General features: G+C 41.7%; 59 protein-coding genes, 1 tRNA gene and 3 riboswitches (2 of these 63 cut by a window edge). Of the genes, 11 read left to right on the plus strand and 49 right to left on the minus strand.

The features are described from left to right. The 4 genes from clpP to SNAG_RS06945 all read right to left on the minus strand — a co-directional run. A protein-coding gene (gene clpP, locus SNAG_RS06930) for an ATP-dependent Clp protease proteolytic subunit ClpP (RefSeq protein WP_000613463.1) crosses the window boundary here: on the minus strand, nt 1-302 show its 5' portion. Its footprint begins 289 nt before the window's first position; the window shows 302 of its 591 coding nt (coding positions 1-302); its start codon is at nt 300-302; its stop codon lies off the left edge, out of view. Nucleotides 303-475: 173 nt separating this feature from the next. After that, nucleotides 476-1105, minus strand: coding sequence for a uracil phosphoribosyltransferase (upp, locus tag SNAG_RS06935; RefSeq protein WP_096407838.1), 630 nt, complete (start codon nt 1103-1105; stop codon nt 476-478). An 88-nt stretch (nt 1106-1193) separates the two neighbouring features. Further along, on the minus strand, nt 1194-1661 hold the full coding sequence (locus SNAG_RS06940; RefSeq protein WP_096407841.1) for a deoxycytidylate deaminase: 468 nt from the start codon (nt 1659-1661) through the stop codon (nt 1194-1196). A gap of 18 nt (nt 1662-1679) precedes the next feature. Beyond that, the gene (locus SNAG_RS06945; RefSeq protein ID WP_007517560.1) at nt 1680-2237 is read right to left on the minus strand and encodes a TetR/AcrR family transcriptional regulator; all 558 of its coding nucleotides are present in this window, start codon (nt 2235-2237) and stop codon (nt 1680-1682) included. Nucleotides 2238-2361: 124 nt separating this feature from the next. Between SNAG_RS06945 and SNAG_RS06950 the strand changes: the two genes are divergently transcribed. The 3 genes from SNAG_RS06950 to SNAG_RS06960 are packed head-to-tail and all read left to right on the plus strand — an operon-like array spanning nt 2362 to nt 4981. Beyond that, nucleotides 2362-3207, plus strand: a complete 846-nt coding sequence (locus SNAG_RS06950) for a DegV family protein (protein ID WP_096407843.1) — start codon at nt 2362-2364, stop codon at nt 3205-3207. Between the two features lie 57 nt (nt 3208-3264). After that, nucleotides 3265-4446, plus strand: a complete 1182-nt coding sequence (locus tag SNAG_RS06955) for an NAD(P)/FAD-dependent oxidoreductase (protein WP_096407846.1) — start codon at nt 3265-3267, stop codon at nt 4444-4446. A gap of 13 nt (nt 4447-4459) precedes the next feature. Beyond that, nucleotides 4460-4981, plus strand: coding sequence for a DUF1697 domain-containing protein (locus tag SNAG_RS06960; protein ID WP_096407848.1), 522 nt, complete (start codon nt 4460-4462; stop codon nt 4979-4981). Between the two features lie 44 nt (nt 4982-5025). Here SNAG_RS06960 and SNAG_RS06965 read toward each other — a convergent pair whose 3' ends face one another. Continuing rightward, a complete protein-coding gene (locus SNAG_RS06965) occupies nt 5026-5766 on the minus strand; it encodes a MerR family transcriptional regulator (RefSeq protein ID WP_096407851.1) in 741 nt (246 codons plus the stop codon). A 252-nt stretch (nt 5767-6018) separates the two neighbouring features. On the opposite strand from SNAG_RS06965, the gene SNAG_RS06970 reads away from it, so the two are divergent. Further along, entirely contained in the window at nt 6019-7359 is a 1341-nt protein-coding gene (locus tag SNAG_RS06970) for a sodium-dependent transporter (protein ID WP_096407853.1), read from the plus strand. A 40-nt stretch (nt 7360-7399) separates the two neighbouring features. Here SNAG_RS06970 and manA read toward each other — a convergent pair whose 3' ends face one another. The 7 genes from manA to SNAG_RS07005 all read right to left on the minus strand — a co-directional run bounded on the left by manA (nt 7400) and on the right by SNAG_RS07005 (nt 14566). Beyond that, the gene (manA, locus tag SNAG_RS06975) at nt 7400-8344 is read right to left on the minus strand and encodes a mannose-6-phosphate isomerase, class I (protein WP_096407856.1); all 945 of its coding nucleotides are present in this window, start codon (nt 8342-8344) and stop codon (nt 7400-7402) included. A gap of 245 nt (nt 8345-8589) precedes the next feature. Next, a complete protein-coding gene (locus SNAG_RS06980) occupies nt 8590-8850 on the minus strand; it encodes a SemiSWEET family transporter (RefSeq protein ID WP_096407859.1) in 261 nt (86 codons plus the stop codon). Nucleotides 8851-9054: 204 nt separating this feature from the next. After that, entirely contained in the window at nt 9055-9402 is a 348-nt protein-coding gene (locus tag SNAG_RS06985; protein ID WP_096407861.1) for a VOC family protein, read from the minus strand. A gap of 58 nt (nt 9403-9460) precedes the next feature. After that, nucleotides 9461-11236, minus strand: a complete 1776-nt coding sequence (spxB, locus tag SNAG_RS06990; RefSeq protein ID WP_096407864.1) for a pyruvate oxidase — start codon at nt 11234-11236, stop codon at nt 9461-9463. A gap of 320 nt (nt 11237-11556) precedes the next feature. Next, the gene (locus SNAG_RS06995; RefSeq protein ID WP_096407866.1) at nt 11557-13779 is read right to left on the minus strand and encodes a heavy metal translocating P-type ATPase; all 2223 of its coding nucleotides are present in this window, start codon (nt 13777-13779) and stop codon (nt 11557-11559) included. A gap of 9 nt (nt 13780-13788) precedes the next feature. Then, nucleotides 13789-14160 carry a cupredoxin domain-containing protein gene (locus SNAG_RS07000; RefSeq protein ID WP_096407869.1) on the minus strand — a complete coding sequence of 124 codons (372 nt, stop codon included), beginning with the start codon at nt 14158-14160 and terminating at the stop codon, nt 13789-13791. Between the two features lie 10 nt (nt 14161-14170). Next, on the minus strand, nt 14171-14566 hold the full coding sequence (locus SNAG_RS07005) for a CopY/TcrY family copper transport repressor (RefSeq protein ID WP_096407871.1): 396 nt from the start codon (nt 14564-14566) through the stop codon (nt 14171-14173). A 183-nt stretch (nt 14567-14749) separates the two neighbouring features. Next, a riboswitch (TPP riboswitch) is annotated at nt 14750-14848 on the plus strand. An 83-nt stretch (nt 14849-14931) separates the two neighbouring features. Between SNAG_RS07005 and thiD the strand changes: the two genes are divergently transcribed. Beyond that, nucleotides 14932-15723 (plus strand): bifunctional hydroxymethylpyrimidine kinase/phosphomethylpyrimidine kinase, encoded by a 792-nt coding sequence (gene thiD / locus SNAG_RS07010; protein WP_096407874.1) that lies wholly within the window; start codon nt 14932-14934, stop codon nt 15721-15723. 48 nt (nt 15724-15771) lie between these two features. On the opposite strand, the gene thiE is transcribed toward thiD, so the two are convergent. The 16 genes from thiE to typA all read right to left on the minus strand — a co-directional run bounded on the left by thiE (nt 15772) and on the right by typA (nt 31187). Further along, nucleotides 15772-16404, minus strand: coding sequence for a thiamine phosphate synthase (thiE, locus tag SNAG_RS07015; RefSeq protein ID WP_096407876.1), 633 nt, complete (start codon nt 16402-16404; stop codon nt 15772-15774). Next, nucleotides 16397-17200: a hydroxyethylthiazole kinase gene (locus SNAG_RS07020; RefSeq protein ID WP_096407879.1), complete on the minus strand. Its 804-nt coding sequence runs from the start codon at nt 17198-17200 to the stop codon at nt 16397-16399. The genes thiE and SNAG_RS07020 overlap by 8 nt, the downstream gene beginning before the upstream one ends. Next, entirely contained in the window at nt 17200-17724 is a 525-nt protein-coding gene (gene thiW, locus SNAG_RS07025; RefSeq protein WP_001244067.1) for an energy coupling factor transporter S component ThiW, read from the minus strand. The genes SNAG_RS07020 and thiW overlap by 1 nt, the downstream gene beginning before the upstream one ends. A 3-nt stretch (nt 17725-17727) precedes the next feature. Further along, the gene (gene tenA / locus SNAG_RS07030) at nt 17728-18420 is read right to left on the minus strand and encodes a thiaminase II (RefSeq protein ID WP_096407881.1); all 693 of its coding nucleotides are present in this window, start codon (nt 18418-18420) and stop codon (nt 17728-17730) included. Between the two features lie 10 nt (nt 18421-18430). Next, nucleotides 18431-19081, minus strand: a complete 651-nt coding sequence (locus tag SNAG_RS07035; protein ID WP_000598432.1) for an energy-coupling factor transporter transmembrane component T — start codon at nt 19079-19081, stop codon at nt 18431-18433. Between the two features lies 1 nt (nt 19082). Further along, complete coding sequence (locus SNAG_RS07040) at nt 19083-20468, minus strand: ATP-binding cassette domain-containing protein (RefSeq protein WP_096407884.1); 1386 nt, start codon at nt 20466-20468, stop codon at nt 19083-19085. Continuing rightward, nucleotides 20469-21029 (minus strand): ECF transporter S component, encoded by a 561-nt coding sequence (locus SNAG_RS07045; RefSeq protein ID WP_096407886.1) that lies wholly within the window; start codon nt 21027-21029, stop codon nt 20469-20471. A gap of 159 nt (nt 21030-21188) precedes the next feature. Further along, nucleotides 21189-21277: riboswitch (TPP riboswitch) on the minus strand. Nucleotides 21278-21400: 123 nt separating this feature from the next. After that, complete coding sequence (locus tag SNAG_RS07050; RefSeq protein ID WP_096407888.1) at nt 21401-22069, minus strand: TenA family protein; 669 nt, start codon at nt 22067-22069, stop codon at nt 21401-21403. A gap of 216 nt (nt 22070-22285) precedes the next feature. Continuing rightward, a riboswitch (TPP riboswitch) is annotated at nt 22286-22374 on the minus strand. Between the two features lie 148 nt (nt 22375-22522). After that, nucleotides 22523-23659 carry an L-lactate oxidase gene (lctO, locus tag SNAG_RS07055; protein WP_096407891.1) on the minus strand — a complete coding sequence of 379 codons (1137 nt, stop codon included), beginning with the start codon at nt 23657-23659 and terminating at the stop codon, nt 22523-22525. Between the two features lie 163 nt (nt 23660-23822). After that, nucleotides 23823-24455, minus strand: coding sequence for an orotate phosphoribosyltransferase (gene pyrE / locus SNAG_RS07060; protein ID WP_096407893.1), 633 nt, complete (start codon nt 24453-24455; stop codon nt 23823-23825). A gap of 42 nt (nt 24456-24497) precedes the next feature. Beyond that, nucleotides 24498-25199 (minus strand): orotidine-5'-phosphate decarboxylase, encoded by a 702-nt coding sequence (pyrF, locus tag SNAG_RS07065; protein ID WP_096407896.1) that lies wholly within the window; start codon nt 25197-25199, stop codon nt 24498-24500. Between the two features lie 205 nt (nt 25200-25404). Further along, nucleotides 25405-26532: a cell division protein FtsQ/DivIB gene (locus tag SNAG_RS07070; protein WP_096407898.1), complete on the minus strand. Its 1128-nt coding sequence runs from the start codon at nt 26530-26532 to the stop codon at nt 25405-25407. 9 nt (nt 26533-26541) lie between these two features. Further along, complete coding sequence (locus SNAG_RS07075) at nt 26542-27600, minus strand: UDP-N-acetylglucosamine--N-acetylmuramyl-(pentapeptide) pyrophosphoryl-undecaprenol N-acetylglucosamine transferase (protein WP_096407901.1); 1059 nt, start codon at nt 27598-27600, stop codon at nt 26542-26544. A 1-nt stretch (nt 27601) separates the two neighbouring features. Further along, nucleotides 27602-28954: a UDP-N-acetylmuramoyl-L-alanine--D-glutamate ligase gene (murD, locus tag SNAG_RS07080; RefSeq protein ID WP_096407903.1), complete on the minus strand. Its 1353-nt coding sequence runs from the start codon at nt 28952-28954 to the stop codon at nt 27602-27604. Nucleotides 28955-29071: 117 nt separating this feature from the next. After that, complete coding sequence (locus SNAG_RS07085; RefSeq protein ID WP_000262665.1) at nt 29072-29326, minus strand: DUF3165 family protein; 255 nt, start codon at nt 29324-29326, stop codon at nt 29072-29074. A 19-nt stretch (nt 29327-29345) separates the two neighbouring features. After that, nucleotides 29346-31187 (minus strand): translational GTPase TypA, encoded by a 1842-nt coding sequence (typA, locus tag SNAG_RS07090; RefSeq protein WP_096407906.1) that lies wholly within the window; start codon nt 31185-31187, stop codon nt 29346-29348. A gap of 160 nt (nt 31188-31347) precedes the next feature. On the opposite strand from typA, the gene SNAG_RS07095 reads away from it, so the two are divergent. Beyond that, nucleotides 31348-32073 (plus strand): pseudouridine synthase, encoded by a 726-nt coding sequence (locus SNAG_RS07095; RefSeq protein WP_096407908.1) that lies wholly within the window; start codon nt 31348-31350, stop codon nt 32071-32073. A gap of 39 nt (nt 32074-32112) precedes the next feature. On the opposite strand, the gene SNAG_RS07100 is transcribed toward SNAG_RS07095, so the two are convergent. From SNAG_RS07100 to SNAG_RS07110, 3 genes are all read right to left on the minus strand, one after another. Next, nucleotides 32113-32346, minus strand: a complete 234-nt coding sequence (locus SNAG_RS07100) for a hypothetical protein (RefSeq protein WP_096407911.1) — start codon at nt 32344-32346, stop codon at nt 32113-32115. A gap of 86 nt (nt 32347-32432) precedes the next feature. Continuing rightward, nucleotides 32433-32813, minus strand: coding sequence for a rhodanese-like domain-containing protein (locus SNAG_RS07105; protein ID WP_000158173.1), 381 nt, complete (start codon nt 32811-32813; stop codon nt 32433-32435). After that, nucleotides 32810-33043 carry a YqgQ family protein gene (locus SNAG_RS07110; protein ID WP_002874361.1) on the minus strand — a complete coding sequence of 78 codons (234 nt, stop codon included), beginning with the start codon at nt 33041-33043 and terminating at the stop codon, nt 32810-32812. The genes SNAG_RS07105 and SNAG_RS07110 overlap by 4 nt, the downstream gene beginning before the upstream one ends. Before the next feature lie 101 nt (nt 33044-33144). Here SNAG_RS07110 and SNAG_RS07115 point away from each other — a divergent pair, with 101 nt between their 5' ends. Together SNAG_RS07115 and SNAG_RS07120 are read left to right on the plus strand one after the other, a co-directional pair. Continuing rightward, entirely contained in the window at nt 33145-34053 is a 909-nt protein-coding gene (locus tag SNAG_RS07115; protein ID WP_001222588.1) for a LysR family transcriptional regulator, read from the plus strand. 48 nt (nt 34054-34101) lie between these two features. Beyond that, on the plus strand, nt 34102-35901 hold the full coding sequence (locus SNAG_RS07120; RefSeq protein ID WP_096407914.1) for an N-acetylmuramoyl-L-alanine amidase: 1800 nt from the start codon (nt 34102-34104) through the stop codon (nt 35899-35901). A gap of 31 nt (nt 35902-35932) precedes the next feature. On the opposite strand, the gene SNAG_RS07125 is transcribed toward SNAG_RS07120, so the two are convergent. The 18 genes from SNAG_RS07125 to SNAG_RS07215 form a co-directional block, all read right to left on the minus strand. Continuing rightward, nucleotides 35933-36250 (minus strand): LiaF transmembrane domain-containing protein, encoded by a 318-nt coding sequence (locus tag SNAG_RS07125; protein ID WP_096407916.1) that lies wholly within the window; start codon nt 36248-36250, stop codon nt 35933-35935. A 225-nt stretch (nt 36251-36475) separates the two neighbouring features. Further along, nucleotides 36476-37339 (minus strand): DUF6287 domain-containing protein, encoded by an 864-nt coding sequence (locus SNAG_RS07130; RefSeq protein WP_096407919.1) that lies wholly within the window; start codon nt 37337-37339, stop codon nt 36476-36478. Nucleotides 37340-37630: 291 nt separating this feature from the next. Beyond that, the gene (locus SNAG_RS07135) at nt 37631-38416 is read right to left on the minus strand and encodes an ABC transporter permease (protein ID WP_096407921.1); all 786 of its coding nucleotides are present in this window, start codon (nt 38414-38416) and stop codon (nt 37631-37633) included. A 1-nt stretch (nt 38417) separates the two neighbouring features. Further along, nucleotides 38418-39236 carry an ABC transporter permease gene (locus SNAG_RS07140; RefSeq protein WP_096407924.1) on the minus strand — a complete coding sequence of 273 codons (819 nt, stop codon included), beginning with the start codon at nt 39234-39236 and terminating at the stop codon, nt 38418-38420. Between the two features lies 1 nt (nt 39237). Further along, entirely contained in the window at nt 39238-40230 is a 993-nt protein-coding gene (locus tag SNAG_RS07145; protein ID WP_096407926.1) for an ABC transporter ATP-binding protein, read from the minus strand. A gap of 347 nt (nt 40231-40577) precedes the next feature. Next, on the minus strand, nt 40578-41510 hold the full coding sequence (locus SNAG_RS07155) for an alpha/beta hydrolase (RefSeq protein WP_172842400.1): 933 nt from the start codon (nt 41508-41510) through the stop codon (nt 40578-40580). A 129-nt stretch (nt 41511-41639) separates the two neighbouring features. Beyond that, nucleotides 41640-42521, minus strand: a complete 882-nt coding sequence (locus SNAG_RS07160; RefSeq protein WP_075566991.1) for a class II fructose-bisphosphate aldolase — start codon at nt 42519-42521, stop codon at nt 41640-41642. Nucleotides 42522-42660: 139 nt separating this feature from the next. After that, the gene (gene vncS / locus SNAG_RS07165) at nt 42661-43989 is read right to left on the minus strand and encodes a sensor histidine kinase VncS (RefSeq protein ID WP_096407932.1); all 1329 of its coding nucleotides are present in this window, start codon (nt 43987-43989) and stop codon (nt 42661-42663) included. After that, a complete protein-coding gene (gene vncR, locus SNAG_RS07170; protein ID WP_096407935.1) occupies nt 43986-44642 on the minus strand; it encodes a response regulator transcription factor VncR in 657 nt (218 codons plus the stop codon). The genes vncS and vncR overlap by 4 nt, the downstream gene beginning before the upstream one ends. A 140-nt stretch (nt 44643-44782) precedes the next feature. Then, entirely contained in the window at nt 44783-46162 is a 1380-nt protein-coding gene (vex3, locus tag SNAG_RS07175) for an ABC transporter permease subunit Vex3 (protein WP_042902562.1), read from the minus strand. A gap of 50 nt (nt 46163-46212) precedes the next feature. Continuing rightward, nucleotides 46213-46860: an ABC transporter ATP-binding subunit Vex2 gene (gene vex2 / locus SNAG_RS07180; RefSeq protein WP_000173735.1), complete on the minus strand. Its 648-nt coding sequence runs from the start codon at nt 46858-46860 to the stop codon at nt 46213-46215. Nucleotides 46861-46872: 12 nt separating this feature from the next. Beyond that, entirely contained in the window at nt 46873-48150 is a 1278-nt protein-coding gene (locus SNAG_RS07185) for an ABC transporter permease (RefSeq protein WP_096407937.1), read from the minus strand. 181 nt (nt 48151-48331) lie between these two features. Continuing rightward, on the minus strand, nt 48332-48766 hold the full coding sequence (locus SNAG_RS07190) for a hypothetical protein (protein WP_096407940.1): 435 nt from the start codon (nt 48764-48766) through the stop codon (nt 48332-48334). Nucleotides 48767-48915: 149 nt separating this feature from the next. Beyond that, nucleotides 48916-49001 (minus strand) — tRNA-Leu (locus tag SNAG_RS07195). Nucleotides 49002-49081: 80 nt separating this feature from the next. After that, complete coding sequence (locus SNAG_RS07200; protein WP_001029655.1) at nt 49082-49657, minus strand: cysteine hydrolase family protein; 576 nt, start codon at nt 49655-49657, stop codon at nt 49082-49084. Continuing rightward, nucleotides 49657-50445 (minus strand): GTP-sensing pleiotropic transcriptional regulator CodY, encoded by a 789-nt coding sequence (gene codY, locus SNAG_RS07205; protein ID WP_000940728.1) that lies wholly within the window; start codon nt 50443-50445, stop codon nt 49657-49659. The genes SNAG_RS07200 and codY overlap by 1 nt, the downstream gene beginning before the upstream one ends. 282 nt (nt 50446-50727) lie before the next feature. Continuing rightward, nucleotides 50728-52305, minus strand: a complete 1578-nt coding sequence (locus SNAG_RS07210) for a DEAD/DEAH box helicase (RefSeq protein ID WP_096407942.1) — start codon at nt 52303-52305, stop codon at nt 50728-50730. A 193-nt stretch (nt 52306-52498) separates the two neighbouring features. Continuing rightward, a complete protein-coding gene (locus tag SNAG_RS07215; protein WP_061408631.1) occupies nt 52499-53725 on the minus strand; it encodes an L-lactate MFS transporter in 1227 nt (408 codons plus the stop codon). A 192-nt stretch (nt 53726-53917) separates the two neighbouring features. On the opposite strand from SNAG_RS07215, the gene SNAG_RS07220 reads away from it, so the two are divergent. From SNAG_RS07220 to gatD, 3 genes are all read left to right on the plus strand, one after another. Further along, entirely contained in the window at nt 53918-55234 is a 1317-nt protein-coding gene (locus tag SNAG_RS07220; RefSeq protein ID WP_096407945.1) for an FAD-containing oxidoreductase, read from the plus strand. A gap of 98 nt (nt 55235-55332) precedes the next feature. Beyond that, the gene (gene murT / locus SNAG_RS07225) at nt 55333-56676 is read left to right on the plus strand and encodes a lipid II isoglutaminyl synthase subunit MurT (RefSeq protein WP_096407947.1); all 1344 of its coding nucleotides are present in this window, start codon (nt 55333-55335) and stop codon (nt 56674-56676) included. Then, on the plus strand, nt 56676-57446 hold the 5' portion of the coding sequence (gatD, locus tag SNAG_RS07230) for a lipid II isoglutaminyl synthase subunit GatD (protein ID WP_096407950.1). It continues 12 nt past the right edge of the window; only the first 771 of its 783 coding nucleotides appear in the window; it begins with the start codon at nt 56676-56678; its stop codon lies off the right edge, out of view. The genes murT and gatD overlap by 1 nt, the downstream gene beginning before the upstream one ends.

The raw sequence follows: 57446 nt of genomic DNA on the forward strand, positions 1-57446 counted from the left end.
ATGACAGTCCCCATGGATGCAGCCATTCCCATCACGATGGTTTGAACATCTGCCTTGATAAAGTTCATGGTATCAACGATTGCCAGACCAGCTGAAACAGATCCTCCAGGTGTGTTGACATAAAGGTAAATATCTTTTGTACTATCTTGGGCATCCAAGAAAAGCAATTGGGCGATAACAGAGTTGGCCATATTGTCTTCAACGGGACCTGTTAGCATGATGATGCGGTCTTTCAGAAGACGAGAGTAAATATCATAGGAACGTTCTCCACGGCTTGTTTGTTCAATAACTACAGGAATCATTCATTTCTCCTTTTAACTTTTATTTTTGTTAGTCACATGACTGAAGTTATGACTATTATAATATTTTGGTCAAAAAAGGTCAAATCTTTGCTCTATTACCTAAACAGAAACAAAAACTCAACCTCCTTTCAAGTCAAAAACGAACTTCTAGTTTCAATATTTACTTTGGAATTTTATTTAGTACCAAACAAGCGGTCTCCAGCATCCCCGAGACCTGGGACAATATAGCCATGTTCGTTCAAGCGTTCATCCAAGGCCGCAGTGAAAATTTCTACATCTGGGTGAGCTTCTTGAAGAGTTTTCACTCCTTCTGGAGCAGACACTAGACAGACAAACTTGATGTTTGATGCCCCACGTTTTTTAAGGGAGTCAACAGCCAAGATAGCTGAACCACCTGTTGCCAACATTGGGTCAACGACAAAGATTTGACGTTGGTCAATGTCCTCAGGCAATTTCACCAAGTATTCAACTGGTTGAAGGGTTTCTTCATCACGGTACATACCAATGTGCCCAACTTTTGCTGCTGGAACCAAGCTCAATAGTCCATCGACCATCCCGATACCTGCACGCAAGATTGGGACAATCGCCAATTTTTTACCAGCCAATTGTTTTTGAACTGTTTTTGTGATTGGTGTTTCGATTTCCACATCTTCAAGTGGAAGATCACGAAGTACTTCATATCCCATCAACATTGCAATTTCATCTACTAACTCACGAAAAGCTTTTGTAGAAGTGTCTGTACGACGCAAGATAGACAATTTGTGTTGAATGAGTGGATGATTAATGACTTCAATTTTTCCCATTTTCTGAATTCCTTCTTTCAATTTATTCTTCTCATTATATCAAAAAATGGTTTAAAAAGCTTTCTAAACCATTCATTTTTTATAAATTCTAAATTAAATTGGCTTCCTGGATAGCTCCTTGAACAGTCTCAAGTGGTAAATGGGTCAGCTCGGTACCTTTTTCTTGATAAAGGTACTGGGCATAGTCATCCATTCGGTACTGGTTGATATAAACCACGCGCTTGCAACCAACTTGTAGCAGTTGTTTGGTGCAGTTCAGACAAGGGAAATGGGTCACATAGGCGGTAAATCCTCTAGGAACCCCTCGTTCAGCCCCCTGGAGAATAGCATTGACCTCAGCGTGAAGGGTTCGGACACAGTGTCCTTCAATAACTAGACATTCGTGGTCAATACAGTGCTCAGTTCCTGATACAGAACCATTGTAGCCTGTTGAAATGACCTTATTATCCTTAACGAGGACAGCTCCTACTTTGGCGCGTTTACAAGTAGAACGATTGGCAATCAGTAAGGCTTGAGCCGCAAAGTACTCATCCCAAGCCAGTCTTTTTTCTGTCATAAGTCTTCTCCTTACCCCCTATTTTTTGAAAAATGGCAAGCGTAAATCTGCAATCTTTTCAGCTGGAACCTTCATGCCATCCTTGATCCATTTGAGCAAAACCGATACGATGGCAGAACTCCAAAAGGAATGAAGGTAGCTGCTGACGCCTTTTGATTTTCCGTGGTATTTTTCCAAAAATTCCTGCATAGCTTGGACGAAAATCTTTTCCAAGTGGTAGTCCAGAGCAAGTTGGATGATCTTGGCTTCTTTCTTGGCTGCGCGGAAAAGGTGTACCCAGACTAGATAAAGGTCTGTTTTGACATCGTAATGGCTCAACTGTTCCATAATGTTATGGACACTGCGTTTAAAGACGCTTTCCAAAATCTCTTCTTTAGAATCATAATTGCGATAGAAGGCAGCGCGAGAGACACCCGCCCGCTTGACCAGCTCTGAAATACTGATCTTGGCCAAATCTTTTTTCTCTAGAAGTTGCAAAAGAGCCGTCTCGATTGCTTCTCTGGTCAAGAAATTGGATTCTTGATTTGATTTTCTGAGATTTTCAAGAGACTTTTCAGATATTTTACGTTCAGACATAACAATTTCTTTCTACTTGTGACAACAGAGAGGTGGTACTTTTGTTTCAAGGGCTTTCATGATATAATTGTAAAAAAAGACAGAACCTTTGTCAATGTATAAGTGACAAAGATGGAGAATTTCTATGACTTGGAAGATTGTAGCTGACTCTGGTTGTGATTATCGTCAACTGCCTACTCTTGCTATCGATACTGAATTTGTGAGTGTTCCTTTAACCATTCAAGTAGCTGATCAGGTCTTTATCGATGATGCCAATCTCGACATTAACCACATGATGGAAACCATGTATGCGACTTCTGAGGCTTCAAAATCAGCCTGTCCTAGCCCTGATGATTACTTGCGTGCATTCGAAGGAGCCAAGCATATCTTTGTCGTTACTATCACTGGTGCTCTTTCTGGCAGTCATAATAGTGCGCAGCTTGCTAAGAATATCTACCTTGAAGAACATCCTGACACTCAGATTCATGTTATTGATAGTTTATCTGCAGGTGGGGAAGTTGACTTGATTGTCGAAAAAATCAATGAATTGATTGATCAAGGACTTTCTTATGAGGAGATTGTTGAAGCTATTACAGCCTACCAAGAAAAAACCAAGTTGCTCTTTGTCCTCGCTAAGGTCGATAACTTGGTAAAAAATGGTCGTTTGAGCAAACTTATCGGTACAGTTGTTGGTCTTCTCAACATCCGTATGGTCGGAGAGGCGAGTAATACTGGAACACTAGAACTGCTCCAAAAGGCTCGTGGACCAAAAAAATCGCTTCAAGCAGCCTATGAAGAACTCATCAAGGCTGGCTATGCTGGTGGCCGTATGGTCATGGCTCATCGCAGCAATGAAAAATTCTGTCAGCAATTGTCAGAACGCTTGCTGGAAAACTTCCCACAAGCGGATATCAAAATTATCCCAACGTCTGGTCTCTGCAGTTTTTATGCAGAAGATGGCGGTTTGTTGATGGGATATGAAATCAACTAAGATTATAAGCAACAAGAGATGCCAAGCATCTCTTGTTTTTTGTGGTACAATAGATCTATGAAACATTTTGATACTATTGTTATCGGTGGAGGACCTGCTGGTATGATGGCTACCATTTCCAGTAGCTTTTATGGGCAGAATACTCTCCTTATCGAAAAAAATCGGAAACTCGGAAAAAAATTAGCTGGTACTGGTGGTGGTCGTTGCAATGTAACTAACAACGGAACTCTAGATGACCTACTAGCTGGCATCCCTGGAAATGGACGCTTTCTATACAGTGTCTTTTCCCAGTTTGATAACCACGATATCATCAACTTTTTTACGGAGAATGGTGTTAAACTTAAGGTTGAGGACCACGGCCGCGTCTTTCCTGCCAGCGACAAATCTCGGACCATTATCGAAGCCTTAGAGAAGAAAATCATTGAGCTAGGCGGACAAGTTCTCACTCAAACAGAGATTGTCTCGGTTAAAAAGATAGACGACCAGTTTGTTCTTAAGTCCGCAGACCAAACCTTCACTTGTGATAAACTCATTGTCACAACAGGTGGTAAGTCTTATCCTTCGACTGGTTCGACTGGTTTTGGTCACGAGATTGCACGTCATTTCAAACATACTATTACCGAGCTTGAAGCTGCTGAGAGCCCATTGTTGACAGATTTTTCGCACAAGGCCTTGCAGGGGATTTCACTGGATGATGTGACCTTAAGCTATGGTAAGCATGTCATCACTCATGATCTGCTCTTTACCCACTTTGGTTTGTCAGGACCTGCTGCTCTACGCATGTCTAGTTTTGTCAAGGGTGGGGAAGTTCTCTCACTGGATGTTTTGCCTCAACTTTCTGAGAAAGACTTGGCTGCATTTCTAGAAGATAATCGGGAAAAATCCTTGAAAAATGCTTTGAAAACTTTACTTCCGGAACGCTTGGCTGAGTTTTTTGTACAAGGATTTCCTGAAAAAGTCAAACAGCTAACTGAAAAAGAACGCGAACAACTTCTCCAGTCCATCAAAGCCCTCAAAATTCCTGTGACTGGCAAAATGTCTCTTGCCAAGTCCTTTGTCACCAAAGGCGGTGTCAGTCTCAAAGAAATAAATCCTAAAACTCTGGAAAGCAAACTCGTTCCTGGGCTCCACTTTGCTGGCGAGGTACTGGATATCAATGCCCACACGGGCGGCTTTAACATCACTTCTGCCCTCTGTACCGGATGGGTGGCAGGCTCCAATCCAATAAATACCAAATAAGAAAGGAAGTCCTTTGGAACATATTATTTTACTAAGAGGCGTTACTCCTAATGGAAAAAATGCTATCCCGAAAATGTCTTATTTGGTAGATATTTTGACAGAAGCTGGTTTTCAACACGTTCGAACCTATATTCAAAGTGGGAATATCATTCTTGAGAGTGACTCAGATTTAGAAGAAATACGAGAACGCGTTCATACTTTGATACAGGAAAAAATTGGGGCCGACTTAAAAATGGTTATCAAGAATAAGAACGATTTTGAAAAGATTGTTCATGAGAATCCATTTAAAGAAGACTATCTTCATGATCGTGTGCATGTAATTCTTTATCAAGGACTTATCCAAAGTCTGCCACTAGAAAAATTGAAAACTGACTACGGCGAGGAAGAAATCTGTGTAGGCGATTACTGTCTCTACCTCTATCTTCCTAGAACTGCAAAACAAAAAAAGCTCAATACCAACTATCTTGAAAAATTGTTTGGCGTGGTTCTGACCATGCGAAAGTTAAACGTAGTTGAAAAACTATTAACCAAATAGTACTTGAAACCAGAAAAAATCAGCAGAGGTAACTCCGCTGATTTTTATTTTGTCTGTGTCTGAACGTAAGCTGCAATGGCATCTGATGTGTACTGGGCTGTTCCAGGTCCAAATTTATCAATGTTTTCCTTGAACTCAGGGTTATAGACGTATCCTTTACCGATATGTCCGAAGACTTCAATAGAGCAGTCAAATCCATAAGTACGAATGGCTTGCAAGAGCTTGGCTGCTTGCTCTTGGTTTTCAGCTGCTGTTGCAGGTAAACCAGCTTGAAGATTTTGCGCCAAAGTTTGAAAGACTTGGTTAAAGGCGGCCGTAGACTCATCTTCGCGACCCTTTTGGCGTTCGAGGGCTTGATCCATGACTTCTTGTCCATACTCCTCTACCGCTTCTTGGTGGTATTTTTGATTGTCTTGATAGCTAAATCCAGTGAATTTTTCCTCAATGGTCATTTTTCTTTCTCCTTTTTGTTCTTGAATGGTTTTTTGCAAGGTGGAAATCAAGGTATCTAGATGTTGCCTTTCTCGAGTTAGATACTCTAACTGCCTCGTCAAATGGGACAATAAATCTGTCCTTTCTTCCTTTAACAGCCCTGCTATTTTTTCTAAAGAAAAGCCTAGATATTTGTAGTATAGAATGACCTGAAGGCGTTCTAAATCCTCTTGACTGTATGTTCGATAGCCGTTTTCCGACTTTAAGGGGACCAAGAGTCCTATCTTGTCATAGTGGTGCAGGGTCTTGACAGAGACACCTGAAAGCTGCGCAGCTTCTTTTATATGGTACATGATTTCCTCCTTACAAGAATAGTATAAACCCTCCCCTTAGGTCAGAGTCAAGTGTTTCTGCGAAAATTTTTTAACTTTTTGGGAAAGGTGTGAAAACTTGAAAATGGTTTTCTTGACAGACATTAGAAAACATGATAGGATAGTCAAGTCTATCAATCAAACAGAAGGCTCATAAAGAGCCATTGAGAGAAGGCTATTTGACAACTCAAGTAGCCTTTTCTTATTTAAAAAAAGGAGATCGGAGTTTCAACTATGTCAGAAAAATCGCAATGGGGCTCGAAACTTGGCTTTATCCTAGCATCTGCTGGCTCAGCCATCGGGCTTGGTGCCGTTTGGAAGTTTCCCTACATGACTGCTGCCAACGGTGGAGGAGGCTTTTTACTGGTCTTTCTCATTTCTACCATTTTAATCGGTTTCCCGCTCCTGCTTGCTGAGTTTGCCCTTGGCCGTAGTGCTGGTGTTTCTGCTATCAAAACCTTTGGAAAACTGGGCAAGAATAGCAAATACAATTTTATCGGTTGGATTGGTGCCTTTGCCCTCTTTATCCTCCTATCCTTTTACAGTGTCATTGGAGGATGGATTCTAGTCTATCTGGGTATTGAGTTTGGAAAATTGTTCCAACTCAGCGGAACGGGTGATTATGCTCAGTTATTCACTTCAATCATTTCAAATCCAGCCATTGCCCTAGGGGCTCAAGCTATCTTTATCTTGTTGAATATCTTTATTGTATCACGTGGGGTTCAAAAAGGGATTGAAAGAGCTTCAAAAGTTATGATGCCCCTGCTCTTTATCATCTTTGTTGTTATCATCGGTCGCTCTCTCAGCTTGCCAAATGCCATGGAAGGCGTTCTCTACTTCCTCAAACCAGACTTCTCTAAGCTGACAAGTGCAGGTCTCCTCTATGCTCTAGGACAGTCTTTCTTTGCCCTTTCATTAGGGGTCACAGCCATGCTGACCTATGCTTCCTACTTGGACAAGAAAACCAATCTAGTCCAATCAGGAATCTCCATTGTAGCCATGAACATCTCGGTATCCATCATGGCAGGTCTAGCCATTTTTCCAGCCATGTCGGCCTTCAACATCCAGTCTGAAGGGGGACCTAGCCTCCTCTTCATCGTTTTGCCACAGCTCTTTGACAAGATGCCCTTTGGAACTATTTTCTACATCCTTTTCCTCTTGCTCTTCCTCTTTGCGACGGTCACTTCTTCTGTAGTCATGCTGGAAATCAATGTGGGCAATATCACCAATCAGGACAACAGCAAGCGGGCTAAATGGAGTGTCATTTTAGGAATATTGACCTTTGTTTTTGGAATTCCTTCAGCCCTATCCTATGGAGTTATGGCGGATGTTCACATTTTTGGAAAGACTTTCTTTGATGCCATGGACTTCTTGGTTTCCAATCTTCTCATGCCTTTCGGTGCTCTCTGCTTGTCTCTTTTTACAGGCTATATTTTCAAGAAGGCACTTGCAATGGAAGAACTTCATCTTGATGAAAGAACATGGAAACAAGGACTTTTCCAAGTTTGGCTCTTCCTTCTTCGTTTCGTCATTCCAATTATCATCATCGTGGTCTTTATCGCTCAATTTATGTAACCAAAAAGGACTTGAGTAGTAAACTCAGGCCCTTTCTTTTTTATGGATGGCTCACAATCAATTCCAAATCTTGCCCTTCCAAGGTCCAAGCTTCAACATCACTTGGTAGGATAAAGTGGCTGCCTTTTTGGATTGGATAATCTTTTCCATCTACAATCAGTTTCCCTTGGCCAGCTAAGACACTCAACAAGCTGTAGTCAGCTGTCTTTTCAAAATCAACTTTTCCAGTGATTTCCCACTTGTAAACGGCGAAGAAATCATTGGATACAAGGAGAGTTGAACGTAGGTCATCAGCCTTGATAGTTACAGGACGGCTATTTGCTGGTTCACCAATGTTCAAGACATCGATGGATTTTTCAAGGTGAAGCTCACGCAAGTTGCCATTGTCGTCCTTGCGGTCAAAGTCATAGACACGGTAGGTTGTATCACTAGACTGCTGGGTTTCAAGGATTAAGATACCTGCCCCGATAGCGTGCATGGTTCCGCTTGGTACATAGAAGAAATCTCCAGCCTTAACAGGGACTTTTGTTAATAGACCATCCCAGTCTTTAGCTTCGATTTGCTGACGGAGTTCTTCTTTTGACTTGGCATTGTGGCCATAGATAATCTCTGAACCTTCGTCTGCTGCGATGATGTACCAGCATTCGGTTTTTCCAAGTTCGCCTTCATGCTCGAGTCCATAAGCATCGTCTGGATGAACTTGGACACTGAGCCAGTCATTGGCATCGAGGATTTTGGTCAACAGTGGAAATACTGGCTCTAGACGATTTCCAAACAACTCACGGTGTTCCGCATACAAAGTTGCTAGGTCTGTTCCCTGGTAGCGTCCATTGGCAACTTTAGAAACCCCGTTGGGGTGAGCTGAGATAGCCCAGTATTCTCCGATTTTTTCACTTGGAATGTCGTAACCAAACTCATCACGTAGCTTGGTTCCACCCCAGATTTTTTCTTGCATAACTGATTGTAAAAATAATGGTTCTGACATGTCGATCTCCTGTCTGATTTTTCTCCCCTCATTATAGCAAAAAAAGAGTTCGAATTGAACTCTTTTTCCTATCTTATAAAGTAGGGAGAAGATTTTGTAAAAATAGTAACGAAATAATCTTTTACTTTATGGAGGAACCTCTAAAGCAGCACTCAGAAAGCTCGCTGTCAACGGCTATTCTCCTCAGCTCTCATTAGACTTCTTTTACTTGAGAATCTATTTTTATGTACAAAACAGTCTTCTTTTTAAATCAATGCCGTAATGGCCGTTACTAGACCAAAAACGATACCTGGAGCATTGACAGCTGCAAGGGGAATATCTCTTTCTTTCTTGAAAAGACCGTAGTAAACCCAGAGACTACAGTTGATGGCTGCAACCAAGGGTTGGATAAAGTTCCCTTTTTGACCAGCCAGATTGTTCATGATTTGTGGGAAGTAAGACACGTACATCATAACAGACATGAAGGTCGCTACCCAACCCAAAATTTTCATTTGTTTTTCAGACATTTTCAAAACCTCTTTCATTTTTATGAATCATATTTTATAATCTTTTTTCAAAACAATCAAGACTTTGAAGCTTTTGTTATGAAGATGTAAACTATCACAATCTTGTGATAAGAAAAAGACCGGATTTCTCCGATCTTTCAATAGTTCCTATTCTCAGATTCTATTTTAAGAATGATTAAGGTTAACGTCAAATGACTACGCGTCCTATTTCATACGATAAAAGTCAATCACTAGGCCATCAGGGCCTTTAACTAGTAGCGATTCCGTTCCCCAATCAGTTCCAGCCGGACCGTTTAAAATCTCGACACCAATTTCTTTCAATCGTTGGAAGTTCTGATTTAGATCCTCAACCTCGATGTGAAGAATGATTCCTGATTGAAAATTTCCCAAAGGAATCAAATGATTTTGGGACAACATAAGACAATGACTGCCAATCGTAAACTGAGCAAAACTGTCATCAACATAATCGGACTTTTTATCCAAAATACGCTCCAAGTCAGCACAGACTTGGGGAACATCTGAAACGATAATATCTAATTGATTTAAATTCATTTACTATCCTCCACAAAAAGACCGGAGTGCTCCGATCTTTTTAAGTTCCACGAAGTAATTATTTGATTGCGCGTGATTGCAATCCTTCTTCTTCCAAGAAGAGGCGGAATGGTACAAGCTCTTCAGCTTCGTATTTTTCCTTGAAGGCTTTGATAGCTTCTTCTGAGTGTTGTTTTGGATCCAACTCAAGTACTTCTACTGGAAGTGGACGATGTGGAGTGATGTGAGCATCGATAACAACAGTTTTACCTTCTTTGTTCAATTTAACAGCTTCTGCAACAACTGCATCGATGTCTTCGATACGGTCAACTGTAAATCCTACAGCACCTTGCGCTTCAGCGATTTTCGCATAGTCAGCATTAGGGAAGTCACAACCAAACAAGTGTTTGTTTGTGTCTTCGTATTTGTCCTTGATGAAGGCATATTTACCATTTGAGAAGACAACGTTGATAACTGGAAGGTCGTATTGAACGTTTGTGATCACGTCTGGGTAGCACATGTTGAATGCACCGTCACCCATGATGTTCCATACTTGGCGATCTGGATTGTCTTTCTTAGCAGCGATACCACCAGGAAGGGCAATACCCATTGTCGCAAAGAGTGGAGATGTACGCCACATGTTCTTAGGTGTCATGTGAAGGTGACGAGTTGATGTTTGAGTAGTGTCACCTACGTCGATTGAGTAGATAGCGTCTTGATCAGCATGTTTGTTGATTGCATTGTAAACTTGATACAATTGCAATTCACCCTCAGTTTTACCTTCGAGTTTGTTCATGTAATTACGCCAGTTTTGGTTGTTCTTCACGTTTGCACGCCACCATGGAGTTGACTCAACTGGGTTCACTTTGTCGAGGATAGCTTTAGCTGCTTGACCTGCATCACCAAGGATTGAAGCATCAAGGGCGTGGCGTTTACCAAGTTTGTAAGGGTCGATATCGACTTGGATGAATTTTTCAGTGTTCTTGAAGGCTTCGTAAACTTCAGCAAACGGGAAGTTTGAACCAAGGAAAAGAACTGTGTCTGCTTCGAAGACAACTTCGTTAGCTGGTTTCCAACCAACACGGTAAGCAGAACCTGTCAACCCTTCGTAGTTCCATTCGAAAGCTTCGAAGTTTTTACCAGTTGTGATGATTGGTGCTTTGATTTTACGTGACAATTCAGTAATCACTTCACCAGCTTTGACACCACCGTAACCAGCGTAGATAACTGGACGTTCAGCATTGTTCAAGATTTCAACAGCTTTGTTGATTTCAACTTCATTCAAGGCAGGAGCGATGAATGAACGCTCGTATGAACCTGAACCGTAGTATGAGTTTTCGTCGATTTCTTGGAAACCGAAGTTTACTGGGATTTCAACAACAGCTGGACCTTTTTTAGAAACTGCAGCACGGCAAGCTTCGTCAATTACTTTTGGCAATTGTTCAGCGTAAGCTACACGTTTGTTGTAGACAGCTACTCCGTGGTACATTGGGTTTTGGTTAAGCTCTTGGAAAGCATCCATGTTGAGTTCGTTAACTGGACGTGATCCAAGGATAGCAAGGAATGGAGTGTTGTCCATAGCTGCATCGTAAACACCGTTAATCAAGTGAGTCGCACCTGGACCACCTGAACCTACTGCAACCCCGATTGAGCCACCGAATTTAGCTTGCATAACCGCTGCAAGAGCACCTGTTTCTTCGTGGCGAACTTGCAAGAAACGGATATCTTTGTCTTCAGCCAAAGCGTCCATCAATGAGCTGAGTGTTCCTGATGGGATACCGTAGATAGTGTCTACGCCCCATGTTTTCAATACGTTGAGCATTGCTGCTGATGCAGTAATTTTCCCTTGAGTCATTATAACTCTCCTTCAAATATTTTTAAAATTTGATTCATCCGTTTTCATATACTAATTGGAAACGTTTCAGCAAATTTTTACTCTACTACTTTACCATAATTGTTTTTTGTCTCCTAAAGATGTGCTCAGAAGTTTTTATTCTCTATTACAGTACAGTTTGAAAACGTTTTTTAGAACTGTTTTATAATACTCAATGAAAATTAAAGAGCAAACTAGGAAATTAGCCGTAGGTTGCTCAAAGTACAGCTTTGAGGTTATAGATAAAGTTGACGTGGTTTGAAGAGATTTTCGAAGAGTATAAAAAGCAGGTAAGCCCGCTTTTAGTCTATCTTAGTAACGTTTAGCATGAGTGAACTGATCAAAACAGATACAGAGCTAAAGGCCATGGCTAGACCTGCCAATTCTGGGTTGAGAACCAGACCAACACCTGAAAAAACTCCTGCTGCAATCGGAATTCCAGCGACATTGTAGATAAAGGCCCAGAAAAGATTGAGCAGAATTCGATTAAAGGTTTTCTTACTCATGTCAAAGGCACGAACCACTCCTAGGAGGTTATTAGTTGTCAACACCAAATCTGCTGACTCGATGGCAATATCTGTTCCAGCTCCCATAGCAATCCCCACATCTGCTACACTGAGGGCAGGAGCGTCATTGATACCATCACCAACAAAGGCTACTTTGCCAGCTTGTTGCAGTTTATGGATTTCATGGGCTTTTTCTTCTGGCAATACACCTGCAATGACCTCTTCAATGCCAATCTGATCTGCAATGGCACGCGCCACACCAGCATTATCCCCTGTCAGCATGACTGTTTTAAGACCTCGTTTTTTCAACTGACTGATGGCAAGTTTAGCATTTTCCTTAGGAATATCTTGTAGTGCAAGCAAGCCTTTGATTTCATTGTCAACAGCCAAGAACACAACTGTCTTAGCTTCTTTTTCCAGTTCTTCTAGTTTTTCCTGATAAGTGCTTGAAATGATCATCCCATCCAGCATTTTAGCATTTCCAAGCAAGACTTGTTTCCCAGCTATTTGCCCTGAAACACCTTTTCCATGAAGGGCTTGGAAATTTTCCACAGTTTGAATCTCAAGTCCAGTTTCAGTCGCTCGCTTGACAATGGCCTCAGCCAGTGGGTGTTGGGAAACTTCTTCCAAGGAGGCTGCCAATCCAAGCACTTCTACTTCGTCGCCGATGATATCTGTTACCACAGGTTTCCCTTCCGTCAAAGTCCCTGTCTTATCAAAGACGAGAGTTTTGACTTTCTGGATTTCTTGTAAGACGGTTCCATTCTTGAGGAGAACGCCCATTTTGGCACTACGACCAGTCCCCACCATGAGGGCTGTTGGTGTTGCAAGTCCCAAAGCACAAGGGCAGGCGATAATCAACACTGCCACCCCATAAAGGAGAGAGGTCACAAAGCTAGCCTCAAGCAAGACAAACCAAAACCAAAAGGTCAGAATCGCTAAAATGACAACTGCTGGGACAAAAATCCCTGAAATCTTATCCGTCAAATCCTGAATTGGTGCTCGGCTGGTCTGGGCTTTCTTCACAAAGTCTACAATCTGCGCCAAGACCGTCTCTGAGCCAACTTTTTCTGCCCTAAAAACAAGCGTTCCACTGTTATTGATGGTGGAGCCAATGACAGTATCTCCAACGCTTTTATCCACCGGCAAACTCTCACCTGTCACCATGGATTCGTCAATACTGGACACACCTTCGACTACAACCCCATCAACCGCAATCTTTTCACCTGGCCTTACTCGAATCAGGTCACCTACATGAACTTGGTTCAAGGGGATTTGAACATAGCTATCATCACGCAAGACTTCTGCAGTTTTAGCCTGCAAGTCCAGTAATTTCTCCACAGCTTGGGAAGTATTTTTTCGCATTTTCTCCTCAAAAACCGCCCCCAAAAGAACAAAAAAGAGGATAAATCCAGCACTTTCAAAGTAAACAGGGAGGCCAGCAAAGAGGGCAACCAAGCTATAGAGATAGGCCACTAGAGTTCCCAGAGCAACCAAGCTATCCATGTTGGCATTGTGCTTTTTAAAGCTGGCCCAAGCACTCTGGATATAAGGACCACCTGCTACTAGCATGATGGGTGTTGTGGCTAAAAAGGTGCCCCAACGCATGACTTGGTGACTAATTCCTCCTGTCGACATCCCAATCATGATAATCACAAGAGGTACAGTAAAGATACTAGTAATCCAAAAACGTTGCAAAAGTGGCAAAGATTTTCGAGTCTTCTCAACTACGGTATAACTTCCCTTTTGCATCTTCATACCACATGAGAATTCATGCTCCCCCAACTCTTGAGGTATAAAACGAATTGTCTTCTCTTCATCCACGCCGATTGGTTCCAAGATGTCTTCTTCTTCAAAAAGGATTTCCTTGTAACAGTTTGAAGGAGTTATACGATGAAAGGTAATTTCAGCGGGAATCCCTTTTTGAAGCTGAATATGGGCTGGATGGTAGCCTTTGTCTGCCGTGATACGGATTTTTTGAACACCATTTTCAAGACTTGCTTTTACGATTTCAGTCATATCATTCTCCTATTCTACAATCATCTTACCGTGCATCATATTCATGCCACAAGAGAAACCATACTCTCCAGCCTGTTCAGGTGTGATTTCCACTACATACTCTTCACCCATAGGCAAGTCCGCATGCACTCCAAAATCTGGAAAAACAATTTGATCCAGACAGGGTAACGGATCCTTACGATCAAAGATAATACGTGCTGGCACCGATTTCTTGAGAATAATCAACTCAGGCGTATAGCCCCCTTTGACTTCCACTCGAATCTCTTGGTAGCCCTTTTTTTGCTGGGCCTTTTGTCCAGATTTTTCAGGCTTTTTGAAAAACCAAAACAAGATAAACGCTATAAGGGCAATACAAATAATGGTTACAATACTATTTAACATGACGTCTCCTTTACATACAATTACATTTTACTTCAGCAACTGCCCTGGCTTTCTTTTCAGAAATCACAGCTTCCAAGTCAGCCAAGTCAGCCAAAGTGAAATCACATTCGACAATCAAATCAGCCAACAAGTTCTTAATCCTACGAGAACAAACCTTGTCCTTGATATCTTGGACAAGCAAATCCCGACTTTGGTCTAGATTAAAAAGCGCCGAATAGACAAAGGACTTGCCTTCTTTTTTCCTTGTCAGACACTCTTTCTCTACTAAGCGAGCCAAAAGAGTTTGAATGGTCGACTTGGACCAGTCGAACCGCTCCGCTAAAACCCTGATCAAATCGCTACTGGTCTGTTCCCCTTGCATCCAAATAATCTTCATGACCTGCCATTCTGCATCTGAAATCTGCATAATCACACCTCCTAAATCTACATTTGTCGATTACAGTTATTAGTATATTCCGAAAATCTACATTTGTCAACTATAATTTTTATTATTTTTTCGAAAAATAGAATTATAATCATGTAACGAGAGATTTTCAGTCAAATTTCACTATATAAACTATAAAAATATGCTATACTGTAGAAAAAAGAAAACAACCACTAGGGGTGCGTAAAGCTGAGATTAACGACTGTTAGATCCCTTTGACTCAATCTAGGTAATGCTAGCTGATGGAAGTGGAAATGATAATGAGGACTACTTGTCTTCTATTGCTTTCCTGAAACAGACTAGCTTGTTCTTAAGAATACAAACTTCAGTTGGTTGGGAGGTTTTAGATGACTTATTTACCCGTTGCTCTAACCATTGCAGGGACTGACCCTAGTGGCGGTGCTGGCATTATGGCTGACTTAAAGTCGTTCCAAGCGAGAGATGTCTATGGAATGGCCGTTGTGACCAGTCTTGTCGCTCAAAATACCAGAGGTGTTCAGCTAATCGAGCACGTTTCTCATCAAATGTTGAAAGCCCAATTGGAGAGCGTCTTTTCGGATATCAAGCCTCAGGCTGTAAAAACTGGGATGTTGGCAACTACTGAGATCATGGAGATCATCCAACCCTATCTTAAAAAGCTGGACTGTCCCTATGTGCTTGACCCTGTTATGGTCGCTACGAGTGGGGACACCCTGATTGATACCAGTGCGAGAAGCTTCCTAAAAACAAATCTGCTTCCCCTTGCAACTATTATCACGCCCAATCTTCCTGAGGCAGAAGAGATTGTTGGTTTTTCGATTCATGATCCAGAAGACATGCAGCGTGCTGGTCGCCTGATTATAAAAGAATTTGGTCCTCAGTCCGTTGTTATCAAAGGTGGCCATCTGGAAGGTGGTGCCAAGGATTTCCTCTTTACCAAGGAGGAGCAATTTGTCTGGGAAAGTCCAAGAATTCAAACTTGTCACACCCATGGTACTGGATGTACCTTTGCTGCTGTGATTACGGCTGAACTAGCCAAGGGCAGAAGTCTTTACCAGGCAGTTGATAAGGCCAAGGCCTTTATCACAAAAGCCATCCAAGACGCTCCTCAACTCGGACATGGTTCTGGCCCAGTCAATCATACAACTTTTAAAGATTAAGAAAAAAACTCTCTAGTTCCCGCAATAAGGAAATTAGAGAGTTTTTGATTAGGAAACAATGTCATCTAGCTTTGTTAAAAAGGCTTGTGTTTTTGCCTCAATATCTTCTGCCTGCATCACATCACGTACGACAGCTACTCCAGCTATACCCGTGCCGATAAGTTGGTCAATATTCTCTGACGTCAAGCCTCCGATAGCAACTACTGGAATGGCGACCGTTTGGCAAATTGTTTTCAAGGTTGAAATCAGGGTAATGGGTGCATTTTCTTTGGTCGTAGTCGGGAAAATGGCTCCTGTTCCCAAGTAATCCGCACCTGATGTTTCTGCTTCGAGAGCTCTTTTAACTGTTTTAGCAGTGACACCGAGGATTTTTTCAGGACCCAAGACTTTGCGGGCAACCGAAACTGGTAGTTCATCGTCGCCGATATGCAGACCTGCTGCATCGACTGCAAGACAAACATCCAACCGATCATCGATAATCAAGGGGACCTGATAGGCATCTGTTATTTCTTTGACTTGTTTTGCCAGTTGATAGTATTGATTGGTGGTGAGATTTTTTTCTCGTAGTTGGATAATAGTAACACCTGAACGACAGGCCGTCTCGACTTTTTCAAGAAAGTTTTCCAAGGAATCTTGGTAGCGATTGGTTACTAGATACAGTCTAAGTACTTCTCTATTCATAAAAATCTCCTTTGATGGCTTCTAGCCAGTTTTCATCTCTTTTTAGGAGAGAGAGTTGATTGAGAACTTGGTAACGAAAATCTTCTAATCCCATTCCTTGAACAACTATTCTCTCAGCAGCGATATTGAGATAAGAGACCGCTAGACAAGAAGCTTCAAAGGCAGTCATTCCTTGGCTAAGAAAAACGGCTGTCAAGGCTCCAACTAAGTCTCCTGTCCCTGTTATCCAGTCTAATTCTGCACAGCCATTTCCCAATACAGCAACTTGATTTTCTGAAACGATGAGGTCCTTGGGGCCAGTGACTAAGAATGACATACCAGAATAGGTCTGACACCAGTCTTTCAAGACTTGAAGCAAATCCTCCGTTTCTTGATCTTTAGCACTCGCATCAACTCCAACTCCATGGTGTTTTAAGCCAACAAGACTTCGGATTTCTGACATATTTCCTTTAAGGACCGTGGGCTTGTATTCTAAAAGATCTCTGACTAGATCCTTACGAATGAGGGAAGCCGCAACGCCAACTGCATCTACTACCATTGGGAGACAAGCTTGAGCTGCATAAGTAGCTGCCATGCGGATTGCTTTCTCTTTCTCAGCTGACAAATGCCCCAAATTGATGAAGAGAGCTTGGCTTTGTTTAGTAAAATCAAGAACCTCACGAGGGTCATCTGCCATGACTGGTTTGCATCCCAGAGCCAAAATGCCATTGGCCAGCATCTCACAGGAAATCTCATTGGTGATGCAGTGAATTAAGGAGCTAGAGCTCAGAGGGAAGGGATTTGTAAATTCCTGCATCAGTCTATCCTTTCACCAAAAAAATATCCTTGTACTTTTTTAAAGAATTCCTGCTTGATTAAAAATCGAAAGGCAAGAAAAGCTATGGCTGTACCGATCAAGGTCGCTCCGAAAAATCGCGGAGTATAGATAAACCAGCTGAGCTTGGCCGCAGATCCCGTAAAGAGAACCATGACAGGATAGGAAACAATGGAACCGATAATCCCTGTTCCCAAAATCTCTCCTAGGGCAGAATAGTGAAATTTTCGACCGTACTTATAAAAGAGACCTGCAAGGAGGGCTCCAAAAGTAGCTCCTGTGAGGGCCAAGGGCGGAATGCCTTGAGTAGACATACGGATAAAGGCTGTGACTGTAGCCATGACCAAGGCATAAACAGGCCCCATCAAGATTCCTGCAAGAATGTTGACTACACTGGACATTGGTGCCATTCCTTCAATTCGAAAGATGGGTGTAAGAACTACGTCAAGGGCAATCATCATGGATAAAATGGTTAATTTGTGAACTTGAAGTCGGTGGTTTCTCATTTTCTATTTCTTCTCTTTTCCTAAGGACTGCAAATCACTCGTCCATGTTTGGTGTTGGTAAGCCATCTCCCAAAACTTGGCTTCCATGTGAACACTGATGTGGAAGGCATCTAACATTTTTTGTTTGTCCATCTCATTGCTTTCTCGATAGAGTTGATTGACCAGCTCTCCCTCCTCTCTGATCTGCTGCTCTAACTCATCGGTGATATAGGTCTCAATCCACTGCTGATAAAGAGGATTCGGGGATGGTTTGCGATTAAGTGCCTTTCCCAAATCATGGTATAACCAAGGACATGGGAGCAAACTAGCAAAAGCAATGCCCAAGTTTGGCTCTGCAAATTGCCGATAAATGTGAGAAATGTAATGATAGCAGGTGGGAGCGATTGGATGTTGCTCCATTTCCTGATCGCTGATTTCCAATTCCTTGAAAAATTGTTGGCGGATAAACAACTCACCCTCCACTAGACTCTGAGCATTTTGTTTCAAGAGTCTTTTCATCTCTTGATTCGAAGTCTTATCAGCCAAGAGGTGATAGATTTCTGAGAAGGCCTTCAGATAGTAGGCATCTTGAATCAGGTAATAGCGGAAAATATCAGGTTCTAAATTTCCCTCTTGTAATTGTAAAATAAAGGGATGATGAAAAGAAGCCTGCCAAGCTTCCTTGGATAATTCCATCGCAATATCTGTAAATTCCATAATAACTCCTTTATAAAAATAGACTGGTTTGAAGCAATAAAAAGAAAAGCAGGTAGATTAATTTTGTTTTTTTAGGAATATAAAAAGTCCGATAGCTATTCTCCACCTGTGCATGTTCATCATATCCATGCGCCGACAGAGCTCTCAGATAAAGATGGCGCCACCTAAAGACTGTCATCAGAACCTTGCTGTAAATCAAGGGAGACCAAACATGCAGTTCTTGACCACGTAATAGGCAAGCTTCTTTGAGGGACTTGATTTCTTTCTGAATAAGGGGAAAGGCATTGAATACCACAATTAAGGCATAAGCCCAAGACCGTGATAACCCCTTTTGAGCTAAGTACAAAAGAAGCTCTTTTAGGGAAATAGAGGAAACAAAGACAAGACCAATACAAACGGTCACAAAGGCCCTCGTTCCAAGCATCACTGCCTGCGAAGCATCTCCGTGTAACTGAACTGCCCAGTAGTTGGCCAAAGATGGCAAAATGGCTAGTAGAATCATCCAAGCCAACATCTTAAATCGACGGTAATAGAGCATAAAGAGGATGCAAAATGCGACTACCGAAAGATTCAGAGCAATCGAAGGAATGAAAGATGTTTCCAAGGATAAAATCAGCAAGAAGAGACTGATAATCGGTGTCTGGGTTGCTACTTTGATCATACTATCTTACCTCCCCTTGAATATTGCTACTCTGAGATATGAGTGGTTTGGTAATTGTCACTTCTTTCACATGACTGAGACCCTGACTAGTCATCTCAATCCAATAATCAACCACAGAGATCAAGGGATCTAAACGATGGCTAATGATCAGAAAACTTCTTCCTTGATTTCTCTCCTCCACAATCCACTGACAAAAATAATGGCAAGCTCTATCATCCAAACCTGCAAAAGGTTCATCTAGCAAGATCACAGAGGCCTTACTAGTCAAGATGGTCAATAGCTGAAGAATCTTTTGCTGGCCACCACTTAATTGATAGGGACTCTTATCAAGCGCCTGCTCCAGATTAAAATATCGTAAAGCTTGGAAAATCCGCTGATTTCTTTCGGAGTCTGGACTATCTAATTGCAATTCCTCTCTCAGACTGACTCGGATAAATTGCTTCTCAGCTTCCTGAACAACACCCGTCAGATCACGATACAAACTCTTTTTCTTTTTCAGGACTGTCCCCTTCCAGATAATGCGCCCCTCATACTTTTGAAATTGAAGAATAGACCGAAAGAGGGTTGATTTCCCAACACCATTATCACCCAAAATACAGGAGATTCCTTGGTAGAATGTAAAATCCGCAATTGAAAAGAGGGGACGCTTATCCAGCTCACAAGTCGTTCTATCCATATGGAACAATTCCGGGCTAGAAGCAACTTCCTTTGAAGCAACCTGTGTCATCTCAGAGGTAGGGATTTGAAACACCTCCCTTAACTGGCCGTCTCTTAGCTCCACCATATGGTCGATATAGGCTTCATAGTCTGATAAATCATGGTCACACAGGATGACTGTCTTCCCATCAAGAGCCAACTCTTTTAGAATTTCCAATATCTCGATTCTGCTCTTGCGGTCAATAGAAGCAAAGGGTTCATCCAAGAGATAGACCCTAGGATTCATAGCAAAGAGAACAGCTAGCGCAGCCTTTTGCTTTTCCCCACCTGATAGGTGATGAATGGGACGGTGCAAGATTGGCTCGCAACGACATTGCCGAACCACCTCTGCTATTTTAGCATCAATCTCTTGAAGGGGATGGCCGATATTCTCCAGGGTAAAAATCAGCTCCTCAAACAAGTTCTCCATGGTAAATTGATGATTGGGATTTTGAAAGAGAATGCCAACCGTCTGGACACGTTCGATGATAGAAAGCTGACTGACCTCACTCCCATTTATCAGGACTTGACCGCTATAGGGAAGAGAACTGACTTGGGCAATCATTTGAAAGAGACTGGATTTTCCTGAACCACTGCTCCCAACTAACAAGGTGAAGGCTTCCGCATGAAAAGTAAAATCAAGAGGCTCAGAGAAGATTGGGGACTGAATCGCTCGTAGTTCCAGCCCCATCTATGCCTTGCCCCCAGCTGCAAACTGATGATAAAGTTTGACAATGGCACGAACCAAGATGGTACAGAAGAAAAAGACAGAAATAAAGCGCACCACAAGCAAGGAAAGGACAAAAGGAAGGGAGAAGGCGTAGTAACCTAACTTAATGTATTCATAGACAAAACTAACAAGCGTAATCCCAATACTATTAGCAGTTAGAGAGAGCCAACTTTCATAGCGATTCTTGGTTACGATAAAACCAAGTTCACTTCCCAAACCTTGAACCAAGCCAGACAAAAGGGCACCTAGACCGAATTGACTACCATAAAGGACTTCAGCAAGTGCAGCAAGCACTTCTCCAATCGTTGCGCTTCCCACTCTTGGAACAAAGATGGCAGCAATGGGCGCAGCCATACACCAGAGACCAAAGAGGATTTCATTGGCAAAGACCTGTAAACCAAGAGGGGCTAAAATCAGAGTGAGGATATCAAACAGATAGCCTGAACCCACAAAAACGCCACCAAAAAAGATAGACAAGAAAGCAAGCAAGATAACATCTTTTAACTGCCATTTTTTCAACATAAAAAAACTCCTTTTTTAAAGAAAAGTGGGGCATTCAAGGAGAGCTGCCAAAAGGCTTGCGGTCAAGCCTATCCTCTTTTGATAAACAAAAAAACTCCAATTACAATCAAGAATTAGAGTTTAGCTTACAAGATTAGACAGTTTCTTTCGACATACGAAAAAAACCTTTTCACATTTCCCTTCGCCAGTCTTAACTGTATCAGGTTCAATGGGTATCATCTCAGCCTAAAGCACCCCAAATGTCTTTATTATTTTATTACTGGACCAGTATAACAGAATTTGAAAGCCCTAGCAAGATATTTGACCGGAAAATATATTTATATAGTTTGTTTGTTCATTCTTTTAATTTGCATAAAAGTATTGAATCTGTCCTATAATTCATAACCGATATCAAAAAAGGCTAATTCTAAAGCAACTGCTTGATTCCAGCGTTGCTGAAGTTCTGTCAAATCTTCTCGATTTTTCCCGACACGATTGAGTTCGTCAACCAGAAATTGAACCCACTCTGTAAAGAAAGGACCTCTGTGGAGATTGACCCATTCTAAATGAATATAGGCTTCAGGTAGAGCCAAATCTTTAGAACCCCAGTCTAAATAGAGACCTTCTGCAATGACTAGCATGACCAAAAGATGGGCATAGTCTGATGAAGCCACAGCAGAATACATTAGCTCCTGAAACGCTTTTGTTACAGGGTGCAAGGTCACTTCTAGATAGTCACTCTCTGCTACCTTTAACTCTTTAAAAGCCTTTTGGAAATAACCATCTTCATCTGCTTCAAGAAAGCCTAGTTGCTTGGCAAAACGAAGTTTGGATTCAAGCTGGTCTGCGTGAGCTACACAGGCACCCAGCATGGATAAGAAAGCATCAAAGAAATGATAATCTTGAATCAGGTAGTCTTTTAAGACCTTATTCTCAATTGTCCCCGCAAAAAGTTCCTTGACAAAACGATGATTAATTGCAGCCTGCCAATCCTTCTGATTGCTTTTTAATAATTCTCCAACGGTCAAACCCGGCTGAAATGCATAGTCTTGTGTTTCCATATTTATTTTTCCTTTCTTTACTCCTTAGTAATCAATAAAATATCAAGAGATACCAAGCAAAATCGTAATTCTACTTGATACTTTTAAAGAACATCGAGGGCATTTGCAGAGCTACCTAAAAAAGCCTATCCTCTTTTGATAAACAAAAAAACTCCAATTACAAACGAGAATTAGAGTTTACCTTACAAGATTAGACAGTTCTTTTCGACATAGGAAAAAAACCTTTTCACATTTCCCTTCGCCAGTCTTAACTGTATCAGGTTCAATGGGTATCATCTCAGCCTAAAGCACCCCAAATGTTTTTATTATTTTATTACTGGACCAGTATAACAGAAATTGAAAGCCCTAGCAAGATATTTGACTGAAAAATATATTTATATAGTTTCTGATAACGATATAATCTTTCTATACACGAAGAAAAACCTCCACATCAGGTGGAGGCCGTCTTCATTATCAATACAATTTTAAGTCACGAGGGTCGACTGGGAAGGTTGGGTTGTATGGGTTGTGACGGAGTTTGAAGTGTTTGACATCCTCAATAGTCTGAGTTCCAGATAATTGCATGACTGTCTTCAATTCTGCATTCAAGTGCTCAAAGACTTGACGCACACCAACACTGCCTCCAAGAGCCAAACCATAGATCACAGGGCGACCAATAGCTACCAAGTCTGCTCCTGAAGCCAGGGCTTTAAAGACGTGTTGACCGCGACGAACACCAGAGTCAAAGACAATTGGTACACGTTTATCAACTGCTTCAGCCACTTCTTGAAGCGAGTCAAAGGATGCTGGTCCACCGTCGATTTGGCGGCCACCGTGGTTGGTTACCCAGATACCAGAAGCACCTGCGGCAAGAGAGCGTTCAACGTCCTCACGACACTGTGGCCCTTTCACATAGACAGGAAGACCTGAGTAAGCAGCGATAAATTCTACATCACGTGGAGACAAGCGTTGTTTAGCTGATTTGTAAACAAAGTCCATTGATTTACCAGCACCTTCTGGCAGGTATTCCTCAACAATTGGCATACCAACGGGGAAGACAAAACCATTGCGCTTGTCGACCTCACGATTGCCCCCTACAGTTGCATCTGCCGTCAAGACAATCGCTTTGTAGCCTTCAGCCTTCACACGGTCCATGATGTGGCGGTTGATCCCATCATCTTTACTAAAGTAAAATTGGAACCAGTGAGGTGTCCCTTGAAGAGCTTCCGTAATTTCTGGAAGGTCAACGGTAGAGTAGGAGCTGGTTGTATAGAGGGAACCAAACTCATGCACACCACGCGCAGTCGCCACTTCACCCTGTTCATTTGCCAATTTATGAGCCGCAACAGGCGCCATAATGATTGGTGAAGATAATTTTTCACCAGCAAATTCAATCTCTGTACTTGGATTTTCAACATCACAAAGCGTATGTGGAACGATGAGTTTGTGGTTAAAGGCACGGATGTTCTCGCGTAAAGTGAAAGTATCCTCTGCTCCACTAGCGATATAACCAAAGGCAGCTTTAGGAATGACTTGTTGCGCCATTGCCTCCAAATCAAAAACGTTAATAAAATCTACAGGTCCTTCTGCATTACTTGTTTTATATGACATAAAATGTCCTCCTTGTTAAGTAAGCGTTTGCTTTTTATCTTACTTAAACATCTTAACTCTTTTTCATACTGTTTTCAAAAAATTTGTCTGGGAATTTCAAACTGATTACTTGGACCTTTCAAAAAAATCAGGTAATCCTTGTGACTACCTGATTTTCTATGTTTTAAGCATTTTGCCAATTTTCTTGGTCTTCTTTAAAGCGTTTTAAGAGAGCCAATCCCTCTGGTGTGATGTAACCTTCTTCTTGGGCTAGGTGAATGAGCTCGCTATAGTTAGATAGTGTCACCAATTTGACTCCAGCATCCGCAAAATTCTTATCGGCTTTTGGTAGTTGATAACTAAAAATCGCTACGACACCAATAACGTCTGCCCCTTCACGTTTAGCAGCTGCCACGGCTTCTAGTACAGAACCACCAGTTGAAATCAAATCTTCGACAACGACCATCTTTTGACCTTGGGCTACACGGCCTTCGATTTGGTTGCCTGCTCCGTGGTCTTTTGGTTTGCTACGGATATAGGCAAAGGGCAGATTCATCTTATCAGCAATGATGGCTCCGTGAGGAATCCCTGCTGTCGCTGTTCCTGCAATCACTTCTACCTCTGGAAAGGCTGCCTTGATAGCATCTACAAAACCATTTTCAATCAAGGTTCTAGTTTCTGGGTAAGCCAGAGTCACGCGGTTATCTGTATAGATAGGTGACTTGATACCCGATGCCCAAGTAAAAGGCTCTTCTGGTTTAAGGTAAACTGCCTGAATTTTCAATAGGTGGCTAGCAATGTCTTTAGCAAGTGTCATGGTTTTCTCCTTCTTATCCTTACATCTCTTAGCGAATACGCTTTAGGCCCAGTCTCGTGTCCATTCTTCCTTGATAGCATGGTAGGCTGCTACAGGGTCTTCCGCCTGCGTGATTGGACGACCTACTACAATGTAGTCACTACCGATTTGATAGGCCTGACCAGGAGTCACTACGCGTTTTTGATCCGCTGCTTCAGCACCTGTTGGTCGAATACCTGGCGTCAAGCAAATAAAATCTTCATTTGTAGCTTCCTTGATGAGTTGAGCTTCTTGGGCTGAACAAACCACACCATCTAATCCAGCTTCTGCTGTTTTCTTAGCATAGTGAATCACTGATTCTTGCAGACTCGTTTGAATATTTTGGCAGTCTTGCATCTGTTCTTCGGATGTTGAAGTCAGCTGGGTCACTGCGATGAGAATTCCCTTATCTCCCAACCCTTCACGCGCAGCCTGCATCATTTCAACCCCACCTGCAGCCTGAACATTGGTCATATCGACACCCAAACTAGACAAGATTTTCATGGTCGATTTGACTGTGTTTGGAATATCATGCAACTTGAGATCCAAAAAAACGCTATGTCCTAATGATTTCAAATAACGTACAACTTCAGGGCCTACCGCATAATAGATTTCCATTCCAACCTTGACATAGAGTTTTTCCTCTGCTGGAAAAAGGGCTAAAAATTCCTTTGCTTCTTCAAAACTTGGAAAATCTAGGGCAATGACCGGGCGACTCTCACGCATATATTTCTCCTTCTCATTCTTCTTGCAGTCCACCAAACTCCTTAAAAGGACTATGAAAAAAGGAACCTGCTAGCAGCAAGGTTCCACGAAAAATGGGTAGTCTCCACCCTTTCACCGTCTAACCTTAGCTGCCTCTCTGGACTGCTTTAAAGGTTTTTTACTATTCTATTATTTATATAGGAACTTGTCAAGTAAAAACTGGCCTTTATTGTTGTTGCTGTTGTTTCTTTTCTTCAGCTTCTTTTTCTTCCTGTTTTTTCTTCTCAGCTTCCTGTGCCTCTTTTTTAGCTTTTTCCTCAGCTTCTTCCAAAAGTTTATCCGCTAGGCTCGTACTATAGATTCCAGCTTCCATATCGATAAAACTCGGTTCTGCTAGTTGTGGCTTAATTTTGCTGTAATAAGGCAATTTTTTACTCAACTCTGACAAGGGAACCAAGATCTCATCTGTATCTAGCATGGTGATTTTTAGAAGATCTGCAGTTGCCTTACTTGGGGCTAGTTCGATCTTCTGGATTTGACTCTTTATGTCCTCACTGATGCTAGAAAGACCCGAAATCAGATCCTTCACCTGCTGCTCATCGTTAAAGGTAACTGTTAGGTAGGTCTCAGGCAGGTTCAAAAGGTTGACAGGGCTTGAGTCAATTGTCCCACTAGACAGGATTGGATAGTGGTCTTCACCTGTCACATAGTAGCCCACAATCTCAAACTCTTTGACTTCAATCGTAAAGTTTGTTGGAAATTTGTAGTCAATCGTTGCTGACTCTATCCAGTGATTCGACTTGATCTGCTCAGCGTGCTTGTCCTTGTTCAATAACAAAGACAAGGTATAGTCACTATCCTGAATGCCAGAAACCTGTTTAATGTCATCCGCTTGGGTCTGGACATTCCCCTTAACCTCGATATGCTTAAGAGTCGAAAGAGGAGTCAAGAGATAGATAGAAAGGAGGAGAACCAGAACACTCGGCACCAAGATACTGACTGCCCTCCAAATATGAACAGGAGCAATTTTCGGCTTGGCAGGTTTTTCTGGCTTTTCTTTTTTCTTTTTCTCTTTCTCTTTTTTTACTTCGCTGGCTTCCTTTTGAGCTTTCTCATCTTTCTCGGAGGGTTTCTGACTTGGACTTGTATCTTCCTCGTCGGACTGACTCGAGGATTTCTTGGCCTCCTCCAATAACTTCAAGTTGGCTTCCTTTCGAGCTTGTTTTTCCTTTTCCTTCTCCGCAGCTAGAGCAGCTTCCTCCTCAGCCTTCTTTTTCAGGTATTCTTGGTTCCGTTTCTGCCATTCAGACAATTCTTGTTTCTGGTTTGATTCTTTTTTCTTATCCTTTGACATTGGTTTTCCTTATGATAAGTCTTTTCTTAGTAGGGCATAAAAATCATTAAGAGATTTCAATTCAGTTGAAGCCTTCATACTAGCTTGGTATTGGTCCTTATGACTAAGCAGGTGACTGACTTTCTCCTCCAAGCTTTCCAAGGTCAATTCTGTCTCTTGGAGTTCTACTGCATAACCCTTTTTAACAAAATAGGCAGCATTTTCAATTTGGTCTCCTCGGCTCGCCTCACGTCCAAGAGGGACAATGAGATGGAGTTTAGCCATAGCCAAGAGTTCAAAAATCGTGTTAGCCCCACCTCGAGTCACCACCACATCCGCCATCTCCATCAAGGGTTGATAGAGATCCGTCACATAGTCGATACGGAAGAGATTTTGGCTCAACTCATTTAGGCTAGAATCTCCTGTCAGATTGATGATATTGTAACGCTCTGTCAGTTCTTTCTGATGGTCTGTCACTAATTGGTTAAATACACGAGCTCCTGCAGAACCTCCGACAAATAATACGGTTGGCAATTTGGGATTAAAGTGAGTTTGGATATCCACCAACTCGTCTGGTTCTGGCGTCTCTTGATCTGTTACCTTGGTCACTGCCCCCACATGCTCGACTTTTGCAAGACTAGCAGGCTGCTCAAAGGTTGAGTACATCTTGGTTGCGAATTTATAGGCAATTTTATTGGCCAAGCCCATAGATAGGTCCGATTCGTGAATAAAGACAGGTACTCCTGACACACGCGCTGCGATAACCGGCGGTACTGAGACAAATCCTCCCTTAGAAAAAAGAGCCTGTGGACGCAGTCGTAACATGATAAAGAGGGATTGGACAATTCCCCAACCAACTTTGAAGACATCCAGCATGTTTTGCCAGGAGAAGTAACGACGTAATTTCCCTGTCGCTATGGAATGGAAGGTCACATCCAGACCTGACTTGAGGATTTCTTGGTGTTCGATTCCGTGTTTATCACCAATGTAGTGAACTTCCCAGCCGTCTTCGATGAACTTGGGCATTAACAAAAGATTGAGGGTGACATGTCCAACCGTCCCCCCACCTGTAAAGACAATTTTTTTCATATTATTCCTTTAACTCCGCTACTGTGTCGATGAAAAGATCTCCACGTACTTCAAAGTTAGCATACATATCCCAGCTAGCATTGGCAGGACTGAGAAGAACCACATCTCCTTGTGTCGCAAGCTCATAAGCCTTGCGGGTCGCATCAGCAATATCAGTCGCATCTACATAAGTCACACCAGCCTTCTCTGCTGCCCGTTTGACACGTTCTGCAGACTGACCGAGGATGACCATCTTCTTGAGCCCTGTGATATCTGGTACCAATTCGTCAAACTCATTCCCACGATCCAAACCACCTGCAATCAAAATGACCTTACTATTGTCAAATCCTGACAAGGCTTTTTGAGTAGCCAAGATATTGGTTGATTTGCTATCGTTATAGAATTTGACACCCTGAATTTCATCCACAAACTGGAGACGGTGTTTGACACCACCAAAGGCTGAAAGAGTTTCCTTGATGATTTGGTTATCTACACCACGTAGCTTGGCTACTGCAATGGTCGCAAGGGCATTTTCCACATTGTGGCTACCTGGAACACCAATCTCATCAGCTGCCATGACCTCTTCACCACGGAAGTAGAGCAGACCGTTTTCTAGATAAGCTCCATCAACCTTTTCCTTTGTTGAAAATGGTACAACAGTAGCCTCTGTTTTTGTGGCCAAGTCTTTTGCCAAGTCTTGGTTAAAGTTCAAAATAAGGAAATCAGCTGCTGTCATCTTATTTTGGATATTCCACTTGGCTGCCACGTATTCTTCAAAAGAGCCATGATAGTCAAGGTGGCTAGGCATGAGATTGGTAATGACCGCAATTTCTGGATGGAATTCTTGAACACCCATCAATTGAAAAGAAGAAAGTTCCATGACAAGCGTGTCCTTGGCTGTTGCAGTTTGAGCCACTTGACTGGCAGGATAGCCGATGTTCCCTGACAAGAGACCATGTTGACCGGCAGCAGTCAAAACTTCTCCAATCATCGTCGTTGTGGTTGTTTTCCCATTTGAACCTGTGATACCGATAATTGGCGCTTCTGAGATTAAATAAGCCAATTCCACCTCAGTCAGGACTGGAATCCCTTTCGCCAATGCCTTTTCAATCATGGGATTGCTGTAAGGGATACCTGGATTTTTTACCATCAGAGCAAAATCTTCATCCAAGAGCTCCAAAGGATGCCCACCAGTGACAACCTTGATTCCCTCTTCCAGCAAGCTTTGAGCCGCAGGATTTTCCTCAAAAGGCTTGCCGTCATTTACTGTCACAATAGCACCTAACTTGTCTAACAAACGGGTCGCAGACTCACCAGATTTAGCCAAACCTAAAACAAGGACTTTCTTATTTTTAAATTGATCGATTACTTTCATGTCTCAAACTCCATTTCTACTCCTACTATTTTACCATTTTTATGGAAATAATACTAAACGAAAATGCTCTAACTCTCATTATACAATAGAAAAAGAGAGCCGTAGCTCTCTTTCTATTTATCTTCTTTTGCTCTTTTTTACAGACATGAGCGTAATGTCTCTCAAGCTAAAGTAGGCTAGGGCCAGCATGGCGATTGTGACAAAGAATTCTGTCGGTAATTGGAAGATTTGCAAGATGGACAACATCAGCAAAATCAAGAGTGCAACAACTACAAAGACCAAGATAACGATATTGACTGTTCCTTTGATACTTTGGGGTGTCGCAAATACATAGAGTAGTAATAAGAGTATCCCTATGATTAAATAGACCATCTTTATCTCTTTCTAGCTCTTATTCAGCTGATTTTTTCTTTTTATTGGCTTTCTCACGCTCTGCCTTGTTAAGGATTTGTTTACGCAAACGGATAGATTCAGGCGTTACTTCCATGTACTCATCATCGTTCAAGAACTCAAGAGACTCTTCAAGCGTCAAGATACGAGGTGTCTTGATAACCGCTGTTTGGTCCTTAGTAGCTGAACGGACGTTGGTCATTTGTTTAGCCTTAGTGATGTTAACTGTCAAGTCGTTTTCACGAGAGTTTTCACCGATAATCATTCCTTCGTAAACCTCAGTACCTGGGTTGACAAAGATTGTACCACGTTCTTCGATAGACATGATTGAGTATGTTGTAGCCTTACCAGCATCGATGGAAACAAGAGCACCACGGTGACGTCCACCAATTTCTCCTGGAATCAATGGCAAGTATTGGTCGAAGGTATGGTTCATGATACCGTAACCACGAGTCATTGACAAGAACTCAGTTGAGTATCCGATCAAACCACGCGCTGGAACAAGGAAGACCAAACGAGTTTGACCATTACCAGTTGAAATCATATCCAACATTTCACCCTTACGTTCAGAAAGGCTTTGGATTACAGAACCTTGATATTCTTCTGGAGTATCGATTTGCACACGTTCAAATGGCTCACATTTAACACCGTCGATTTCTTTTACGATAACTTCTGGACGAGATACTTGAAGCTCATAGCCTTCACGACGCATGGTTTCGATAAGGATTGACAAGTGCAATTCTCCACGTCCTGAAACGGTCCATTTATCTGGTGAATCTGTTGGTTCAACACGAAGAGAAACGTCTGTTTGCAATTCTGCTTGCAAGCGTTCTTCCACCTTACGAGAAGTTACCCATTTTCCTTCACGACCTGCAAATGGTGAGTTGTTGACCAAGAAAGTCATTTGGAGGGTTGGTTCATCGATATGTAGGATTGGAAGAGGTTCAATGGCATCCGTCGGAGTAATAGTTTCACCAACAAAGATGTCTTCCATACCGGATACGGCAATCAAGTCACCTGCTTTGGCTTCTTGGATTTCACGACGCTCCAAACCAAAGAAACCGAAAAGTTTTGTAACACGGAAGTTTTTCGTTGTGCCGTCTAGTTTAGAAAGGGTAACTTGGTCCCCAACCTTAACCGTACCACGGAAGACACGACCGATACCGATACGTCCAACGAAGTCGTTGTAGTCCAAAAGTGACACTTGGAATTGCAAAGGCTCATCTGAGTTATCTACTGGAGCTGGGATGTGGTCGATAATCGTGTCAAAGATTGGCGCCATTGTTTTTTCTTGATCAGCTGGATCGTCTGATAATGAAGATGTTCCGTTAATAGCTGAAGCATACACTACTGGGAAATCAAGCTGATCATCATCTGCACCAAGCTCGATGAAGAGTTCCAATACTTCGTCCACTACCTCTGCTGGACGAGCTGATGGTTTGTCGATTTTGTTAACGACAACAATCGGTACAAGGTCTTGTTCCAAGGCTTTTTTCAATACGAAACGAGTTTGTGGCATGGTTCCTTCGTAGGCATCTACGACCAAGACAACACCGTCAACCATTTTCATGATACGCTCAACTTCTCCACCGAAGTCCGCGTGTCCTGGTGTGTCCATGATATTGATGCGTGTGCCATTGTAAGCTACAGCAGTATTTTTGGCAAGGATGGTAATCCCACGCTCTTTTTCGATATCGTTTGAGTCCATAGCGCGCTCTGCCAACTCTGTACGAGCGTCCAATGTTGAAGATTGTTTCAACAATTCATCAACGAGGGTTGTTTTACCGTGGTCAACGTGGGCGATAATCGCAATGTTACGGATATCTTCTCTTAATTTTGTCATGATTTCCTCTATATTATTTAAAATTTATTTTCTAACTGAGCAATTATACCACATTTTCAGTCAAATGACATAACTCAAGCAAGTGTAAATGTTTTCACTCTGTTTTTCTAGTCAAGGCAACTCTTTTCAAAGTCAGAGACTTATGATAAGATAGGCTGGTATGCGTTTAGATAGATTATTAGCCCAAGAAAAAATCAGTCGCAAGGCTATGAAACAGGCTCTATTAAAAAAAGAAATCCTAGTCGACGATAGTCCAGCTCGCTCCCTCGCTCAAAATGTCGACACTGGATTGCAAAAACTAGTCTTTCAAGGACGGCAGATTCAAGGATACGAGCACAGCTACCTCATGCTTCACAAGCCAAACGGAGTCGTTACAGCGAGCAAGGATAAGAAACTGCCAACCGTAATGGACCTCCTTCCACCTGACATCCAGTCTTACCAGCTCTATGCTATCGGCAGACTAGACCGCGATACGACGGGACTGCTCCTTTTGACAGACAATGGACCTTTAGGCTTCCAACTCCTTCATCCCCAGTACCATGTCGATAAATCCTATCAAGTGGTAGTAAACGGACCGCTCACGTCAGAACATATCCAAAAATTCAAGGATGGAATCGTCTTTCTAGACGGGACCACTTGTAAACCAGCAAAGCTAGACATTCTGTCCGCAAGCCCAACAGAGAGCCGGGCCTCCATCACAATCTCTGAGGGCAAGTTTCATCAAGTCAAGAAGATGTTTCTCTCAGTTGGTGTCAAGGTGACCTCTCTCAAACGAGTTCAGTTCGGTGATTTCACTTTAGACCCAGAACTATCAGAAGGTCAATTCCGTTCCTTGAATCCAGAAGAATTAGAGTTGATTAAAAAACACTTAGAAAAAAGTGGATAAAAGAAAAAAGCTTTATGTTTAAAGCTTTTTTGTTTTTACTTATCTAAAAAATATTGCGACGGCTAGAATCCAATTAAGTACAGAAACCACAAGTCCTATGATATTCAGAATTTTTTCTGTTTTATAGTTTAGTCCAGATTCTTTTTGGTATGAAAAAGCCAAGACCAATCCTATGATCCCCAAAATCAGACCAACTATTGGAAATAGCAAACCAAGGACGATAGATAAGATACCTAAAATAAGTGAAGGTTTTTTCTTTTGTTGTGAATTCATATTACAAAATCTCCTTAAATTTAATATAAATGATGATACCATAAAATGTAAGATTTATCTATCATTAAACAGTTTTTAACAGGATGTTAGCTCGTCTTGACCTTTCCAATCCAAGAATCCAATCCATAAGAAAGGATATAAATCTCAGAGAAACCTTGCTTTTTCAGATAGAGTGCTGCATTGGTCACTCGTTGTCCACGTTGGTTTTCGTAGAGAAGGACAGGTTTATCCTTGCGAAGGGCTGCAAGGCTTGACTTCAACTGATTTGAAGGAATATTGCGAGCTCCGAGGATATGTTTTCTGTGAAATTCTGCTGCATCACGGACATCAATCAACTGTCCTTTCCGAATCAAGGCTTCAAACTCTGCATTATCTACAATCTTAGCCGCACGACGAATACGAAGGTAGTTATACCCCATCCATGCTGCCATCGCCAGAACGATTCCCCACAAAACCCAAATTGTCATAAGTTCTTATCTCCATTTTTCTCTATGTAGTCTAATTCTATCTTGTGCTCTCTACGAAGAACAGCTTCCGCCTCTAGATAGTCTAGCTTGTCCATCAGACCTGCATCATAGATCCGAGAGAGTTCGAGCTTCATCAGTTCAATATCATACAAGCGCTTCCCCACATAGACAATAATGCCAAACTGTTTGAGAAATTGCTGCACATCATAGAATGTTTTCATAGCTTTCATTCTAACAGATTTTAGACTTTTTTTCAATACCAGTTTGGGTCTTTCCTCTCTTCCCTTCATCTTCTTTGCTCATTCTTCACCAAGTGTGGTACAATAAAAGCATGAGAATTCAACAACTACACTATATTATCAAAATCGTCGAAACTGGCTCTATGAATGAAGCAGCCAAGCAACTCTTCATCACCCAACCCAGTCTCTCTAATGCCGTTCGAGACTTGGAAAATGAAATGGGTATTGAAATCTTTATTCGCAATCCCAAGGGCATTACCTTGACCCGTGATGGGATGGAATTTCTCTCCTATGCCCGTCAAGTTGTCGAGCAAACCCAGCTTCTGGAGGAACGCTATAAAAATCCTGTCGCCCACCGCGAACTCTTTAGCGTTTCGTCTCAACACTATGCCTTTGTGGTCAATGCCTTTGTATCCCTACTCAAGAAAAGTGATATGGAAAAATACGAGCTCTTCCTTCGTGAAACTCGGACTTGGGAGATTATCGACGATGTCAAGAACTTCCGTAGTGAAGTCGGTGTCCTCTTTTTGAACAGTTATAACCGAGATGTTTTAACAAAAATGCTGGATGACAACCACCTCTTAGCCCACCATCTCTTTACAGCCCAGCCCCATATCTTTGTCAGCAAGACCAACCCTCTAGCAAAGAAAGATAAGGTTAAACTAGAAGACTTGGAGAACTTCCCTTACCTCAGCTATGATCAAGGGACTCACAACTCCTTTTACTTCTCAGAGGAGATTCTTTCACAAGAGCATCACAAGAAATCCATCGTAGTCAGTGACCGTGCCACCCTCTTTAACCTCTTGATTGGTTTGGATGGTTACACCATTGCAACAGGGATTTTGAACAGTAACCTCAACGGAGACAATATCGTTTCCATTCCGCTGGACATTGATGACCCGATTGAACTGGTCTATATCCAGCATGAAAAAACCAGTCTGTCTAAGATGGGCGAACGCTTTATCGAGTATCTACTAGAAGAAGTTCAGTTTGATAATTGATAAAAAATAAATATTAAAAGGGAAAAAGAAAAAGTTAGGAAATAGAAAGTGAAAAAGATACTACTGACCAGTGCTTTAATCCTTTCAATCGCAGGATTAGCACCCGCATCCGTCTTAGGAGAAGAAAATACAACTCAATCCACACCTGCTGTCAAGGAAGCAATTGCCAAAGATGATCAAAAAGATGCTATTGTTAAGGAGAATACAGAACCCGAAGTTCTTCCAAAAGTAGATGCGCAAGAAGCCAAACCCAAAAAGGAGGGCTGGTACCAAGAAAACTACCACTGGCGCTTCTACCAAGATGATCAACCAGCAGTGAACTGGAAACAAATTCAAGGCAAATGGTACTACTTCGACCAAAATGGTGACCGTCTCCAGTCCACTATCTATAAAGGTTATGCCTTTGACCAAGAGGGGGCCATGGTGGAAAATAGCTGGACTAAATGGGAGAATCAATGGTATTACGCTGATCCTTCTGGACGACTAGCTCAGAAAATCTGGAAAAAAATCAATGGTTCTTGGTACTATTTTGATCAAACTGGAATCATGCTCAGCAATACAAGCATTGATGGCTATTTCTTGGGTCAAAGCGGTGCCATGGCATCACACGGTTGGCAAGAGATCAATCAAGTTTGGTACTACGTTCTGCCGTCAGGAAAAATCTCTCAAGACAAATGGGAGAAAATCAACAGTACTTGGTACTATTTTGACAAAGAAGGAAGGATGTTGAGCGAAACAACCTTCAAGGGCTACCTCTTTAAGAAGAGTGGTGCCTTAGCTGAGAACAACTGGGTCAAAATCAAGGATACTTGGTTCTATGCTAGCGGTTCAGGGAGATATGTCCAAGACAAGTGGCAAAAAATCCAGGGCTCTTGGTATTCTTTTACTCATGATGGGGGAATGCTAGCAGATAAATGGCAAGGAAGCTACTACCTCAAGACCAGTGGGGCCATGGCTGAAAAAGAATGGATCTTCGACAAGACTTATAAGAGCTGGTTCTATCTAAAAGCGAATGGTCATTATGCAAATCAGGAGTGGATCGGAGCTTATTATCTCAAGTCTGGTGGCTATATGGCCAAAAGCGAGTGGATCGATGATAGTCAAGACAAAGGGCGTTACTATTTGGATGAAAATGGTCGCTATGTCACTGGAATTCACAAGATTTCTGGAAAAGACCATCTCTTCCAAAAAGATGGGAAATGGATTTCTGAAGTTTCAACTGAGGGTGGATTTGTAAAAGGCCAATACAGTAACACCATCTTCCTCGATCCTGGACACGGTGGTCGAGATTCTGGCGCCTTTTACTACAATGTAGCCGAAAAAGATCTCAATATGCAAATCTACCGTAAACTTCGTACCAAGTTAGAAGAACTAGGCTACAAGGTTCTCACCTCACGTGATAGTGATATTGATGTAGATTTCATTACAGAACGTTCCCGTATGGTTAATAAGACCAACTCGGATATTTTTATCAGTATTCACTTCAACGCTACTGGTAATACCTACTCAAAAGCAAGCGGTATTCAAACCTACTCCTATAGCGATGAACCTGATTATCCAAGTAAGATTAATCCATACTGGCACAACCATCCTGATCGCATTAGTGAAAGCAAACGCCTCGCTGCTGCTATCCACTCCTCTCTCTTAGCCGAAACAGGGGCTAAGGATGCTGGTCAGTTAGAAAGAAGTTTTGCCGTACTACGCGAAACAGCTAAACCAGCCGTCCTCCTGGAGCTTGGTTATATGGATAATTTCTCCGAAAACCAACAAATCAGAGATAGCCGCTACCAAGATAAACTGGTGGCAGGCATTGTAAAAGGGATTCAAAAATATTACGCTGGTAAATAAAAATAAAGTCTCGAGAAACCTCGAGACTTTTCTATTTGCCTTCTTTTTTATCTTTATCAGGAAAGAGGTAGCCAAGTCCTACACAAGCTAGCACTCCCGCACCAATCACCAGACCACTTGAAATTGGCAAAATATCAAAAATAGCATTTGCAATGATAAAGGCAATAATCAAGCACATCAGACTAGCCTTATAGTCTTTTTTCAAAAGATTTTCTAGAGTGAAATAGAGGAATAAGCCAACTGGAATCAGTGACCAGAGATTGACATCCAAGCTTGGCCATCCAACAGATCCGAAATACAATACTAGCGCTGCTGCTACTAAAAATACAAGTCCCAATAATTTTTTCATTTTTTGTCTCCATTTTCTTTTTTATTGACTTGAGTTGTCTGATACTGACCCCTCACGTCCTTTACATGAACCATTATAGCAGAGGAATTTTTCAAGAACAAGCCCGTTTGCCTATCTGGTCAATATCTCTGTCTAAGTGGTTGAATAGTGGTGATAAAAGAAAAAGAAGCCCGTTTGGGCTTCTTGATTCTGCCGATTGTAACAGTATTTTTGAACGAATACCATCTAGTTTTTCTTTTCCTTTGACTCTAGAGAAGATTTGATTGCTTCACGATCAGCTTGCAGTTGAGCTAAGTTCTTTTCTTCTTCCTCAACTTTACTAGTATCTGGTTTCACACGATAATAAACATCTTCTGGTTTCATTAACATCGCTTCATATTGTTGTCCAGAAAAAAGTCTCTCCTCAGCATGATTGCTTTTATCCGTAATCTTCCCATCATCACCAGGTTGCATAACAACTCCACTTGGAACAGCAACTACTACAAATCCTCCAGCAACAGAATCTTCTACCCACGCACTGATAGACGCTGTCTCAGGGTTCCGACTATCTTGTCCTTTTGATACCTTTAATCCAACTACAGATTCGTACTTTTGATCATTTGTAAACCAAGTCGCATCTACTTCTCCAGAATTCTTAATGATATATTCATTACCAGATTGACTACGCCAAGTCCCCTCTAAACTAGACAAATCATTGTTCCTGATTGCTTCAATATCGAGTTTTGGAACGGTAGTTTCTTTCTTCAACTTGCTAACAAGTGCTTCTGCTTCCGTAATTTTGGTATCTAAAGTAGCCAGTTGATTCTTGAGTTTTTGAATTTCCTCTTGTTTATCCTTATCAGTCTCATCTGTTTTTCCTTGGCTTGTAGACGATTGACTTGTTGACCCTGTAGTTGAAACGGCAGACGATGCTTGATTTGACTCTTTCTTTCCAATCAAAGAATGCGAGAAAACACTTACTAGGATTATAGCAACCAAAATACCGAGTACTATGCCAATATAGATTTTTATATTTGGAGCCGACTTTGATTCAGACCGCTTAGGTCCATTGATCTCTTCAAATTGTTTTTCCCGTTCTTTCTTATTCATAATTTTCTCCTTTTTGATTTATATTCAGCCAATCTTGCGAGACTTCATCCGTTATTATCCATGGATTTTTATAATTTTTAGAAAATCTATGCAAAAAATTCTAAAATAATTAACTATATAATCATCTCTAGATTGCTATCAAAACAAGCGCTTATTAAAATATATTATACCACAAAATATAAACAACCGTTTGTAATTATATTTTAAATAAGCCGAAGAAATGGATTTTAAACAGAACCCATCTCCATTAGAAAAAGCCTGTCCTGAGACAAGGCTTTGATATTCTATTATTTACGAACCCGCACTTTCGTAGGCATCCAATCCCCTGTCCCAAAGTTTGAGGGAAATGATAAAGAAAACAAGAGAAATCAGAATCAAACCACCAATGTTAAAGAGCCCATCCTTGTCCTGCAAGAAATAGCTGGCAGGATAGTAGGCCGTAAAGGCGAAAGGCACGATAAAGCTAATCAACCAACGAAGGAGCGAATTGTAAATGGAAATCGGGTACTTGGCAAAGTCATTAAACATATAGAAAATGTAAATCATGGCTCCTGACTGCTTGGTCCAAAAAGCGATACTGGCAGTCGCGATTTTCAAGGAAGTATAGATCAAGGTCGCAAAAGGAATACAGACTAGGAAAAGCAGGAATTTGGGAAGAGTCCAAGCAATGCTAGTTACTGTTGTCGCTAGTAAGATTCCACCTACCAAAAGTTCACCCAAGGCATCAATCTGAAAGGTCTCGACTAGGATGTGGAAGAGCGGATTGATAGGACGCGTCAGGTACTTGTCAAACTCTCCTTTTCGCACCAAACGTTGTCCCAGAGCCCAGAGATTGTCAAAAAAGAGATGGTCCAATCCCTTGGGAATCAAGGAAAAACCGTAGATAAAGGCTATCTCTTGAAAGGTCCAGCCTTCTAGGGATGGAATGTGCTGAAAAATGACATTAAGAAACAAGAGGTTCAAGCCTTGAGTCAGAAAGACTCCCAAGACACCAACCACAAAATCAACCTTGTACTCCATGATTTGCTTGATGTATTGTCTGATAAAAATCAGATGCATGCGTTGATATTTTTTCATACTAACCTCCCTGAATGGTGATGAATGTCTGGACCCGTTTCCAAATCAACTGAGACAAGCCCACCATCACTATGAGCCAGAAGAACTGTAGCAAGAGTGCTTGAAGAATCTGACTGGCATCGTATTTCCCAATAACAATCATAACTGGAGTATAAATCAAGGATGAAAAAGGCAAGAAGGACAGAATATCTGATACGATCTTTGGAAAGAAAGCCAAGGGAATCAGACTTCCAGACATAAATGCCACTATTGAAGTCTTGAGGAGATTGGAACCCCATAAATTTTTAAATACAAAGGCTGAAAATCCAAAGCAAATATTAAAGAAAAAGTTAATCAGATAAGCCAGCGTCAAGCTAAAAAGATAAAGTACAGTTAGGCCCAGCACTTCCATAACCCCTTGCCCAGATAAAATTTTCATCAAGACAATCACACTTAAAAATGGCAGGCCAACAGAGATAAAAATCAACCACTTGGATCCCAGTTCCGTAAAGAGGTAAGAAGCCGCAAAATGCACTGGTCGCAACAAGCGCATGATAATGGAACCATCCTTGACCTCCTCCCCAATCATAAAGGACGAATCCGACCTGGTCAGAAGATTAGTCACAAAACTCATAATGATGTAGAGGGTGATATCTGCCATGCTGAAGCCCTGAATCAAAGACTCCTGCGAGGAGTCAAAGACTGCCTTCCAGAGATAAAAGGCCACAAAAGCCCCCATGACATCACCAATCCGATAAAGTAGAAAGTTGACTCGGTAGGTAATCAACTCCTGAATCCCTGCGTTGATAAAGGGTTTATAACGTCTCCACAGTTTGACCATCTTAGAGCTCCTTTCGATAGAAGCGACGGATAATATCCTCAATATCTGTATCCAGCATCTTCAAATCGCGGATTTCAAAATCAGACAGGGTTTGCTTGATAATATCAGCTGACTGGTAGCGGGAACTATCGAATTCAATATTGAGACTGTTTCCTTGTCTATCAATGGTCATATCCGAAGAGCCTTCATAGTGAGAAAGGAGATGACTTTGACCTGGTACCAGTTCAAAGGAAAGAGTCTTCATCTTGCCAAAGGTTTCCTTGAGCTGGCTAACCGTTCCATCAAAAATCTCCTGCCCCTTGTCAATCATAAAAATTCGATCACAGAGCTGCTCAATATCACTCAGGTCGTGAGTGGTCAAGAGAATGGTTGTCTCTTCCTCCTGATTGATTTGGGTGATAGCCCGACGAATATTATCCTTGACCGAAACGTCCAACCCAATGGTCGGCTCATCTAAAAAGAGAACTTTAGGATTGTGGAGTAAAGAAGCCGCAATATCCGCCCGCATCCGTTGACCAAGCGAAAGAGTTCGCACGGGATCCTTGATAAATTCCTTCAAATCCAAGACTTCATTCAAAAAGTCCATGCGCTTATGGAAGAGCGAGTCTGGCACATCGTAAATCTCTTTCAAGACCGTGTAGGTTTCTTGCAGCGCCAAATCCCACCATAGCTGGGTGCGTTGTCCAAAAACAACTCCAATATCCTTGACATAATCTTGGCGATTGTACTGAGGAATCTTGCCATTGATCCGACAATAACCAGACGTCGGTTTCAAAATTCCTGTCAGCATTTTAATGGTTGTCGACTTCCCAGCACCATTTGCTCCGATAAAGCCTAAAATTTGGCCTTTTGGAACTTCAAAGGTCAAATCCTTGACCGCTTCAAAGGTCTGCTTTTCAGGATGAATAAAGGAGCGCAAAGCCCCCTTCAAGCCTGGTTCCTTTACTGTCTTCACAAAATTTTTCTGAAGATGTTCCACTTCTATCATTGCCATAAATCTCTCCCTATAGCAAGGAATAGCAACATTGTATTTTTAACTACAAATATCTAAATCCTTACTTTCTACGCCTTCTCAATATTATTACAGAAGGCTTTATACCAACCTATTATAGTCCAATAAAAACTAGAATGCAAGCGTTTGCCTATGGATTGTAAAATTAGAGATTTTTCTCTTAAAATAATACTTTTAAACAAAAATTCTGGTTTCATCGTTTCCTTAGGACATACAAAAAAACCGCCCAATGGGCAGGTTTTTGTTAAGAAAAAATTTACTATTCTACTGTTAATCCTTCATTATTTAATTAACGTCATAAGTCTAAAATTTAAAAAATCTCTAAACCATCAATTACTCTTTAAAAAATCTTCAATCTGCGAAACTATTTCATTACTTTGATAATGATAGAGATCGTGTGGTGCATCCATATAAATGACCTTCACATTAGCCTGTTCACTAGCAAATTTCTCTGCAAAATGCTGCCATTCTGATTGGCTAAAACCAGTGCCTTTTCCGTTAGACACCAGTAGTAAGGTGGGAATTTTCGGATTAATGTTTGAGGGAACTTTTTTGGCATTTTCCTTTACCGTTTGAGATTCATGAAGCATGGCTTGTGACATCAACTGCTTATAAGCTAGAAGTTTATATTGTTTTCGTTCACTTTCGATCAGAGTTTGATTTTTTATATAAAAGGATTCAGGGAAATAACGTAATAAACCAATCTTGCTGCTCCAATATGCCACAGTTAACAAGGCCTGATTTTGCTTTAAATCCTCATAACTTGACGGCAGTGCCCAATCCAGACCAATCAAGGCTTTCACTTCATCAGGATACTTCTCCTGCCAAGCCAAACTCTCTAGACTAGCCATGGAATGAGACAGAATGATAAACGGCCCTGTGATATTTGCTTGCGAAAGAGCTTGGCGAGTCTCAGACAAAACCTCCATCACATCTCTTGAATGATTGCTATCATCACTATAACCATATCCCGCCCGCTCCACGATAACTACCTTATACTGTTTCGATAAGGATTCCGATACTTCTTTAAAATCCAATATAGGAGAAGCAATACCAGCACCTGAGAGAACAACAATAGTCTCAGGACCATCCCCTTCAACGTAAACATTTATTTGATGTCCATTGACGAGAACTTGTTGCCCCATAGGTGTCAGTGAGGCTTTTTCCTTTTCCAAACTGATACGGTGAAAGATGAATGTAGCGAGCAAAAACAAAAGAATAAAACTAAGAAAGCCAAGAAACCATTTTTTCAGTATTTTCATAGCATTATTGTACAAAAAATAGAACCTTTTAGCAACTTAAGATTGGTTCTTCTACAGTATATTCGCTATATATCCAGACACCAAAAAACCTACCCAATGGGCAGGTTTCATCTGTATTGTTCAGCTAGATTATGCTTTACCTTCTGAACCGAATACGTCGATACGTTCTTCAACTGATGCTTGGATAGCTTTTACACCGTCAGCCAAGAATTTACGTGGGTCGAAGAGTTTTTTCTTGTCGTATTCTGCTTCGTTTGCTTCGTAGTCACGAGCAAATTTACGAGTTGCGTTAGCGAATGCGATTTGGCATTCAGTGTTAACGTTAACTTTCGCAACACCAAGTTTGATAGCTGCTTGGATTTGGTCATCAGGAATACCTGATCCACCGTGCAATACGATTGGGAAGCCTGGAAGAGCTTCTGTCAATTTTTGCAAGTGGTCAAGGTCAAGACCTTCCCAGTTAGCTGGGTAAGGACCGTGGATGTTACCGATACCAGCTGCCAAGAAGTCGATACCAGTTGCAACCATTGCTTTAGCGTCTTCGATTGGAGCCAATTCACCTTTACCGATGATACCGTCTTCTTCACCACCGATAGTACCAACTTCAGCTTCTACTGAGATACCTTTAGCGTGTGCTTTTTCAACAACTTCTTTAGCCAATTTAAGGTTTTCTTCAACTGGAAGGTGTGAACCGTCAAACATGATTGAAGTGTAACCAACTTCGATACACTCAAGTGCATCTTCGTAGTGACCGTGGTCAAGGTGGATAGCTACTGGTACAGTGATCCCCATTGACTCAACAAGGTTAGCGATCAAGTTGCGAGCAACTTTGTAACCACCCATGTATTTAGCAGCACCCATTGAAGTTTGGATCAAAACTGGAGCTTTTTTAGCTTCTGCTGCACGCAAGATAGCTTGAGTCCACTCAAGGTTGTTTGTGTTAAATCCACCAACTGCATAACCGTTGTCACGAGCTGCTTGGACAAATTTTTCTGCTGAAACGATTGCCATTTGTCAGGCCTCCTATATATTTTTTGGGACATCCCATTTACATTGTTCATTTTATCACTTTTTGACAAAAAAAGCTAGTTTTTCCCATACTTTAGATTGAATTTCTTCCAACTCAATCAATGTAAACCCTTTCTTTCCCTTAGTCTTGAGAGACTTTAGGATAAGACATGAAGAAGGTCAAACGATCATCTTGCATCTCAAAATGATAAGGTAATTTCTCGTGTTCTAATAAACTTTTGACCACAAAGAGCCCCATTCCTGAACCCTTGGCCTTGCGACTAGCATTGCCAGAAAAAGACTGGGCTAGTTTTTCTTGTTCTTCAGGACTACAGCTATTCTCGATAAAGAGTTCTCCGTCTCTCTCGCCGATGCGAACCAAGCCACCTGGAGTGGAGTGCTTGATAGCATTGCTGATGAGATTAGATAGAATCAACTTCATCACAGATGGATTTATGTAGGCTTGCTGATGGGTCAAGCTAATGTCTATCTGAACATTTCTTTCCTTGGCTAGTAAAGTATAATCCTTAACCAGAGTTTGCGTCATTTGGAGTAGGTCGATGTTCTCCTTCTCCTCTCGCAATTCCTGAACAGAAGAAAGAGAAAGTATCTGAAGAACGTGGTGACTGAGGTCGTCCACAATCCCCAAGGCAACTCCCAGATAGTGGTCTCTATCTTTATAACGACCGATATTTTCTTTCATATTTTCGATTAGGATTTTGAGACTAGCCAGAGGTGTTTTCAGCTCATGAGAGGCCCCTCGTAGGAATTCAACCTTCATTTTTTCTAACTGGAGAATGGCTTCATTCTTGTCATGCAAGTCCGCAATGACAGTCAAAAGATGCTGGTAAAGGCTATTGATTTGTTCCTTAAGATCACCGATCTCATCCTTAGAGTCCACGCGCAACCGCACTTGAGCATCCAGGTCCATCATCCGACGGGTCACCCGCTTGATTTCCAAGATCGGCGCAACAATGGTTCGAGCATAGATGTAAGATACCAAGAGGGAAATCAAAAACGATGCCAGCAAGGTATAGGGAAGAAACTGGAGGCTAATTTGCTCTGCTTCCTTTTGCAAATCCATGGACGCTAAAAACTGGAGAGTCATAGTGCTACCATCTTGGGTTGTCACCTCACGCTCCTCGATAAAGAGAGAGGTGGTCTGGCGGTCTGTATCTAGAGGAAGGTTGTCCTTGACCTCTAACTTGTCCTCTGTCATCTCTCCCTTGACGGCCCCCTTGATATCACTAGTCTGGGAATACAAGTCTAACACTTGCTCGATACTTTGCCTATCCTTTCCTTCTAGGGACTGGGAAATGGCTGTCGCTTTCTGACCGATGGTTTCCTGACGATGACTCAGATAAGTTGAGGGAAAGAGAAAATAAATAGCTAAATGAAGACAAATAACCAGAACACTAAAAATCGAGAAGGTATAGATGAATATCTTTGTAAATAAACCTGTTCGTTTCATTTTCGCTCCAATTTATAACCAACATTGCGCACAGTGAGGATACAATCCAAGTCTAGCTTTTTCCGCAGTTCCTTGATATAAACATCAATAACACGGTCAAAAGGCACCTCATCTGTCACCTTCCAGACGGCATCGATTATCTGAGATCGAGTCAAGGCCCGTCCTTCATTTTTCACCAGATAGTCCAAAATTTCCAACTCTTTGGCATTGATAGCCACTTCCTGACCTGCGAGGCTTGCGCTGTAACTCTCAAAGTCCACCTTGGTATCCTTATAAGAGAAGATTCGTCCTGTATCGTAGTAGCGCTTGAAAATCGCGTCTACCCTCACTTTTAAGAGAGACAGGGAGAAGGGTTTTTCCAGATAGCCGTCTGCCAGAGAGGCAAAGGCACTCATCTTGTATTCCTCATCCTGAAAGGCGGTCAGCATCAAGACAGGAACCTGACTGGTCTTACGAATCTCGGCTAGGACTTCTAAACCATTAAGCTTGGGCAGCTGGATATCCAGTAGTACTAGGGCTACTTCATAGCTGGAAAATTGTTCTAGGGCTTCCTCACCGTCCGCAGCCTGAATGGTCTCATAACCACAATCTGTCAAATAGTCACTGATTCCCTCACGGATCATCTCTTCATCTTCTACAATTAAAATTTTCATAGAAAAACCTTTCACATTTCTTTAATTTTCTTTTAAATCATCCCTGTTTCATCCTGAAAGGAAAGGCTTTATCAAGACAAAACAGATAAAAATGCTACCTATATTATACCCCATTTAGGGGAGAATAGGTAGCAAGTTTTTTATTCGCTATCGAGCAAGAGTTCTTTTGGTTGTTTTCTAAGGAGATTGCTTGAAGCAAGCGCCATAACGAGAACGACTAGAACTAAAGCAAGAACAAAGACGATGATAAAGTCTGATGTCTGAATGGAAATATCTAGGCTCGACAAGGTCTTGCTAAAGCCGTCTACTTCTGCACCACCACCAAGATTAGAGGCTTGAGCAGCCTTGCTGGCTTGCTTGGCAACACCTGAAGTGACATTGGCAAGAACAGTATTTCCGATGGCACGAGCTGTGTAGTTGGCTAGGAAGTAAGCAGAAACAAGAGCAGGGATGGCAATCAAAATAGATTCGGTGATGAATTGCCCCAAGATACTTGCCTGCTTGAGACCGATAGAGAGGAGAATTCCCACTTCCTTGCGACGGGCATTGATCCAAAGACTGAGCAAGAGTGCAAGGAGAAGAACTGAGAAGCTCAAGCTACCCCAGAAGAGGAGGTTGGCCATCTTGTACATACCAGAGATGGATTGCTCTAGAGCTGGGTAGTTAGAGGAGCTCTTCACAAGTGTGTAGCTCTTCCAGTTGATACCGCTGATACCATTCAACTCTTTCATGACGTCATCCAAGTTCTTGTCTGCTGTTACAAAGAAGGTTGCGTCCCCATAAATAGCTGTGTCTTCTGTATATCCATAAAGTTTTGCAGCAGTGTGAATGTCTGTGATAGCTGTGTTTTCATAGAGTTCTTGTGAGTAGGTTACTGCTGACTTATTGTGACCATCAAAGAGTCCCTTGATTGTCACTTCGACTGTTTCCTTGGCCCCTTTTTCATTGTCTGCATCATAGACATTAGAGTCCAATTTGACCTTATCTCCGACTTTCCAGCCATGTTTGGCTGCCAAATCCTTGTGCATGAGAATCTTGTCTTTGTCGTCGTTGGTTAGGTGCTCACCTTCAACCAGCTTATATGAGCCAGAGACAAACTTGTCTTCTTTAGAGGAGTCATTGACACCTGTAATCATCAAGCTGCTTCCAAACCGTTTGGCACGGTCAGCAGTGAGATTTTTCTTGGTTTCTGGCGTTTCGATGAGGTCGTATCCAGTCAAATCTCCGATAGCGTTGATGCGTTTAACATAAGACTCGATGGCCTTATTTTCGGTGATTTTTTTGATATCCTCACCCTTGATATTCCCAGAACCACGTGGCGTTCCTTGATTGACGCGACGATTGATTTGCATGGAGAAGCTATTGGTGATATTTTTAAAGGTCTCCTGAGAAGCCTTGGCAGTAGCTCCCTTAATCGACAAGCCGACCAAACTCAAGCTCGCCATGAGGAGAATAATCAGGAAGATAACAATCGATTTGAAAAACTTCCTTGTAACATAGGCAAATGCGTTGTGTAACATAGGTTCCCTTTCTAGATTTGATTTCATAATTCTATCAAAACAAACTCATCTTATTTTGTAGTATTGCGAGTTTCAGTCAGTTTCTTGTCCTTCAATTCAAGTGTAATATCTGACGCTTGTGCCACTTCTTTACTGTGGGTGACGACGATCACACATTTACCTGTTTTCTCAGCAAGTGACTTGAGCAGTTCGATAATATCTCCAGCAGTTTTAGGGTCCAGATTTCCTGTTGGCTCATCAGCTAGAATAACTGGAGCTTCTGAGACCAAACTGCGAGCAATGGCGACACGTTGTTGTTGACCACCTGATAACTGGAGAACGTTCCGCTTAATCTGACTTTCATCCAAACCAAGCTCAAGAAGTGTATCCTTGCTTGCTTTTTTGTTGACCAAGCGGATATTTTCCAGCGGAGAAAGATAATCTATCAAGTTATAATTTTGAAAGACCAGAGAAATATGGTGCATACGATGGTAAGAATATCCCTTATTCCGAATGTCTTCTCCTTGGAAAAGGATAGAACCTTCGACAGGACTATCTAGACCAGCAAGTAGGGACAAGAGAGTGGATTTTCCTGCTCCTGACTCACCAATGATACTATAAAACTTTCCGGGTTCAAAATTATACTTGATCTGATATAAAACTGCCTCAGCAGTGTTCTTATAACGGTAGGTAACATCTTGCAATTGTAATAAAGTCATGATTTCTCCTTCTTAACTAATAGATGATAAAATTTCCTTAGGCGATTTTCTAAATAGAAATACGAAACAAAGGGCTACTGATAAGCAACCAATCAGTAGCAGAAAGACATAGGATTCTGCAAAGGATAGGAGACTGGTTGATAGACTGCTTGCTTTGGCTAGCGTATCTTGTAAGGTTGCCTGATCTCCACTGGCTAGTACAGTTTGTAGCAGATAGGATGTAATGGCTTTCCCAGCAATAAAGGATGGAAGCAAAGCTCCAAGAGATACCAACACCACCTCTAAACAGAACTGTAGGAAGATTGAGCTCTTGCCTTTTCCAAGTGCCAGTAAAATCCCTACTTCGTAGACCCTTTCTCTCAACCAGAGAGACAAGACCAAAATTAAGGCTCCAGCTCCAGCTATCAACATTCCATAAAGAAAGATAGTTAGGAAGGTTTGGAAGGTTGCCACTGAGTCTTTGATCTGTTCAAAGGCCTTGTTTTCCTTTTCGACTTGGTAGCCTTGATTTTCCAAGGCCAAGTTTTCCACCTGCTTCATGAGTCCGTCCATTTCCTTAGGATTTTCTACATAGAAGCGCGCTGCACTAACTTGAGGTTCACTATTTCCCAAAAGGGTTTGGCTACTTTCATAGTCTGTAAAGACTTGGTTTTCACTGAAGTCAGAAGACAAGCCTGTGAATTTCTCTTGTTTTTTACCAGAAAAGATGCCGACAATCTCAAACTCAACTGTTTGTCCTTTTCCTGATTCTGACTGTCCAGCATCCAAGCGAATCTTGTCATGAAGCGAAAGACCGTTCTTTTTAGCCAACTCTTCGTGGATCAGGATTTTCTTGGAATCCCCTTTTTGAAGGTGTCGGCCTTCTTTTAGATTGAAAGCTGAGCTGGTGAAGGTAACATCCTTGGATGAATCCTCAAGAGCCGTTAAGCTAACCAAATTCTTGTCCGCAGCTGACAAGTCATCACGTTCGACGCTCTGCTCACCACTGACCGCTTCCTTGTCTTTTAGTTTTGCGACCGTCTCGAGTTCAGGAGAGACATTTTCCAGTCCCTTAATCTTGCTAACTGATGCTAGGTCCGATAACTTGAAGGTCTGACCATTCTCTATCTTCTTAATAGAAAAAGAGGTATTAAGAGATTTGTAAAGATTGCTTTCTACTGTTTTGTTGGATTTCATCAGCGTCAAACAGGCTGAAATTCCTGCTAAAAGAACAAATAAAATCAGAAATAAAATAAAACTTCTCAGTCGTTTTCTGCTGACATAAGCCCAAGCTCTTTGGATTGGATTCATTTGTCACCTCCATATTTGTAAGACCATTATAAAATCCAAATATGAAATGTTTATGAAATCGAAAAAATTTTTGATTTATTTTTTATAAAAAATAAAAAAGCTAGCGACCGCTAACTTTTCTTCTTATCTAAACAAATAATTTACTAATCAAAAATCCACTCCATTCTATATATGATGGGCATCATCTTTCAGCTAAGTATTTTTCAATTTCTTCGACTTTTAATTTCTTGACTTGTGTTTGAGGAAATTCTTGATAAGGCGAGATAGAAAAGCTTGGTTGCAAATTGTCGCATCTTTTATCTGGATTCTTCTTGAGATAGTCTTTTAAAGCTTCCCTGTTAACAAAAATCTTATATGAAACCCTTCCTTTATTTGACTTGATTTGGTAAATGCCACAGCTTGTCTTCATACTATAATCTGCCGCCCGTAAATAATAGCTAGCAATTTCTAGCGATTTGAACGGAAAATTCCAACGCTGTAAACCGTTTTTCGTATGCTCTATACAGATACAACGATCACAATGGCTACAAATATATTGCCTATGCTCTCTTAAACACTCCAGAGGGTTCAGTAAGGGGGTCACACGATTTTTCTCACTATAACATTCGACACACATGATTTGACATTCCTTTCTCTCACCCTTAGTATAGCAAGCTTTCTCATAAAAAGACAGTTCTTGATACCAATCTCTTCCGATAGTCGAACTGCAGCTCTAGCCCTCCTTGAAAAAACAAAAAGAGCTAGCCAAAGCTAACTCTTACCCTATGCGGAGAGAGGGACTTGAACCCTCACGACCTAAAGCGGTCACAGGATCCTTAGTCCTGCGCGTCTGCCAATTCCGCCATCCCCGCGTCGATTACTTTACTAGTATATCAACTTTCAAAATCTTTGTCAACACTTTTTTCAGATTTTTTTCATTTTTCCAAGGGAATCATTCTTTAATTTCAGACAGATTTTCATCTAGCAATTTAGCTCCCAGAGTGTTCTTAAAATGTCCTAGAGCAAACTGATGATTTTCTGGCCAGATAGAGGCAACCGCAGGTTTGACAACTTCAATGTCATAACCTAAATTGTAGGCATCAATAGCCGTATGAAGGACACAAATATCGGTCAGAACCCCTGTCAAGATAACTGTAGTAACCCGACGTTCTCGCAGGCGAATATCGAGATCCGTTCCTGAAAATGCTGAATAGTGACGTTTGTCCATCCAAAAGACGCGACTATCGTCCTTATTTTCCGCATAGAAATCAGCTAGGGGGCCATAGAGGTTACGGCCACTAGTCCCAATGATGTTGTGCGGTGGAAAGAGTTTACTTTCCGGGTGGAAGGTATCCTTCTCCTCATGAGCATCAATAGTGAAGAAGACATAGTCTCCTCGATCAAAAGCCAGTCTAGTTACTTGATTGATTGCCTCTGATATAGCTTGAGCTGGCACTCCAGCAGTTAGCTTTCCATGGTCTGCTACGAAATCCTCTGTATAGTCAATCGAGATTAAAGCCTTTGCCATTAGTAGTCCCTCTTTTTCACTTCCTCAAAAATATCACCAATTAGAACTTTGAGATAAGTCCCCTTCATTCCTAATGAACGACTCTCAATAATTCCCGCCGACTCCAATTTACGAAGCGCATTGACAATCACTGAACGCGTAATGCCAATACGGTCTGCAATGACAGATGCAGTTAATTGTCCTTCATTTCCATCCAACTCAGCTAGAATAGCTGAAACGGCACGAAGTTCTGAATAGGAAAGGGTATTAACTGCCATGGTTACAGCAGTACGACGGCGAATATTTTTCTCATCTTCTTCACGTTGGAAGTTCAAGAGTTGAATCCCTACCACCGTGCTCGCAATCTCAACAAGAATCAAATCCTCATCTTCAAATTTCTTATCATTGCGCCAAATAATCAAGGAACCTAGGCGAATCCCTGATACATGAATCGGAGCAATGGTTGTCAAGCCATCTGGAAAATCAGAGCGACTTTCGACTGGGAAGATACTCAAATCATGATCTACAGTAAGATTAGCTTCTGTATCGTAAATCATGTTTGCCCCTTGCACATAGTCCTCTGGGAAAATCTTAGTTTGGAAAAACTGCTCTACTCGATCTGTATTTGTCTTGTAACGCATGAAATAGCCCAAGAGACGTCCCTTACTATTCACAATACAAGCGTTACAATCAATAATATCTGCCAACTGGCGTGTAATCGCATTGTAGGGAAGTTCATCTTGAAGTTGTTCCTCTGAGCGTTTCAAGATGGAAGTAATTTTTCTTGTTTTTTCTAATAAATGTGCCATTTTTTACCTCGCATTTAATCGCTATCATTATAACATAAAGAGCCTGAATTTTCAATTATTATCTGAAAATTGCTTATTTAATTGCAATTTTGAACAGCAAAAATATTTTAGAAAAAAAGCGATTTTTTATTGACATCCTATTTTATTTTTGATATTATAACATTATAAGAAGATGACATGATAAATCCCTTTCCGTTTCACCTATCCTTTACTATCAACCATCTTCTTTTACCCTTGGTCTCCTTATATATAAAAGCGATTCACCCAGTGAATCGCTTTTTTCTATTTGTCTCCCTTGTTACGAATAACAAAGCCTGTTTTCTTTTCGCTTGAAGTGTTGCGAGGTTTTTTATTGTCTTTATTACGGTAACGTCTGTCTTTATCAAAGCGGTCGTTTCCACGACTACCTTTCTTGAACTCATCACGACGACCATTGCCACGGCGATCACGATCTCGACGGTCGTCTCCACGACGGCCTCCTCGACCTCCCTTAGCTTTGCCGCCGAAGCCATTACCTGATGGTTTAAATGGCAATGGTTTTTCACGTGCAATCTCCACTTCTGGAAGGCTATCAGGATCTTGGACAGTCAGACTCAAGATATACATAGCCAATTCTTCAGGACTAAATTCAGCCGCTAATTTACGAGCGTCTTTAGCAAATTTCTCAAAGTTGGAACGAATTTCTTCATTTGCGAAATCACGTTCGATTTTCTTGAGCGCCACTTGCTTTTTAGCTTGGAAGGCTTCCTCTGCACTTGCAGGTTTAAGGCCTTTCATGCGCTTCTTGGTCAAGTTTTCGATGATTTGGAGATAGCCCATTTCATTTGGAGCTACGAAGGTAATGGATTGACCTGACTTACCAGCACGACCTGTACGACCGATACGGTGAACATAACTTTCAGGATCTTGTGGAATATCGTAGTTGTAGACATGAGTCACTCCTGAAATGTCCAAACCACGGGCTGCCACGTCAGTCGCTACCAGAACATCTAGATTGCCATTTTTAAAATCCCGAAGGACACGAAGACGTTTGTTTTGGTCCAAATCACCATGAATCCCTTCTGCACGGAAGCCACAGATTTTAAGACCACGAGTCAATTCATCTACACGGCGTTTGGTACGACCAAATACGATAGCAAGCTCTGGTTGTTCCACATCCATGAGACGCGTCATAGTATCAAATTTTTCTTGTTCCTTGACACGGATATAATACTGGTCCACCAGCTCTGTTGTCAATTCCTTTGCAGCAATCTTCACATGCTCAGGTTCTTTCATAAACTGAACACCGATACGTTTGATGGCTTCAGGCATGGTTGCTGAAAAGAGCAAGGTTTGACGACTTTCAGGGACACGCGAGATAATAGCTTCGATGTCTTCAAGGAAGCCCATATTGAGCATTTCATCCGCTTCATCAAGGATGAGGGTTTCAATATCATGCAATTTCAAAGCCTTGCGTTTAATCAAGTCCAAAAGACGGCCTGGTGTTCCTACCACGATATGGGCACCAGATTTAAGGGCCTTGATTTGTTTCTCGATGCTTGAACCACCATAAACTGAGCGAACTTTCACTCCCTTGCTACGGCCAAATCGGAAGAGTTCCTCTTGGCTTTGAACAGCGAGTTCACGAGTTGGAGCGATGACCAAGGCTTGGATAGTCGCTTCTTCTGTACGGATTTTTTCAAGGGTTGGCAAGCCAAAGGCTGCGGTTTTCCCTGTACCAGTCTGAGCTTGACCGATAACGTCTTTTCCTTCGAGAGCCAAGGGAATGGTCTGTTCTTGGATGGGACTTGCTTCTACAAATCCAGCTTTTTCAATCTCTGCTAGCAAATCAGCAGACAAGTTAAATTCATTAAATTTCACGTTTTTCTTCTTTCTAAAGATGGTGCGAAGCCATCCTATAGCGCTTAGTATATACTTTTCTTTTCATGACGTATCTTCTTCAAACGAGATACCGTGTTGCTTCTTTTCCACGAAAGAAAAGTATGAGTTTCTTTGCAACCTATCTAGTATAACACAAGAGCGGGGCAAAAGATAGTAGAATCCTTAAGGAAAATCATGTAAGCGGTTTTTGGATTTCCTTTTTGATTGAACGCCCTAGATAATAAGACAAAGCCAAGGCTATACTATATAAAATGAGAAAAACGAACAAGGTTTGTGTGTAAGAATGAGCTATTTTATAAGTCTCTGCTAATAAAATAGGCCCTGCTAAACCAGCCATTGCCCAAGCTGTTAAAATATATCCATGTAGAGCTGCCAATTCCTTGGTTCCAAAAATATCACTGAGATAAGCCGGAATCAATGAAAAACCAGCTCCATAGCAAGTCATCAAAATAGACATAGCGACTACAAATAAAATGGAATCTGTAAAGAGCCAAAGTGAGAGAGAAAAGAAAAGATTGACAAGCAGTAATATACTAAAGGTTAGAGGGCGACCGATATAGTCAGATAAACTCGCCCAGAGCAAACGACCAAACCCATTGAAAATCCCTAAAACTCCCACCATAACTGCTGCATGACTTGTAGACAAGCCAGCCATTTCCTGTGCCATTGGCGATGCCGCTGAAATTAAGCCTAAACCACAAGCTATGTTGATAAAGAAAATAATCCAAAGTATATAAAACCGATTGCTTTTCAAGGCCTGATTCGCAGCCATTCCTTGCGTCAAAGAGGCTGTTTTTTCTTTCCCTGAAACAGATAAAATTGCAAGCTCTTGCTCATTTGGACGCTTAATGAATTGTGAAGCTAGGAGCATGATAATAAAGTAACTTGCACCTAAAATATAAAAAGTTTCTACAAGCCCTACCCCTGCGATGAGATGTTGCGCTATGGGACTAGTTAATAAAGAAGCAAAACCAAACCCCATAATCGCTAAACCTGTTGCGAGACCACGTTTATCAGGAAACCATTTTATAATCGTTGACACAGGGGTAATATAGCCTGCTCCCAAACCAAGCCCACCTAAAATGCCATAAGCGAGATACAACAACCACAGCTCCTGCCGATCTATTGCAAATCCTGTTAAGATATTTCCACCTGCGTATAGAAAAGCAGATAGACTCCCCATGACTCTCGGACCAAATTTTTCTACCAAACGCCCCATAAATGCAGCCGATAATCCCAAACAAAAGATTGCTAGACTGAAGGCAAAGGCAACAGAAGCCTGATCCCATCCCGTTTTTTCAATAATAGGGTTGCGATAAACACTCCAAGCATAAGTCGAACCCAGCATTAAGTGTAAAATGACCCCAGCAAAGGCAATAATATAACGATTCGATTTCATAAAACCCCCTATTTTCGAACATTTATTCTATTTTATATAAAAATAGATAGGATTTTAGTTTATCAAGCTTGTCAAAAAATTACTAGTTTTTTGTCTGGAAAGCGTTTTTATCTTTTTCTGTCTTTTTCGTAGCAGAATTGTGCAAAAGTTTTTTTCTTGTGCTAGAATGAAATTCGAATAGGAGGACTATAAATGTTAACATATGATTTAATCGTTATTGGATTTGGTAAAGCTGGGAAAACACTAGCTGGTAAATTGGCTTCAACTGGCAAAAAAGTTGCCCTCATTGAACGTAGCAAAGCTATGTACGGTGGAACTTGTATCAACATCGGTTGTATCCCAACTAAGACCTTATTAGTTGCTGCTGAGAAAGACTTGTCTTTTGAAGAAGTCATTGCTACCAAAAATACCATCACTAGTCGCCTCAACGGCAAAAACTATGCTACTGTTGCGGGAACAGGTGTAGATATCTTTGATGCGGAAGCTCACTTCCTTTCAAACAAAATCATCAAAATCCAGGCTGGTGATGAAAAACAAGAGCTGACTGCTGAAACTATCGTTATCAACACTGGTGCTGTTTCAAACGTCTTGCCAATCCCTGGACTTGCTACAAGCAAAAACGTCTTTGACTCAACAGGTATCCAAAACTTGGACAAATTGCCTGAAAAACTTGGTGTCCTTGGTGGCGGAAACATTGGTCTTGAATTTGCAGGACTCTACAACAAACTTGGTAGCAAAGTCACAGTCCTAGATGCCTTGGATACATTCCTTCCTCGTGCAGAACCTTCCATTGCAGCTCTTGCTAAACAATACATGGAAGAAGACGGCATTGAATTGCTTCAAAACATCCGTACTACTGAAATCAAAAACGACGGTGACCAAGTGCTTGTCGTAACTGAAAAGGAAACCTACCGTTTCGACGCCCTTCTCTACGCAACTGGACGTAAGCCAAACGTAGAACCACTTCAACTTGAAAATACCGATATTGAGCTAACGGAGCGTGGTGCTATCAAGGTTGACAAACACTGTCAAACAAACGTTCCTGGTGTCTTTGCAGTTGGAGACGTCAACGGTGGACCTCAATTTACCTACATTTCACTTGATGACTTCCGTGTTGTCTACAGCTATCTTGCTGGAGATGGCAGCTACACACTCGAAGACCGTCTCAATGTGCCAAACACCATGTTCATCACACCTGCACTTTCACAAGTTGGTTTGACGGAAAGCCAAGCAGCTGATTTGAAACTTCCATACGCTGTGAAGGAAATCCCTGTTGCAGCAATGCCTCGTGGTCACGTAAATGGCGACCTTCGCGGAGCCTTCAAAGCTGTTGTCAATACTGAAACAAAAGAAATTCTCGGAGCAAGCATCTTCTCAGAAGGCTCTCAAGAAATCATCAACATCATTACTGTAGCTATGGATAACAAAATCCCATACACTTACTTCACAAAACAAATCTTCACTCACCCAACATTGGCTGAAAACTTGAATGACTTGTTTGCGATTTAAGTTGAGACTACATCGTATCTAACAGCCCTCATCGGGCTGTTTTTGTTTATGCGAAATCTCAAATCTGTCTTTTCTTTCTTTTATGATATAATAGAAACATGAAATTAAAAACTACTTTGGGCCTTCTTGCTGGGCGTTCTTCTCACTTTATTTTGAGTCGTCTTGGACGTGGAAGTACGCTCCCTGGAAAACTTGCCCTTCAATTTGATAAAGATATTTTACAACATTTAGCTAAGAACTACGAGATTGTTGTGGTAACTGGTACCAATGGGAAAACCTTGACGACCGCTCTCACTGTCGGTATCCTAAAGGAAATTTATGGTCAAGTTTTAACGAATCCAAGTGGTGCCAACATGATTACGGGGATTACAACGACTTTCTTGACAGCCAAATCTTCTAAAACAGGCAAGAACATCGCTGTCCTTGAAATCGATGAAGCCAGTCTCTCACATATCTGTGACTACATCCATCCTAGTCTTTTCGTCATCACCAATATCTTCCGCGATCAGATGGACCGCTACGGTGAAATCTATACAACCTATAACATGATTTTGGACGCTATTCGAAAAGTTCCTACAGCTACTGTTCTGCTGAACGGTGATAGTCCGCTTTTCTACAAGCCTGCAATTTCAAATCCTATTCAGTATTTTGGTTTTGATCTAGAAAAAGGTCCAGCACAACTGGCTCACTACAATACTGAAGGTATTCTCTGCCCTGAATGTCAAAGTATTTTGAAATATGAACTCAATACATATGCCAACTTGGGAGCTTATATCTGTGAAAATTGTGGATGCAAGCGTCCTGAATTGGACTACCGTCTAACAGAATTGGTTGAGTTGACTAACAATCGTTCTCGCTTTGTTATCGACGGACAAGAATATGGTATTCAAATCGGTGGCCTCTACAATATCTACAACGCCCTAGCTGCAGTTGCCATCGCCCGTTTCCTCGGCGCAGATTCTCAACTGATCAAACAAGGTTTTGACAAGAGTCGTGCTGTCTTTGGACGCCAAGAAACCTTCCATATCGGGGATAAAGAATGTACCCTCGTTTTGATTAAAAATCCAGTCGGTGCAACCCAGGCCATCGAAATGATCAAACTAGCTCCTTATCCATTTAGTCTATCTGTTCTCCTCAATGCTAACTATGCAGACGGGATTGATACCAGCTGGATTTGGGATGCTGATTTTGAACAAATAACTGACATGGATATTCCAGAAATTAACGCTGGAGGAGTACGTCATTCGGAAATCGCTCGTCGTCTACGTGTTACTGGCTATCCAGCCGATAAGATTACTGAAACAAGTAGCTTGGAACAAGTCCTTAAAACGATTGAAGCTCAAGACTGCAAGCATGCTTATATCCTTGCGACTTATACAGCTATGCTGGAGTTCCGAGAACTTCTTGCCAATCGTCAGATTGTTAGAAAGGAGATGAACTAATGGTTTATACTTCACTTTCCTCAAAAGACGGCAACTATCCATACCAGCTAAATATCGCCCACCTCTACGGCAATCTCATGAACACCTACGGGGATAACGGGAATATCCTCATGCTCAAGTATGTAGCTGAAAAACTTGGGGCTCATGTAACAGTTGATATCGTTTCACTCCATGATAGCTTCGATGAAAATCACTACGATATCGCCTTTTTCGGTGGTGGTCAAGACTTTGAACAAAGCATCATCGCAGGCGACCTTCCTGCTAAAAAAGAGAGCATTGACAACTACATCCAAAACGACGGAGTGGTTCTAGCTATCTGTGGCGGTTTCCAGCTACTGGGCCAATATTATGTTGAGGCTTCAGGGAAACGCATCGAAGGGCTAGGGGTCATGGGCCACTACACCCTCAACCAGACCAACAATCGCTTTATCGGCGACATCAAGATTCACAATGAAGACTTCGATGAAACCTACTATGGATTTGAAAATCACCAGGGACGTACCTTCCTCTCAGATGACCAAAAACCGCTGGGACAGGTGGTCTATGGAAATGGAAACAACGAGGAAAAGGTAGGCGAAGGGGTTCATTATAAGAATGTCTTTGGCTCCTACTTCCACGGACCTATCCTCTCTCGTAATGCCAATCTAGCTTATCGCCTGGTTACTACTGCCCTCAAGAAGAAATACGGTCAGGATATCCAACTCCCTGCCTATGAGGACATCCTCAGTCAAGAAATCGCTGAAGAATACAGCGACGTCAAAAGTAAGGCA

This window comes from Streptococcus sp. NPS 308, from assembly GCF_002355895.1.
Classification (GTDB): domain Bacteria; phylum Bacillota; class Bacilli; order Lactobacillales; family Streptococcaceae; genus Streptococcus.

Bases quoted from the DNA above. Each gene is read 5' to 3' on its own strand.
- SNAG_RS07215 (WP_061408631.1), bottom strand. From the start codon at position 53,725: ATGAAATCGAATCGTTATATTATTGCCTTTGCTGGGGTCATTTTACAC.
- thiW (WP_001244067.1), bottom strand. From the start codon at position 17,724: ATGAGAAACCACCGACTTCAAGTTCACAAATTAACCATTTTATCCATG.
- tenA (WP_096407881.1), bottom strand. From the start codon at position 18,420: ATGGAATTTACAGATATTGCGATGGAATTATCCAAGGAAGCTTGGCAG.
- SNAG_RS07095 (WP_096407908.1), top strand. From the start codon at position 31,348: ATGCGTTTAGATAGATTATTAGCCCAAGAAAAAATCAGTCGCAAGGCT.
- spxB (WP_096407864.1), bottom strand. From the start codon at position 11,236: ATGACTCAAGGGAAAATTACTGCATCAGCAGCAATGCTCAACGTATTG.
- vncR (WP_096407935.1), bottom strand. From the start codon at position 44,642: ATGAAAATTTTAATTGTAGAAGATGAAGAGATGATCCGTGAGGGAATC.
- SNAG_RS07160 (WP_075566991.1), bottom strand. From the start codon at position 42,521: ATGGCAATCGTTTCAGCAGAAAAATTTGTCCAAGCAGCTCGTGACAAC.
- SNAG_RS06970 (WP_096407853.1), top strand. From the start codon at position 6,019: ATGTCAGAAAAATCGCAATGGGGCTCGAAACTTGGCTTTATCCTAGCA.
- SNAG_RS07200 (WP_001029655.1), bottom strand. From the start codon at position 49,657: ATGGCAAAGGCTTTAATCTCGATTGACTATACAGAGGATTTCGTAGCA.
- SNAG_RS07155 (WP_172842400.1), bottom strand. From the start codon at position 41,510: ATGAAAATACTGAAAAAATGGTTTCTTGGCTTTCTTAGTTTTATTCTT.
- SNAG_RS07000 (WP_096407869.1), bottom strand. From the start codon at position 14,160: ATGTTAAATAGTATTGTAACCATTATTTGTATTGCCCTTATAGCGTTT.
- SNAG_RS07085 (WP_000262665.1), bottom strand. From the start codon at position 29,326: ATGGTCTATTTAATCATAGGGATACTCTTATTACTACTCTATGTATTT.
- SNAG_RS07035 (WP_000598432.1), bottom strand. From the start codon at position 19,081: ATGATCAAAGTAGCAACCCAGACACCGATTATCAGTCTCTTCTTGCTG.
- SNAG_RS07145 (WP_096407926.1), bottom strand. From the start codon at position 40,230: ATGGCAATGATAGAAGTGGAACATCTTCAGAAAAATTTTGTGAAGACA.
- SNAG_RS07005 (WP_096407871.1), bottom strand. From the start codon at position 14,566: ATGCAGATTTCAGATGCAGAATGGCAGGTCATGAAGATTATTTGGATG.
- SNAG_RS07110 (WP_002874361.1), bottom strand. From the start codon at position 33,043: ATGAAAGCTATGAAAACATTCTATGATGTGCAGCAATTTCTCAAACAG.
- upp (WP_096407838.1), bottom strand. From the start codon at position 1,105: ATGGGAAAAATTGAAGTCATTAATCATCCACTCATTCAACACAAATTG.
- SNAG_RS07040 (WP_096407884.1), bottom strand. From the start codon at position 20,468: ATGGGGCTGGAACTACGAGCGATTCAGTCCCCAATCTTCTCTGAGCCT.
- pyrF (WP_096407896.1), bottom strand. From the start codon at position 25,199: ATGCGTGAGAGTCGCCCGGTCATTGCCCTAGATTTTCCAAGTTTTGAA.
- SNAG_RS07100 (WP_096407911.1), bottom strand. From the start codon at position 32,346: ATGAATTCACAACAAAAGAAAAAACCTTCACTTATTTTAGGTATCTTA.
- SNAG_RS07135 (WP_096407921.1), bottom strand. From the start codon at position 38,416: ATGAAAAAATATCAACGCATGCATCTGATTTTTATCAGACAATACATC.
- vex2 (WP_000173735.1), bottom strand. From the start codon at position 46,860: ATGACTTTATTACAATTGCAAGATGTTACCTACCGTTATAAGAACACT.
- SNAG_RS07075 (WP_096407901.1), bottom strand. From the start codon at position 27,600: ATGAAAAAAATTGTCTTTACAGGTGGGGGGACGGTTGGACATGTCACC.
- vex3 (WP_042902562.1), bottom strand. From the start codon at position 46,162: ATGTTACACAACGCATTTGCCTATGTTACAAGGAAGTTTTTCAAATCG.
- SNAG_RS06985 (WP_096407861.1), bottom strand. From the start codon at position 9,402: ATGAATTTAAATCAATTAGATATTATCGTTTCAGATGTTCCCCAAGTC.
- SNAG_RS07125 (WP_096407916.1), bottom strand. From the start codon at position 36,250: ATGAAAAAATTATTGGGACTTGTATTTTTAGTAGCAGCAGCGCTAGTA.
- SNAG_RS06995 (WP_096407866.1), bottom strand. From the start codon at position 13,779: ATGACTGAAATCGTAAAAGCAAGTCTTGAAAATGGTGTTCAAAAAATC.
- codY (WP_000940728.1), bottom strand. From the start codon at position 50,445: ATGGCACATTTATTAGAAAAAACAAGAAAAATTACTTCCATCTTGAAA.
- SNAG_RS07185 (WP_096407937.1), bottom strand. From the start codon at position 48,150: ATGAATCCAATCCAAAGAGCTTGGGCTTATGTCAGCAGAAAACGACTG.
- SNAG_RS07115 (WP_001222588.1), top strand. From the start codon at position 33,145: ATGAGAATTCAACAACTACACTATATTATCAAAATCGTCGAAACTGGC.
- SNAG_RS06945 (WP_007517560.1), bottom strand. From the start codon at position 2,237: ATGTCTGAACGTAAAATATCTGAAAAGTCTCTTGAAAATCTCAGAAAA.
- manA (WP_096407856.1), bottom strand. From the start codon at position 8,344: ATGTCAGAACCATTATTTTTACAATCAGTTATGCAAGAAAAAATCTGG.
- SNAG_RS07130 (WP_096407919.1), bottom strand. From the start codon at position 37,339: ATGAATAAGAAAGAACGGGAAAAACAATTTGAAGAGATCAATGGACCT.
- SNAG_RS06955 (WP_096407846.1), top strand. From the start codon at position 3,265: ATGAAACATTTTGATACTATTGTTATCGGTGGAGGACCTGCTGGTATG.
- murD (WP_096407903.1), bottom strand. From the start codon at position 28,954: ATGAAAGTAATCGATCAATTTAAAAATAAGAAAGTCCTTGTTTTAGGT.
- SNAG_RS07070 (WP_096407898.1), bottom strand. From the start codon at position 26,532: ATGTCAAAGGATAAGAAAAAAGAATCAAACCAGAAACAAGAATTGTCT.
- SNAG_RS06950 (WP_096407843.1), top strand. From the start codon at position 2,362: ATGACTTGGAAGATTGTAGCTGACTCTGGTTGTGATTATCGTCAACTG.
- SNAG_RS06965 (WP_096407851.1), bottom strand. From the start codon at position 5,766: ATGTACCATATAAAAGAAGCTGCGCAGCTTTCAGGTGTCTCTGTCAAG.
- SNAG_RS07220 (WP_096407945.1), top strand. From the start codon at position 53,918: ATGTTAACATATGATTTAATCGTTATTGGATTTGGTAAAGCTGGGAAA.
- thiE (WP_096407876.1), bottom strand. From the start codon at position 16,404: ATGAATAGAGAAGTACTTAGACTGTATCTAGTAACCAATCGCTACCAA.
- pyrE (WP_096407893.1), bottom strand. From the start codon at position 24,455: ATGACACTTGCTAAAGACATTGCTAGCCACCTATTGAAAATTCAGGCA.
- SNAG_RS07020 (WP_096407879.1), bottom strand. From the start codon at position 17,200: ATGCAGGAATTTACAAATCCCTTCCCTCTGAGCTCTAGCTCCTTAATT.
- SNAG_RS07140 (WP_096407924.1), bottom strand. From the start codon at position 39,236: ATGGTCAAACTGTGGAGACGTTATAAACCCTTTATCAACGCAGGGATT.
- murT (WP_096407947.1), top strand. From the start codon at position 55,333: ATGAAATTAAAAACTACTTTGGGCCTTCTTGCTGGGCGTTCTTCTCAC.
- SNAG_RS07050 (WP_096407888.1), bottom strand. From the start codon at position 22,069: ATGGAAACACAAGACTATGCATTTCAGCCGGGTTTGACCGTTGGAGAA.
- SNAG_RS06940 (WP_096407841.1), bottom strand. From the start codon at position 1,661: ATGACAGAAAAAAGACTGGCTTGGGATGAGTACTTTGCGGCTCAAGCC.
- lctO (WP_096407891.1), bottom strand. From the start codon at position 23,659: ATGTCATATAAAACAAGTAATGCAGAAGGACCTGTAGATTTTATTAAC.
- SNAG_RS07190 (WP_096407940.1), bottom strand. From the start codon at position 48,766: ATGTGTGTCGAATGTTATAGTGAGAAAAATCGTGTGACCCCCTTACTG.
- thiD (WP_096407874.1), top strand. From the start codon at position 14,932: ATGACTTATTTACCCGTTGCTCTAACCATTGCAGGGACTGACCCTAGT.
- SNAG_RS07105 (WP_000158173.1), bottom strand. From the start codon at position 32,813: ATGACAATTTGGGTTTTGTGGGGAATCGTTCTGGCGATGGCAGCATGG.
- typA (WP_096407906.1), bottom strand. From the start codon at position 31,187: ATGACAAAATTAAGAGAAGATATCCGTAACATTGCGATTATCGCCCAC.
- SNAG_RS06980 (WP_096407859.1), bottom strand. From the start codon at position 8,850: ATGTCTGAAAAACAAATGAAAATTTTGGGTTGGGTAGCGACCTTCATG.
- SNAG_RS07045 (WP_096407886.1), bottom strand. From the start codon at position 21,029: ATGTTGAAAAAATGGCAGTTAAAAGATGTTATCTTGCTTGCTTTCTTG.
- vncS (WP_096407932.1), bottom strand. From the start codon at position 43,989: ATGAAACGAACAGGTTTATTTACAAAGATATTCATCTATACCTTCTCG.